49 protein-coding genes and 2 pseudogenes (1 of these 51 cut by a window edge) are annotated in these 57,671 nt (G+C 38.7%); 43 read left to right on the top strand and 8 right to left on the bottom strand.

What is annotated here, in order from left to right:
- From MKZ18_RS12015 to MKZ18_RS12005, 3 genes are all read left to right on the top strand, one after another.
- Nucleotides 1–8,096, top strand: partial view of a tandem-95 repeat protein gene (locus MKZ18_RS12015; protein ID WP_340842516.1) — the 3' portion only. Its footprint begins 1,834 nt before the window's first position; the window shows 8,096 of its 9,930 coding nt (coding positions 1,835–9,930); the start codon falls outside the window, past its left edge; it ends in the stop codon at nt 8,094–8,096.
- Between the two features lie 65 nt (nt 8,097–8,161).
- Nucleotides 8,162–8,665 carry a GrpB family protein gene (locus MKZ18_RS12010; protein WP_076512374.1) on the top strand — a complete coding sequence of 168 codons (504 nt, stop codon included), beginning with the start codon at nt 8,162–8,164 and terminating at the stop codon, nt 8,663–8,665.
- Between the two features lie 75 nt (nt 8,666–8,740).
- On the top strand, nt 8,741–9,685 hold the full coding sequence (locus MKZ18_RS12005) for an alpha/beta hydrolase (protein WP_025910253.1): 945 nt from the start codon (nt 8,741–8,743) through the stop codon (nt 9,683–9,685).
- A gap of 38 nt (nt 9,686–9,723) precedes the next feature.
- Here MKZ18_RS12005 and MKZ18_RS12000 read toward each other — a convergent pair whose 3' ends face one another.
- The gene (locus MKZ18_RS12000) at nt 9,724–9,891 is read right to left on the bottom strand and encodes a YflJ family protein (protein ID WP_076512373.1); all 168 of its coding nucleotides are present in this window, start codon (nt 9,889–9,891) and stop codon (nt 9,724–9,726) included.
- Nucleotides 9,892–10,286: 395 nt separating this feature from the next.
- Between MKZ18_RS12000 and MKZ18_RS11995 the strand changes: the two are divergent.
- Nucleotides 10,287–10,475: pseudogene (locus tag MKZ18_RS11995) on the top strand (copper amine oxidase); the annotation flags it as partial.
- 469 nt (nt 10,476–10,944) lie between these two features.
- Complete coding sequence (locus tag MKZ18_RS11990; RefSeq protein ID WP_076512371.1) at nt 10,945–11,853, top strand: hypothetical protein; 909 nt, start codon at nt 10,945–10,947, stop codon at nt 11,851–11,853.
- 1 nt (nt 11,854) lies between these two features.
- On the opposite strand, the gene MKZ18_RS11985 is transcribed toward MKZ18_RS11990, so the two are convergent.
- From MKZ18_RS11985 to MKZ18_RS11975, 3 genes are all read right to left on the bottom strand, one after another.
- The gene (locus MKZ18_RS11985; protein ID WP_025910259.1) at nt 11,855–12,145 is read right to left on the bottom strand and encodes a hypothetical protein; all 291 of its coding nucleotides are present in this window, start codon (nt 12,143–12,145) and stop codon (nt 11,855–11,857) included.
- A 158-nt stretch (nt 12,146–12,303) separates the two neighbouring features.
- Entirely contained in the window at nt 12,304–12,795 is a 492-nt protein-coding gene (locus MKZ18_RS11980) for a GNAT family N-acetyltransferase (RefSeq protein WP_100347909.1), read from the bottom strand.
- Between the two features lie 45 nt (nt 12,796–12,840).
- Nucleotides 12,841–13,869: an IS1595 family transposase gene (locus MKZ18_RS11975; RefSeq protein ID WP_025909947.1), complete on the bottom strand. Its 1,029-nt coding sequence runs from the start codon at nt 13,867–13,869 to the stop codon at nt 12,841–12,843.
- Nucleotides 13,870–14,084: 215 nt separating this feature from the next.
- Here MKZ18_RS11975 and MKZ18_RS11970 point away from each other — a divergent pair, with 215 nt between their 5' ends.
- Nucleotides 14,085–14,579: a GyrI-like domain-containing protein gene (locus MKZ18_RS11970; RefSeq protein ID WP_061784859.1), complete on the top strand. Its 495-nt coding sequence runs from the start codon at nt 14,085–14,087 to the stop codon at nt 14,577–14,579.
- A gap of 29 nt (nt 14,580–14,608) precedes the next feature.
- Nucleotides 14,609–14,902, top strand: coding sequence for a hypothetical protein (locus MKZ18_RS11965; protein WP_025910263.1), 294 nt, complete (start codon nt 14,609–14,611; stop codon nt 14,900–14,902).
- Between the two features lie 325 nt (nt 14,903–15,227).
- Here MKZ18_RS11965 and MKZ18_RS11960 read toward each other — a convergent pair whose 3' ends face one another.
- Nucleotides 15,228–16,433 carry a DUF418 domain-containing protein gene (locus MKZ18_RS11960; RefSeq protein WP_144593800.1) on the bottom strand — a complete coding sequence of 402 codons (1,206 nt, stop codon included), beginning with the start codon at nt 16,431–16,433 and terminating at the stop codon, nt 15,228–15,230.
- 205 nt (nt 16,434–16,638) lie between these two features.
- On the opposite strand from MKZ18_RS11960, the gene MKZ18_RS11955 reads away from it, so the two are divergent.
- The 20 genes from MKZ18_RS11955 (at nt 16,639) to MKZ18_RS11860 (ending at nt 35,995) form a co-directional block, all read left to right on the top strand.
- Nucleotides 16,639–17,535, top strand: a complete 897-nt coding sequence (locus tag MKZ18_RS11955; RefSeq protein ID WP_025910265.1) for an NAD-dependent epimerase/dehydratase family protein — start codon at nt 16,639–16,641, stop codon at nt 17,533–17,535.
- 106 nt (nt 17,536–17,641) lie between these two features.
- Complete coding sequence (locus tag MKZ18_RS11950; RefSeq protein WP_025910267.1) at nt 17,642–18,091, top strand: OsmC family protein; 450 nt, start codon at nt 17,642–17,644, stop codon at nt 18,089–18,091.
- Nucleotides 18,092–18,541: 450 nt separating this feature from the next.
- Nucleotides 18,542–21,400 (top strand): 2-oxoglutarate dehydrogenase E1 component, encoded by a 2,859-nt coding sequence (gene sucA / locus MKZ18_RS11945; protein WP_138116882.1) that lies wholly within the window; start codon nt 18,542–18,544, stop codon nt 21,398–21,400.
- A 16-nt stretch (nt 21,401–21,416) separates the two neighbouring features.
- A complete protein-coding gene (gene odhB / locus MKZ18_RS11940) occupies nt 21,417–22,697 on the top strand; it encodes a 2-oxoglutarate dehydrogenase complex dihydrolipoyllysine-residue succinyltransferase (RefSeq protein WP_025910269.1) in 1,281 nt (426 codons plus the stop codon).
- 236 nt (nt 22,698–22,933) lie between these two features.
- A complete protein-coding gene (locus tag MKZ18_RS11935) occupies nt 22,934–23,704 on the top strand; it encodes an alpha/beta hydrolase (protein ID WP_035320890.1) in 771 nt (256 codons plus the stop codon).
- A 47-nt stretch (nt 23,705–23,751) separates the two neighbouring features.
- Complete coding sequence (locus MKZ18_RS11930; protein ID WP_025910272.1) at nt 23,752–23,952, top strand: DUF6501 family protein; 201 nt, start codon at nt 23,752–23,754, stop codon at nt 23,950–23,952.
- Between the two features lie 229 nt (nt 23,953–24,181).
- Nucleotides 24,182–24,364 carry a hypothetical protein gene (locus MKZ18_RS11925; protein ID WP_025910273.1) on the top strand — a complete coding sequence of 61 codons (183 nt, stop codon included), beginning with the start codon at nt 24,182–24,184 and terminating at the stop codon, nt 24,362–24,364.
- Nucleotides 24,365–24,586: 222 nt separating this feature from the next.
- Complete coding sequence (gene yiaA / locus MKZ18_RS11920; protein WP_025910274.1) at nt 24,587–25,057, top strand: inner membrane protein YiaA; 471 nt, start codon at nt 24,587–24,589, stop codon at nt 25,055–25,057.
- Between the two features lie 133 nt (nt 25,058–25,190).
- A complete protein-coding gene (locus MKZ18_RS11915; RefSeq protein WP_061785883.1) occupies nt 25,191–25,571 on the top strand; it encodes a DUF4181 domain-containing protein in 381 nt (126 codons plus the stop codon).
- 146 nt (nt 25,572–25,717) lie between these two features.
- Nucleotides 25,718–26,959: a dicarboxylate/amino acid:cation symporter gene (locus MKZ18_RS11910; protein WP_061785882.1), complete on the top strand. Its 1,242-nt coding sequence runs from the start codon at nt 25,718–25,720 to the stop codon at nt 26,957–26,959.
- Between the two features lie 127 nt (nt 26,960–27,086).
- Nucleotides 27,087–27,428: a DUF1033 family protein gene (locus tag MKZ18_RS11905; protein WP_025910277.1), complete on the top strand. Its 342-nt coding sequence runs from the start codon at nt 27,087–27,089 to the stop codon at nt 27,426–27,428.
- Nucleotides 27,429–27,490: 62 nt separating this feature from the next.
- Nucleotides 27,491–28,138: a VC0807 family protein gene (locus MKZ18_RS11900; protein ID WP_061785881.1), complete on the top strand. Its 648-nt coding sequence runs from the start codon at nt 27,491–27,493 to the stop codon at nt 28,136–28,138.
- 131 nt (nt 28,139–28,269) lie between these two features.
- Nucleotides 28,270–28,536 carry a hypothetical protein gene (locus MKZ18_RS11895; protein ID WP_061785880.1) on the top strand — a complete coding sequence of 89 codons (267 nt, stop codon included), beginning with the start codon at nt 28,270–28,272 and terminating at the stop codon, nt 28,534–28,536.
- Between the two features lie 118 nt (nt 28,537–28,654).
- Entirely contained in the window at nt 28,655–29,602 is a 948-nt protein-coding gene (locus MKZ18_RS11890; RefSeq protein ID WP_061785879.1) for a sugar-binding transcriptional regulator, read from the top strand.
- A 121-nt stretch (nt 29,603–29,723) separates the two neighbouring features.
- Nucleotides 29,724–31,025, top strand: a complete 1,302-nt coding sequence (locus tag MKZ18_RS11885) for a pyrimidine-nucleoside phosphorylase (protein ID WP_061785878.1) — start codon at nt 29,724–29,726, stop codon at nt 31,023–31,025.
- A gap of 113 nt (nt 31,026–31,138) precedes the next feature.
- Nucleotides 31,139–31,813, top strand: a complete 675-nt coding sequence (gene deoC / locus MKZ18_RS11880) for a deoxyribose-phosphate aldolase (protein WP_025910284.1) — start codon at nt 31,139–31,141, stop codon at nt 31,811–31,813.
- Between the two features lie 88 nt (nt 31,814–31,901).
- On the top strand, nt 31,902–32,303 hold the full coding sequence (locus MKZ18_RS11875; RefSeq protein ID WP_061785877.1) for a cytidine deaminase: 402 nt from the start codon (nt 31,902–31,904) through the stop codon (nt 32,301–32,303).
- Between the two features lie 99 nt (nt 32,304–32,402).
- Nucleotides 32,403–33,584: a NupC/NupG family nucleoside CNT transporter gene (locus MKZ18_RS11870; RefSeq protein ID WP_025910286.1), complete on the top strand. Its 1,182-nt coding sequence runs from the start codon at nt 32,403–32,405 to the stop codon at nt 33,582–33,584.
- A gap of 133 nt (nt 33,585–33,717) precedes the next feature.
- Nucleotides 33,718–34,329, top strand: coding sequence for an AmiS/UreI family transporter (locus tag MKZ18_RS11865; protein WP_061785876.1), 612 nt, complete (start codon nt 33,718–33,720; stop codon nt 34,327–34,329).
- A 433-nt stretch (nt 34,330–34,762) separates the two neighbouring features.
- Nucleotides 34,763–35,995 (top strand): aminopeptidase, encoded by a 1,233-nt coding sequence (locus tag MKZ18_RS11860; protein ID WP_061786357.1) that lies wholly within the window; start codon nt 34,763–34,765, stop codon nt 35,993–35,995.
- A 56-nt stretch (nt 35,996–36,051) separates the two neighbouring features.
- Here MKZ18_RS11860 and MKZ18_RS11855 read toward each other — a convergent pair whose 3' ends face one another.
- The 3 genes from MKZ18_RS11855 to MKZ18_RS11845 form a co-directional block, all read right to left on the bottom strand.
- Nucleotides 36,052–36,339, bottom strand: a complete 288-nt coding sequence (locus MKZ18_RS11855; RefSeq protein ID WP_061786358.1) for a hypothetical protein — start codon at nt 36,337–36,339, stop codon at nt 36,052–36,054.
- A gap of 1 nt (nt 36,340) precedes the next feature.
- Nucleotides 36,341–36,895, bottom strand: coding sequence for a hypothetical protein (locus MKZ18_RS11850; protein WP_061786359.1), 555 nt, complete (start codon nt 36,893–36,895; stop codon nt 36,341–36,343).
- Nucleotides 36,896–37,322: 427 nt separating this feature from the next.
- Nucleotides 37,323–37,679 (bottom strand): hypothetical protein, encoded by a 357-nt coding sequence (locus MKZ18_RS11845; RefSeq protein ID WP_235859255.1) that lies wholly within the window; start codon nt 37,677–37,679, stop codon nt 37,323–37,325.
- Nucleotides 37,680–38,030: 351 nt separating this feature from the next.
- Between MKZ18_RS11845 and MKZ18_RS11840 the strand changes: the two genes are divergently transcribed.
- From MKZ18_RS11840 to MKZ18_RS11765, 16 genes and pseudogenes are all read left to right on the top strand, one after another.
- Complete coding sequence (locus MKZ18_RS11840) at nt 38,031–38,435, top strand: hypothetical protein (protein WP_061786360.1); 405 nt, start codon at nt 38,031–38,033, stop codon at nt 38,433–38,435.
- A gap of 358 nt (nt 38,436–38,793) precedes the next feature.
- The gene (locus MKZ18_RS11835) at nt 38,794–39,132 is read left to right on the top strand and encodes a PadR family transcriptional regulator (RefSeq protein ID WP_025907930.1); all 339 of its coding nucleotides are present in this window, start codon (nt 38,794–38,796) and stop codon (nt 39,130–39,132) included.
- 1 nt (nt 39,133) lies between these two features.
- Entirely contained in the window at nt 39,134–39,478 is a 345-nt protein-coding gene (locus MKZ18_RS11830; RefSeq protein ID WP_025907929.1) for a DUF1048 domain-containing protein, read from the top strand.
- Between the two features lie 155 nt (nt 39,479–39,633).
- A protein-coding gene (locus tag MKZ18_RS11825; RefSeq protein WP_144594449.1) for an IS3 family transposase occupies nt 39,634–40,784 on the top strand; the annotation gives its coding sequence in 2 pieces (ribosomal slippage) (nt 39,634–39,907 and nt 39,907–40,784; 1,152 coding nt in all).
- A gap of 200 nt (nt 40,785–40,984) precedes the next feature.
- Entirely contained in the window at nt 40,985–41,995 is a 1,011-nt protein-coding gene (locus MKZ18_RS11820; protein ID WP_061786361.1) for a hypothetical protein, read from the top strand.
- A gap of 152 nt (nt 41,996–42,147) precedes the next feature.
- Entirely contained in the window at nt 42,148–43,452 is a 1,305-nt protein-coding gene (gene brnQ, locus MKZ18_RS11815; protein ID WP_061786362.1) for a branched-chain amino acid transport system II carrier protein, read from the top strand.
- A gap of 276 nt (nt 43,453–43,728) precedes the next feature.
- The gene (locus MKZ18_RS11810; RefSeq protein ID WP_025907926.1) at nt 43,729–44,307 is read left to right on the top strand and encodes an HAD-IA family hydrolase; all 579 of its coding nucleotides are present in this window, start codon (nt 43,729–43,731) and stop codon (nt 44,305–44,307) included.
- 65 nt (nt 44,308–44,372) lie between these two features.
- Complete coding sequence (locus MKZ18_RS11805; protein WP_061786363.1) at nt 44,373–45,197, top strand: thermonuclease family protein; 825 nt, start codon at nt 44,373–44,375, stop codon at nt 45,195–45,197.
- An 816-nt stretch (nt 45,198–46,013) separates the two neighbouring features.
- Entirely contained in the window at nt 46,014–48,953 is a 2,940-nt protein-coding gene (locus MKZ18_RS11800) for a substrate-binding domain-containing protein (RefSeq protein ID WP_251385675.1), read from the top strand.
- Nucleotides 48,928–49,638, top strand: a complete 711-nt coding sequence (locus MKZ18_RS11795) for a LytR/AlgR family response regulator transcription factor (protein WP_025907923.1) — start codon at nt 48,928–48,930, stop codon at nt 49,636–49,638. The genes MKZ18_RS11800 and MKZ18_RS11795 overlap by 26 nt, the downstream gene beginning before the upstream one ends.
- Before the next feature lie 193 nt (nt 49,639–49,831).
- A pseudogene (locus MKZ18_RS11790) lies at nt 49,832–50,832 on the top strand (LacI family DNA-binding transcriptional regulator).
- A 317-nt stretch (nt 50,833–51,149) separates the two neighbouring features.
- Nucleotides 51,150–51,971, top strand: coding sequence for a sugar phosphate isomerase/epimerase family protein (locus MKZ18_RS11785; protein WP_025907921.1), 822 nt, complete (start codon nt 51,150–51,152; stop codon nt 51,969–51,971).
- A gap of 131 nt (nt 51,972–52,102) precedes the next feature.
- On the top strand, nt 52,103–53,284 hold the full coding sequence (locus tag MKZ18_RS11780) for a Gfo/Idh/MocA family protein (RefSeq protein WP_025907920.1): 1,182 nt from the start codon (nt 52,103–52,105) through the stop codon (nt 53,282–53,284).
- 183 nt (nt 53,285–53,467) lie between these two features.
- The gene (locus MKZ18_RS11775) at nt 53,468–54,646 is read left to right on the top strand and encodes a Gfo/Idh/MocA family protein (protein ID WP_025907919.1); all 1,179 of its coding nucleotides are present in this window, start codon (nt 53,468–53,470) and stop codon (nt 54,644–54,646) included.
- Complete coding sequence (locus MKZ18_RS11770) at nt 54,643–55,614, top strand: sugar phosphate isomerase/epimerase family protein (protein ID WP_076512355.1); 972 nt, start codon at nt 54,643–54,645, stop codon at nt 55,612–55,614. Before MKZ18_RS11775 ends, MKZ18_RS11770 begins: the two co-directional genes overlap by 4 nt.
- A gap of 129 nt (nt 55,615–55,743) precedes the next feature.
- On the top strand, nt 55,744–57,021 hold the full coding sequence (locus MKZ18_RS11765; RefSeq protein WP_025907917.1) for an MFS transporter: 1,278 nt from the start codon (nt 55,744–55,746) through the stop codon (nt 57,019–57,021).
- Nucleotides 57,022–57,671 lie beyond the last annotated feature (650 nt).

Here is a 57,671-nt window from a genome sequence, read left to right as displayed (position 1 = left end):
GAACTTATACGTATACACCCAATATAAACTTTGACGGAACGGATCAATTTACAGCCTTAGTGAGTGATGGTCAAGGAGGAACAGCTGTTTCAGTCGTTACCATAACGGTTATTCCCGTGAATGACCCACCTGTTGTTCCAAACTATACGTTTACCACACAAGAAGATTCAGCAGTAATAGGAGCGGTTGTAGCCGTTGATCCTGATCAAGATTCGCTGACGTATCAGCTTCAAAATTCACCTGCAAATGGCGTGGCGGTTGTGAATCCAGATGGAACGTTTACGTATACGCCAAACCTTAATTTTAATGGGACAGATGCGTTTACAGTATTAGTAAGTGATGGTCAAGGAGGAACAGCCGTTTCAACTGTTACCATTAACGTTTTACCAGTGAATGATCCACCAGTTACAGGGAATTTATCATTTACAATCAATGAAGATACTACGTTATCAAATCGCGTGACCGCTACAGATCCTGATGGAGATCCTTTAACGTTTTCCCTGCAAAATGTACCAACAAATGGAACGGTACTTGTCAATGCAGATGGCACGTTTACTTATACCCCAAATTTGAATTTTAATGGAACAGATGTCTTTACTGTGTTGGTGAGTGATGGTCAAGGGGGAACAGCGGTATCCACAGTAACCGTTACGATTCTACCTATTAATGACCTACCAACGGTACCCAACTATACGTTTAATACACAAGAAGATGTATCTGTTGTTGGAACCATTGTAGGAAATGATGTAGACGGAAATCCTTTAACATACACACTTCAAACCCAAGGAACTAACGGAACGGCAATTGTTAATGCAGATGGTACGTTTACGTATACGCCAAACTTAAATTACAATGGTAGTGATCAATTTACAGTACTAGTAAGCGATGGGCAAGGAGGCACCGCTCTTTCGACTGTTTTTATTACCATTACTTCGGTAAACGATGGTCCACTCATCCCGAACTACACGTTTACGACGAAAGAAGACGGACCGGTAATTGCTAACGTTGTGGCAATTGATGTAGATGGAGACCCACTTACCTATACGTTGCAGACGCAAGCAACAAACGGGGCAGCGGTTGTCAACGCAGATGGCACGTTTACGTATACACCAAACCCGAATTTTAACGGCACGGATGTCTTTACAATTTTGGTGAGTGATGGTCAAGGGGGCACCGCTGTTTCTACAGTAACCATTAACGTGCTGCCAGTCAATGACCCTCCTGTTACATCTGATTTGTTTTTTACCATTGCAGAAGACACGGAGATATCTAATCAAGTTGTGGCATTTGATCCAGACGGAAATCCTTTAACATACACACTTCAAACCCAAGGAACTAACGGAACGGCAATTGTGAATGCAGATGGGACGTTTACGTATACGCCAACCTTAAATTTTAATGGAACAGACGTGTTTACAGTATTGGTGAGCGATGGTCAAGGAGGAACAGCAGTCTCGACCGTAAATATTACGATTGTACCGGTCAACGACCCACCGACAGTTCCTAATTATACATTTTCAACATTAGAAGATGTGCCTTTATTGGGTGCTGTAGTAGGAACAGATGTCGATGGAAATCCGTTGACGTACACGCTGCAAACGCAAGCGAGCAATGGAGTAGCTGTTGTGAATGCAGACGGGACGTTTACGTATACGCCGAATTTAAATTTTAATGGAACCGATGTGTTTACGGTGTTGGTAAGCGACGGCCAAGGTGGGACAGCGGTTTCAACGGTAACGATTAATGTTCAGCCGGTCAACGATCCGCCAGTGACAGTAGACCTAGCGTTTACAATCAATGAAGATAACGTTATCTCAAATCAAGTACCTGCTAGTGATCCAGAAGGAGACCTGTTAACGTTTAGTTTGTTAAACGCACCTATCAATGGGACTGCAGTTGTCAACGCAGATGGGACGTTCACCTACACACCAAACCTTAACTACAACGGAACAGATACCTTTAGTGTTCTTGTATCAGACGGTCAAGGAGGAACAGCGGTTTCAAATATTTCTATTACAATCGTATCAGTCAATGATCCGCCAGTTGTTCAAGACCAAACGATCACAACAACGGTTAATATTCCAATTTTAAGTAGTGTGCCAGCTTCAGACCCAGAAGGAAATGCGTTAACTTATACAGTGGAACAGCCACCAACAAACGGTACGGTTATATTGAACGGAGACGGGACTTTTACGTATACACCGAATCCAGCATATGTTGGCGGAGATCTGTTTACAGTTCTTGTCACTGATTCAGAAGGAGCGACAGCACTCTCAACAATAACTGTTACTGTATTAGCGACCAACGGAAACACAACGGCTCAAGACGCGCAGTTAACGACGCCAGAAGATATTCCTGTGCAGGGGCAATTGGTAGCGACAAACGTATTAGGTAATCCGCTTGTCTATACTCTTCAAGGTCCACCTGCTTTTGGAACGGTTACGTTAGATAGCGCCACAGGAGTATACACCTATACGCCCAACCAAAACTTTAATGGCAAGGATTCATTTACCGTATTTGTGACGGATAACGCCGGAGGAAACGCAATTTCTTCTCAAGTGATTACGGTTACGCCAGTGAATGATCCGCCAGTCGTACCAAACTATCAGATTACAACGCTTGAAGACACGCCTATTGCGTCAGTGGTTATCGCAACAGATGTAGACGGTAATTCACTCACATACTCACTTCTTGTTGCGCCAACAAACGGAGTAGCTTTGGTAAATACGGATGGCACCTACACGTATACACCGAATCCAAACTTTAATGGAACAGATCAGTTTACAGTTCTCGTTGATGATGGTCAAGGAGGAACAGCAACATCCATTATTACGGTCACAGTCGTTCCAGTGAATGATCCGCCGGTTGGACCAAATGAAATCTTCGTTACAACGCTTGAAGACACTACGCTAATTGGTCAAATTATTGCAACAGATCCAGACGGGGATGTATTGACCTATGCTCTTGAAAATGCACCAATAAACGGAACAGCCGTTGTTAACCTGGACGGAACTTATACGTATACGCCGAACCTTAACTATAACGGCAAGGATTCATTTACGGTGCGAATTAGTGACCCATCTGGAGCATTTATTATTACGAATGTAATGGTCACCGTTATTCCAGTAAACGATCTGCCAACCGTTCCGAACTATGCTTATACGATTCTAGAAGATACCGCTTTGAATAGCACAGTTGTTGGGACAGATGTAGACGGAGACCCGCTCACCTATTCACTAGCAGCTCCACCTGCTAATGGAACCGCAGTCGTTAACCTAGACGGCACGTTTACGTACACGCCAAATCCAGACTTTAACGGGCAAGATAATTTCTTTGTGAACGTACAGGATCAAAACGGCGGCACCGCTATCTCGGAGATTGTCATTACCATTGTACCTGTCAATGACCCACCAATTGCGCCGAATGTAATTACGGTTACAACGAATGAAGACGTTGCGGTAGGAGGCACAATTAACGCAATTGATCCAGACGGAGATCCATTGACGTATACGCTTGAAGACGCTCCTATTAATGGAACCGTAGTAATTGACTCACAGGGCTCGTTTGTATATACGCCCAACTTGAATTTTAACGGAACGGACACGTTTGCGGTTCGAGTAAGTGATACAAGCGGAGCATTTATAGTTGTGAACGTACAGGTCACTGTGAGCCCAGTTAACGATGTGCCAACCGTACCGGATTATCAGTTTAGTATTAACGAAGATACTGTGCTAACAAACCAAGTCGTTGGTACGGATGTAGACGGGGATCCGTTATCGTATAGCTTGCTTTCTCCACCGGTGAACGGAACAGCCGTCGTGAATCCAGACGGGACGTATACGTACACGCCAAACGAAAACTTTACCGGAACGGATAATTTCTTTGTGCTGGTGACTGACCCTAATGGAGGGCAAGCGGTATCAACTATCACAATAAACGTATTACCAGTAAAAGACCCACCGATTGCACCAAATGTAATTGAGGTTGTAACGGATGAAGATACGGCGATTACAAGTGCTGTAAACGCCGTGGATCCAGATGGAGATCCATTACTGTATACCCTTGAAAATACGCCAGTAAACGGAACGGCAGTGGTGGATCCACAAGGTTCGTTTTTATACACACCAAATCTTAATTACAGTGGACCGGACACATTTACAATCCGAGTAACCGATACGGCTGGGAACTTTATTATTGTAAATGTTAACGTCACGGTTGTACCGGTAAACGATCCACCGATTGTACCAAACTATCAATATACGATTTTAGAAGATACGATTCTTATCAATCAAGTGTTTGCTACCGATGTAGACGGAGACCCATTAACGTATATGCTAGCTTACCAAAGTAGCTATGGTATAGCGACTGTGAACCCGGATGGAAGCTTCACATATATTCCTAACCCTAATTTCGTTGGCGAAGATAACTTTGGCGTAACGGTTAGTGATGGGCAGGGAGGTACAGCTTTATCCATCATTACGATTACGGTTACACCGGTAGATGATCCGCCGATTGCGCCAAATGAAATCATGATTTCTACACCGGAAGAAACGCCTGTTACAACTCAAATTGTCGCAATAGACCCAGAAGGATTACCGTTAACGTATGCGATTGAAGACGCACCGATTAACGGAACGGTTATCATTGATAATAATGGCGTGTTCACCTATACACCGAATGAGAATTTCACGGGTGGAGATACGTTTACCGTTCGAATTACGGACGTAGGTGGAAACTTTGTTATTACGACCGTGCTGGTTATGGTAACACCTGTTGAACAGCCGCCGGTTGTGCCGAACTACTCAATAACCACTCTACAAAATCAAAGTGTAACTGGCACAGTTGTTGGAATCGATCCAAACGGAGACCCGATAACGTATAGCCTAGGGCAGCCTGCACAAAATGGTGTGGTGACGGTTAGTCCAGATGGAAACTTTATTTATACGCCAAACACTGATTATGTAGGAAGCGATTTATTCACCGTCATCTTAGAAGATACAACAGGATTAACTGCTACTTCATTTGTTAACGTAACAATAACACCAGTAAATCGTACGCCTGTTACAAATGATTTTACCGTTAATACACTTGAAAATACGCCGGTAAGCGGGCAAACGCCAGGGGTTGATCCAGATGGAAACCCAATTACCTATTCTATATCAGGACTTCCATTTAATGGAACACTAACGGTAGATAGCGCGACAGGTGTATACACGTACACGCCAAATCCAGGCTTTGTAGGTATTGATTCGTTTACAATTGAGCTTCATGATAATGCTGGCGGCGTTGCTCAATCTCTTGGAACAGTCACTGTCATTAGTACGAATCGTCCGCCAACCGTAAATGACTTGTCCATTGCAACGCAGCAAGGATTACCGGCAACAGGGCAATTGATTGGAACGGATCCGGATGGAGACCCAATTCGCTTTAGGCTAAACCTAGCTCCTTTAAATGGAAGCGTAGTGGTCAATAGTGACGGAACGTTTACGTATATACCGAATATTGGCTATATTGGTACCGATAACTTTTCAGTTATCGTAGAGGATACGCGGGGAGGGCGAGGATTTGGAACAGTGAACGTAACGATTACCCCAACTCCTCCACGGTTTACCGTACTTGGTGCAGAAGTGACAACGCTTATTAATCAACCAGTTAATGGATTAGTTGCTGTTAATGATCCTGAAGGCGATATTGTGTCTTATCAAATTAGCGCCCAGCCTCAAAATGGAACGGTTATTCTTAATCAAGACGGGACGTTTACGTATACCCCGAATCAAAATTTTGTTGGGGAAGGTTTCTTTGACGTCATTGTTACGGATGGCAATGGTGCTCAAGGGATAGGTACGGTTATTATCAACGTACTGCCGTCTTCAAGTATAATCGTAGTTATGGATTCTGAAATTTCTCTTGAGTTTAATACACCGATAGACGGGCAAGTTATGGCGACAAGTACGACGGGGCTTCCGCTATTGTATACGCTCCAAACGCCGATACAAAATGGAACGGTAACGGTCAATTCCGAAGGTACGTACCGCTATGTGCCAGCAGCTGGATTTTTTGGTTCCGATAACTTTTCGGTACTTGTAACTGATTCAGAAGGTAACGCAGAGATTGCTAATGTGGTTGCTGTCGTTCAAGGACCGGTTAACGCCCAGCCAATTGTCACAGACCAAACGGTTCAAACGATTGAGGGTCAGCCTGTATCAGGAACTGTTATTGCAACGGATCCAAACGGGCAGCCGCTGACGTATACGCTTCTTGGAAGCGGAGCTGTGAATGGAGTTGTGATGTTAAATCCAGATGGAACGTTCACGTATACGCCAAACGCGGGATTTGTTGGCAATGATGCGTTCAGTGTACTGGTAGAAAATCCACAGGGATTAAACGCTACTACTACGATTGCCGTTGTAGTTACGCCGTTTCCAAATCAGGTTGTTGCAGAGAATCTCGTCATTCGAACAGTCAGTAACCAGCCTGCAACTGGTCAAATAATCGCAAGAGATCAGCTTGGCAGACCGCTTGTGTACTCACTCAATATAAGTCCTTTATATGGAACAGCAGTAGTCAATCCAGATGGATCCATTCTCTATACGCCAAATGCAGGGTTTAGCGGCCAAGACCAGTTTAGTGTACTCGTTGTAAATGACCAGGGAGATCAAGCGATTTCTCAAGTAACAGTCGTTGTGGATAATCCAGCAAGCACAATTATCGTTCCGGATACAACCATTCAAACAGTCCAAAATCAAAGTGTTCAAGGTATTGTATTAGCGAGTGATTCTCAAGGCAGACCGCTTCGTTACTCCCAAGGATTCATGCCAGAGAACGGGACGGTTGTGGTTCATCCAGACGGAACGTTTACGTACACGCCAAATCCACAGTTCTTCGGAACGGATTCGTTTACGGTATTTGTGCAAAATGACCGAGGAGACTCATCTTCAGGAGTAGTAAGAGTTGTTGTTGAAGAACTTCAAAGTGAAATCACGGTAGAGCCACTTACAGTGTCTGGTCAGCAAAATCAGCCGGTTAGCGGTCAAGTGGTAGCAACAGATGCGCTTGGACACCCATTAACGTACGCTGTCGGTATCGGACCAGCAAATGGAACGCTTCTCTTTAATCCAGACGGAACGTTTACCTATACGCCAAATCCAGACTTTGCAGGCATTGATAGCTTTACGGTAATTGTTCGAAATGATTTGGGTGATTCAGTCACGGTGGTTGTATCGGTAGTTATTGCTAGTGCTGGAAGTCAAGTAACAGCAGATGACCAAAACGGAACGGTTGTCGTAGGACAGGTGCTTCAAGGGCAAATTGTAGCAAGTGATTCACAAGGACGCCCGCTCACTTATACGGTAGCGACAATGCCGAATTCTGGAACGGTTGTTGTAACCGCAAGCGGTGCCTACACGTATACGTCAAATCTTGGTTTTGCTGGAAGGGATCAGTTCACTGTTATTGTTCGAAATGATTTAGGGCAAGAAGCATTTTCGGTTGTGACTATAGACGTAACCTCATCAGCAAACGTTATTACAGCAAATGATGTAACGCTACAGACAACTTCCGGAACACCTGTAAACGGCTTGTTTACAGCAAGCGATACGCAAGGGCGCCCATTAACGTTTACGCTTCGCACGGTACCAACGAACGGTCGAGTGACATTAGGTGCAAATGGTCAATTTGTCTATACGCCAAACGCAAACTTTGTAGGGACAGATTCATTCTCCGTACTAGTAATTGATGACACGGGCGCAGCAACTACGGCAACCGTAACAATTACAGTGATTGAAAATCAGCAAGACGCACCAATTATTAAAGATCAAGCGTTTACGCTAAACGTCAATGAAATGATTCAAGCTCAAATTGTTGCCAGGGATTCACAAGGATTACCGCTGGCCTACGGAATTGTCACTCCACCGCAAAACGGAGTAGCCTTCATTAATCAGGAAACGGGCGTAATCACGTACACGCCAAATCCAAATTTCGTCGGAACGGATTCTGTTGTGGTGAGCGTGACTAATAGTGCTGGTGTAACATCGACAGCAACCATCACCTTTATCGTCCAACGCGGTATCAGTTTTAGGTGTTCAATTATTCTCTAAAGAATTCTCAAAAATCCTTTTGTATAGTACGCTATACAAAAGGGTTTTTTAAGAGGAGGCTCGTCATGAGGGAAATAAAGGTAGTGCCGTACAAAACAGAATGGCAAAATCAATATGAAATAGAAAAACGATTATTAGAAGCGATTTTTGGTGCCGAAATTCTTAGTATTCATCATATCGGCAGCACGTCCGTACCTGGCTTAGCAGCAAAGCCGATAATTGATATTTTAGTTGAAGTTAAACAAATTTCGTTGATTCATACATATAATAATGAAATGGTAAAGATGGGCTATGAGTGTAAAGGAGAAAATGGAATAGAAGGAAGACGGTATTTTCAAAAAGGAGGAGAAGATAGAACTCATCATGTTCACATGTATGAACAAGACCATTCCGAAGTGGGTAGACATTTGCGATTTAGAGATTACTTAAGGAAACACCCGGATGAGGCATGGGAGTATGCATGTTTAAAACAAGAGCTAGCTAAAAAGTATCAATACAGTCCAGCAGAATACGTAGAAGGAAAAACTTCTTTTATACAAATGATTGATCAGAAAGCGCTTAGAAAGTAAAGGACTTTATCTTTTATATCAAAACAAAATCGTGTACAATAACCTTTGTTAGTAAAAGTGAAGGAGAGTGCCCGCTTGAAGCCCGTTATTAAACAAACTCAGGTTTCGAACAGCCGAAGAAAAAAAATGATGTGGATTGGAAGTTTTTCATTAATTTTGCTAGTGATTGTACTATGTATAGCAATTTCAATTTATGTAGGTCTTAGCTTGACCAAAAAAGAGCGACAGCCTGTAACAGAAAATCCAAGTACGTATGGTTTAACATATCGCGATGAAGCATTTACAAGTAGAGATGGAGAAACGGAGCTTAAAGGGTGGATGATGGAGCCACAAAGTTCTCCGAAAGCTACTATTATTATGTCTCATGGCTACGGAGGAAATCGTCATGATTTAAATGGAGGCTTTCTTCCTTTGAGTAAAAGTTTAATAGAAGCTGGATATCGAGTGGTGACCTTCGATTTTCGAAATGCTGGAGAATCACAAGGAGATCAAACGACAATTGGTGTAAAAGAACAGCTGGATTTACTGGGAGTCATTGATCGAGTGAAGGAAGAAACAGATGAGCCCATTGTTCTATACGGAATTTCAATGGGAGCAGCAACATCACTGTTAGCAGCTGGTCAAGAAGAAGCTGTCCAGGCAGTCATTGCGGACAGTCCGTTTAGTGATTTAAAAACTTATCTCGAGGATAATCTATCAGTATGGTCAAAGCTTCCAGACTTTCCGTTTACGCCACTTACGCTAGCAACGGTTCCGTATATTGCTGATTTAAATCCTGAAGATGCAAGTCCAATACAAGCAGTTGAAGAAATTTATCCTCGTCCTATCTTATTTATCCACAGTAACGGAGATACGGCTATTCCGTATACAGAAAGTCAAAAGATGGTCAAAACACACCCCGATGAATTTGAGCTTTGGGTGCCTAAAGATGTACCGCATGTAAAAGGGTATAGTGAATATCCTACTGAATATGTGAAAAGGGTGACGGAGTTTTTGGATCAATCTTTATCCCTTCAATAACAGCCTTTGAGTGAAAGCTCAAAGGCTGTTATTTTTGTTTATTCAGATGATAAAGGAGCTTGAATTGTGCCATCTTCTACGAGCTCAAGATAGAGATTACGAAGGATATACGTTTTGAAAACCTCAAGCTTTCTTCCCTCAATCTTTGTCACGTTTACTGCTTTTAGTTCTTTAATAAACCAGCCTTTAGAATAAAGATGAGCCATATAAGTTCCCTCCGTAATTAGAATAGAAATGCTTTTATTATCTATGCTGCAGAGTGCTTGAACTATGTGATGAGAAACCGAAAAAGTTTTTTTGAGAAAAAGTGATCCAAGCACAAGAATTGTCCGTTTATCTAGTAAGAACAACTTATTTAAAAAAATTTAAAAGAAGGTGATCCAAACTGATAATGAATTCGTTAGGTAAGTAACGAACGCACTTAGAATAAAAAATTCAAAAGAGTGTGATCCAAATTTAAACTTCATTCGTTAGGCAAGTAACGAAGATAGGTCACAGTCAAAAAAGAAAAAAATTTTTAGGAAAAAGTGATCTAAGAATAAAAAAATTTCGTTACGAAAATGTAGAAGAAAAAAACAAAACTAGAGGAGAGTGTTTTTAAATGAAAATCAGCAAAAAATTAATAGCCCCAGTACTAGGTGCATCACTTCTTGTTCCCACGATGGTAAGCGCAGCAGAACCGGCACAAATGCAGCCGACAGTTGTGACACCAGCAGCAGATTTACGTTCCACTCTTGATCAGCTATTGTCTGAACATTTCGTTTTAGCAGTAACTGCAATGACGAAAGCTTAAATCTATCCGAACTATTGAAGGTTACCTCCTTTAATAAGTCGATTAAACCATCATCTTTTATGGTAATAAATCCAACGATATACGTTTGGATAGTGGCGACGAACGTAACATCTTGTTCTAAGCGATTTATCCAGCCTGCTTGACCTGACCAGATATCAAGCTGCTCAGTTGAATAGTGCTCGCGGTTAATCGTTTTAATCGTTTGTTGAAACAAATCTAATGAAATATCTGCATCAGCTTATTAAGCGAGTTGAGTCGCTAGAAGCAGCGAAAATGAAAGAAGATAAAGTAAACGAAAATCTTTGAGAAGCGTATTGGAAATCCTGAACGCTTTTTTAATGGGCATTTCTTGGTTTTATTATCTTATTTTTCGGAATAAAAAAAGTTTTTTAGGGAATTGATAAAAATATGAAACTTTTTCTAATTTGTTACGTTTAATAAGGTAGTAGAAAAAGGGGGGATGAACGTGGCACCAACGAAAACAACGTATCTAAGAGATTTATGCTTAATGTATCAAGAGGCAAGTTTTTATGCAACATCCATTCCACGTTCATGCGAAAAAGCGGCCGTAAAATATTTTCAAATGAAAAAGCAAGAAAAGGTAATTGCATACTTAGATACGTCTTTAATCGGATTTTATGGTAAGAGAGGATTTTACTTAACGACCGACGGACTTTATTGGAAGTGTTGGCGTAAAAAGAAAGGATCGATAAGCTGGAATGAGTTTCAACAGCTTACATCTATCTCCCTCAGAGGAGAACAAATTATCTGCTTCAATGATAAAGAGATTTTTCACCTAAATGAAAATGCATATTCTGCTAAGAAGTTAGTAGACTTATTGCAAAAAATTCAGCAGCTATTGTGTCACCATTCACACGAATTTATGTGCAGAGAACATACATATCCATCAATTTCGTTAGAAGAATTAACATCGATTTGCGCATCTTTTCAAGAGAATAACCCGCTACTAAAAGCAGAGCAAGTGTTGGCAACAACAGATCAGTTAGGCATAGAAATGACCAAGGAAATTAAAAACCGCTTACCCGTAGCCAAAACAAATCACATTGTTGCGCATTTAAGTACATATCCCCATCAAAAAACCGAAGGAATTACGATATGTGCAGAGGGAATTTATTTTTCAAAGTCGTTTACAACGCTCTACTATCCATGGAACCTCTTTCGATATGTTCCAATATCAGTAGGGGCTGAGGAGCTTCGAGTGGCCAATAAGTACTCGTTATCATTAAATCATGCGTTTATGTCAAGTGGTGAAGTGATGTCATTCTTAAAACAAATTAAGCGCCATATTCACAAAACCTATGAAAAAGACAATACGAGAAAAATTGATAAACAAACGTTAAGTCTATTTGTATAAGCTAGCAATTAGCCATGTGAAGGAAAATTTCTTTAATTGAAGCTGGCAGATGAAGGTTACAATATAGTTCATAGATTGAATCGGCGTTATGGTCATATGAAGCCCAATATTTCTTTTCCTTTTTCAGGTAAATAGAAAAAGAAATAACTTGCTGTTTGGTTTGACTTGTTTTTAAGGAGATATGAATAACCGGGTTAGTAATCGTATATTCAGTATAAAGCTCTTCTGGAAAATGCTCTATAGCAGTGAGCTCACTATGCTTAATAATGTTCGCTAGTTCAATAAGTTTCATCAGTTCACCCCTATCGATTTACTCGTTTGTATCCTATACCTATTGAAGAAACTTTAAAAATAGACTCTTTTTTTATGGCTCTGTTAAAATTTAATGTTGATAAATGCATAAAAGTTAAAGGAAACCCTATAAATACAGTTTCCTCTACTCTTGTTCAACTAACTCGAAACTTTTTTGATGGAGTAAATTGCTTGTTCAGCTCCAAATCTGGTAATCGTTTGCTCTAAATTCATACCTATTCTTTCTAAGAGTTTACAAGAGGACTTATTTGCAGTTTGAGTTTCAGCAATTACTTTTGATAATTTTAATTCATTTAGAGCATAGTTAATTAACAATTGAACAACTTCTGTCGCATAACCTTTTCCCCACCATTTCGGTAAAAACTGATATGAAAGTTCAAGGTGAACTTTTTCGTGGTGAGGGTCAAGAGACACTAACCCTATGAAATTATCTGTGTGCTTTTCTCTAACAACCCAATAAAAAGAGTCATTGCCTGAATTGAGCATATCTGCAAATACTTCTTTAATGGAGTTATCTGAACGTATTCCACCAAGAAATTTCCTAACTTCATCATTTCCATATAAATTTTTTACATCAGTATAATCAGGTGCTTCAATGGTATTAATTAAACATCTTTCTGTCTCAAACAACTAAACTCCCCCCTAAAATACCATTCTTATTTCGTTGAATAATAGCTACACAATGAATTTTGACAGTCGTAAACTGTCATATGTTTCAGTCATTTCAAATACGAATGACGTTAAAAGGAATTCCTTAATATGCTGATTGGTGCTTTCGTTACTACGACTATCAACAAATAAGAACCAAGCCAGATAATTATCAAGATATTTCGTAGCCACGCCTTTAAATCGGTCTATCCATCGTTTTAAGCGAGAATGTAGACCGTTGACATTTTGGATGTGATACAAGCCCTTAATAACGTGCTTTCCACCATCTGACTTAATTCTGTAATGTTCTAAACCTTTTTCTTTTGCATAGGTTTTGTATGCACGCCAAGCATCGGTTACAATCACGTTCTCGTTGGATAGTTTAGAACCAATCAAGGCATCAACTTTCGGTTTTACAATACGCCCCATACAAGCGACTTTAGAGACGGTGGCTTTTGTTCGGTCTCTGGCAACAAGAACACAAACCTGTTCGTGGCTAATCCCTCTGTGCTTGGATTTACCGCCACGTTTACGTGGTTTACGGTCAGCAATGCCACGTTGCCCCTTTTGAGAGTATAGGAAATAAGTCTCGTCAATTTCAACGATACCTTCAAATTGCTCAAAGTCCATTTGTTTTAGGGCATTTAAGAGTTTGTGTCTCCAATAAAAAAGTGTAACCCAAGTAACCCCTACGATTTCAGCCGATTTTCGCAGGGAATATCCTTTAAACATACAATCTACAAATGTAATCCATTCATTGCCTTTGCGAGTACGGAACAAAACAGTGTTTGTTGTGTCGGTAAAAGTTTTATTGCAACACTTACAGCGATAGCGTTGGCGACCATTATACTTTCCGAAACGAACAACGTGTTCCGATGAACAGTGTGGACACTCAAATCCTTCCTTGAAGCGAGTTTCTCTCATTTCATTAATTAACCGACCACCAGCAGAGGAAGAAGGGTCAACATAGCGTTTAACCCATTGATAGACCTGTTCCTTTTGGGTATGCGGTAATTTGTCAATATACTTTAACAAGTTGCCAAACGCTTTGCCCACCTTTACAACCTCCCCCGAATGCTTGTTCTTATATTTATAATATCAAGATTTCGGGGAGTTATCAAATATCAACATTTACCTTTAACAGAGCCTTTTTTATAAGAAGAGTGAATTTGACTAGTTGACGTTTTGTCTGAATACAAATAAAATTCATATAAAGAAGTAATTCCCTCATTTAGAGATTAAAAGAGTTTGGAAGTGACAGGGGGGTCGTCATGTTGGCGAATGTAGTGGTAGACCAGCGGAAGGTTTATATTGATGAGCTAACCGTAGTTGGGGTTCCAATTCGTACAACGGATCGGGCAGAAGAAAAAGGAACGGGGACAATTCCAGCCCATTGGGACATGTTTTACAAGCAACAAATGGCAAATAAAATTGCTAATAAGGTAACTGGAAAGATGTTTGCGTTATATACAGATTATGAAGCGTCGAATCCGATTGAATTTACGTTTGCACTTGGATATGAGGTCACACCAGGTGGAGAGTTAAGAGAAGAAATGCGAGAGTTTACTATTCCTGCTGGTGAATATATGGTGTTTACAACTGCTATCGGTCCGGCGAAGAAAGTAGTTTTAGATGCTTGGTCGTATATATGGGAGTGGTCGAATAGAAACGAGCGAGCGTTCGTTTTGGATTTTGAGCTATATGATGAGCGCTGCATTGACCCTAATTTCAGTCAGGTTGATATTTATGTCTCGATAAAATCGTAGTCGTTTTAAATGTCTAAAGGAGTAAAGTTGTGATTAGCAATGATTTATTACAAGCGTTAAAGGATGGGTATAAACAAAGAATTAAATGGGTATTTGCCGTTCAGCTTACTTTGTTTTTAGTTGTTGCTACTTTGCTTATTATCAGCTTCATAACAAAGTTTACCGTAAGTCAGCTTAGCTTTATTTTAGCCTGTGTAAGTGCAAGCTCATTTCTTTCTGCAATCGAACATATTATTTTAAAACGAGAGAAGTGGCAGTGGACATTTGAATTCATTCTTTCACTTTTCTTTTTAGGCCTTGCTTTGTTTTTCTTTCTTCATTAATAAAAAGAGGCTGAGACATAAGTAGTTCAGCCTCTACTATACCTGACCGATTGAGAGTTCATAACTTTTAATCGGTCAGGTTTTTTGTTGATTGGGAAAAACCAGTTTGGAAACAGGGTGGAATGGAGCGTAGGACACTCGACTCCTGCGAGAAAGAGAGGGAAAACGGAGATCCCGCAGCGCAGCGAGGAGCTCAGGTTCCTCCCCGCGGAAAGCGAGTGGCCGTAGCGCAATGGAACGAACGTGTTCAGACGAACCAAAGAGATGGGAACAGCTAGTGTTCGTCTTTTAGAAGCAATCATTGTGTTATGTCCGACCCTCTTTTTTAGCTTGCTTTTGATTGGCGTCTAAGAGGAGAAATATGTCCATAAGTGAACGTACGCCATAGCCATTCCATAGGGCCAAACTGAAACGAGTTAAACCACGCTTTGCTCCATGCTGCTTGAGCAATAAAGATCACGATGGCAATTGCTGTACCCAAGCTCAAACTAACGTGATTGTATAAGTTGAAAATGTTAAATAAAGTAAAACAGATAACGGTTTGCGCCAAATAATTAGTTAAAGCCATGCGACCGACAAATTGAAGCCAGCTAAGTCGCTTTTTCCAAGCATCTAACTGCAGTAATCGAGTTAAAGTAGCCATATAGAAAAAGCAAAGAGAAAATCCACTTAGGTTTTTAAAGAGATCAGTAGCAGCCGATTTGTACACACCGACATCCCATAGGCCTTGCAGTAATAAAAATAAGCATATAACAAAAGGGATGCTTAGGGTACCGGTTACTATCTGCACCTTTTTAATAAAAGGAGCGTAAGCAGAACCTTCAAAAATCCCTTTTTTCCCAGCATATAAGCCGAACAAAAAGAACGCAAACACGGGTATTAGCGTAAATGGAATATTAATCAAAATTGGAATGACCTCAACTTTTATTCGGTAAGAAAGCCATTCTAGGTAAGGAGCGCTTTCATACATATAAATGTATGTGGGCAGCACATCATCTGCATTTCCTAGTCCAAGTTCGTCCATCATATCAACTGGAATGAAAAAAGTCATGGATAGAAGAGCTAAATAAATAGCTAACAGACTGAAAGCCCATTTAATGAGAGTTTTAGGCATGCGGTTATAAAAAGCTACTAATAAAAAGCCTCCAACTGCGTAAAGGTGTAGAATGTCTCCAAACCATAAAAAAATTAAATGAAGCAACCCAATGATTAATAGAATAGAAGCTCTTCTAAAAAATAAGCTTTTCATCCGTAATCCCTTTGCTTCAGCTCGCTTCATAAACAAATAGAAACCTACTCCAAATAAAAATGAAAAAATGGTAAAAAATTTAACTTGAACAAAAAGCTGCAGAAATGCATATACAACTGCGTCTAGGCCTTCATAGGGTACGTCTACACTGTATAGCTGATTGATGAAATTAGGTGAATGAAAAGCGGGCATATTGACGAGCAAAATGCCAAATAGCGCAAAACCTCGAATGACATCTAACATAATGATTCGCTCACTTGGTTTAATCGGTGAACCTTTCAATCATGATTCAACTCCTTTTCAATTAATAATGTAGCGCAAAAGTCTACGGTTTTACATAACAATATGGCTATCTTATCATGAACAAATAAAAAAAATGACAAAATATCCATTGAAAATGATAAAAAAGTTTCACAACTAAAAAGTGCGCAACTATGGATAATAATGGTATGATAAGAAAGAAGATATTATGAAAGGTGGAGAAAAGATGAAAACAGCACTTGTTTTAGGCGGTACACGTTTTTTTGGCACGAATCTCGTTGAAGAATTGCTCGCGAAAAAAGTACAGGTTACCATTGCAAACCGTGGACAGCGTGAAGATTCGTTTGGTGATCGAGTAGAGCGAATTAAGTTGGATCGCGTTGAGAAACAATCCATTATAGAAGCAACACGCGGGCGCAAGTGGGATGTGGTTTTTGATCAAATTTGCTATTCATCTCATGGCGCTTTAGTAGCTGTAGACGCTTTTCGAGATAGTACAAACCACTATGTACTAACATCTACCTTATCTGTATATGGCTCTTCAAAAGAACATTTTCACGAAGAAGATTTTGATCCATATACGTACCCAATATCGTATGCTAGAAAAGAAAATATCTCTTATCAAGAAGGAAAGCGACAAGCTGAAGCCGTACTCTTTCAAAAAGCACCTTTTTCAGTAACTGCTGTACGCATTCCGATTGTATTAGGTGATAATGATTATACGAATCGTCTTCGCTTTCATATTGATAAGGTGATGCATCAAGAAGAAATAGGTTTTCCTGATATTGATGCACAGCTCAATTTTATTTCACGAGAAGAAGCCGGAGCGTTTTTAGCATGGTGCGGAGAGCAAAAGCTAAAAGGACCGATTAATGCATGCTCTAACGGCGTCATTTCGCTAAAAGAGTTAATGAGTTTAATAGAAACTGAAACAAACCAGCAGGCGAAAATTACGAAAAGAGTAACGGATGAGAACGCGTCACCTTATGGGCTAGATCATTCGTGGACCATGAGCAATGAAAAGGCTAGTTTTTGGGGATATGAATTCTCTGATGTGCGCCAATGGCTGCCGCCTTTAATTAAGAAAAAAGTAGCTGAAGCAAAAATTGTTCCGTTATATTAAGAAAAGACTGCGGGTTCGTAGTCTTTTTTTTGATAAGCAAAATGATGTTAACATACCAACAGTGGCGTTATACTAGAAGTAATTATAATGAAGGAAGTGGGACAAAGTGGCGAAGCATCATTTTCATTTAAACGCAAATTGGCCAGGAGGACGCAATGAAGTAGGCGAAATTCATTCTGGTCAGTTAAAAACACAAATCTCAATCCCACCAGAAATGGATGGACCTGGAATCGGTACAAATCCTGATGAAATGCTGCTTGGAGCAGCTGCAACATGCTATATTATTACGCTTGCTGCAATGCTTGAAAGAAGCGGTATTTCGCAAGCAGCTCTTACAATGGATTCAGAAGCAGTCGTGGACGTCACCAAAGGTGTGTTTACCTATGAAAAAATCATTCACCGTCCACATGTTGTGTTAGATTCAAAGGATATGGAGAAAAAAAGTCGCGTGCAGCGCCTCATGGAAAAAGCGGAGACCTCCTGCATGATTTCACGAGCAATTCAAGGGAACGTAAAAATTGAATTAGAAGGTACGATAGAAGAAAAAGAAGCTTAATTCAATGTAAGCTTCTTTTTTTCGTTTGACGAGCAAAACTATGACTGAAAGAAATGAGAGTTATAGCGTCTAGTTATTATATCTGAAATTTAATTTTAGGCAATTAATTTGTATGGATAGTTGTGTGATAACCAATCATTAAGACTTGTTTTGATAAGTAATTCACTTTACTTATAAAGCGCTTTCAAAAAGTCGTAAGACTATTAAAAAAGTAAAAAAAATTAAAGAAATATAGCGATTTCATTTTGATTGACAGGCTTAACAGTGGTAAAATAGAGACAGATATCAAATACAAGTACTGGAAGAACATCCAGCTTGTAAAGATGTCTGACCATAAGGCAATCAGTATTTTGAAAATGCGAAATCAATCACTTTTAGTACTTTAATTCTAGTAAGACATTAAAAGTTGAATAAAGATTTCACTTATTATAACTCGTTGGGGGTTTTTAAATGGGTAACGAAACGTCAAACAGAGGTGAGCCTTGGAAAGGGTTTTTGGGCCCAAACTATGGCTATGTATTAGAACAGTATGAGTTATATGAAGAAAAGTCGGATTTAGTAGATCCAGAACTAAAAGAACTATTTGATTATTGGGGTGCACCGCCATTGCTTGATAGCAGCTATGCTGAAGCGGGAGATACACAGCCTGTTCCAGCAGCTAATACGGCTAAGATTGCCGCTGCCATTAAGCTAGCAGAAAATATTCGTGCATACGGTCATTTATATGCATCAATCAAACCGTTAGAAAGCGGTAAGAAAGATCCTGTGCTTCTACATCTAGAAGACTATGGATTATCAAAGGAAGATCTAAAAGCAGTACCGGTTGAAATTCTTTGCGCAAATGCGCCTGCACATGTAAAGGATGGTCTGGCTGCAATTGAGTATTTAACCGATGTATACACGAAGACAATGGCGTTTGAATTCCATCATGTACATAACATGGAGGAGAATAAGTGGCTTACTGAAATGGTGGAGTCAGGAGCAATTTTTCAACCTCTTTCTGATGAAAAGCGTATTTCAGTATTAAAGCGTCTAACGGAAGTAGAAGGATTTGAGCAATTTCTACATCGTACATTTGTCGGACAAAAACGATTCTCAATTGAAGGCGTAGATATGCTTATTCCATTAATTGATGAGCTAGTTGCACGCTCTGTCGAAAAAAGTCCGAAAACAGTTAATATTGGAATGGCGCACCGCGGACGTCTAAATGTGTTAGCACACGTACTAGGCAAGCCGTATGAAATGATTTTTGCTGAGTTCCAACATTCACCGAATAAAGAGCTTGTACCATCTGAGGGTTCAATCGGCATTAACTATGGTTGGACAGGAGACGTAAAATATCACTTAGGTGCAGATAAGCAAATTAAAGCTGAAAACACAGTTCGAGCTCGTTTGACATTGGCAAGTAACCCGAGTCATTTGGAATTCGTTAATCCAGTTGTGGAAGGGTTTACAAGAGCTGCTCAGGACGATCGCCAAACAAACGGTTATCCAAAGCAAGACATCACGAAATCTTTTGCGATTCTAATTCACGGTGACGCAGCGTTTCCAGGTGAAGGAATTGTTCAAGAAACGCTAAACTTAAATCAGCTTTCTGGGTACCAAACGGGTGGAACTATTCATATTATCGCTAACAATATGATTGGATTTACAACGGAAAGCGTAGACTCTCGTTCAACGAAATACGCGAGCGATCTAGCAAAAGGATTCGAAATTCCGATTGTCCATGTAAACGCAGACGATCCAGAAGCATGTCTGGCAGCGGCTTACTTTGCATATGAGTATCGTCGCCGCTTTAATAAAGACTTTTTAATTGATCTGATTGGATATCGTCGATTTGGCCACAATGAAATGGATGAGCCATTTGTAACGCAGCCGAAGATGTATGAAATTATTACAAAGCGTCCAACGGTTCGTGCGCTTTATGCTGAACAATTGGAGAAAGCACAAGTGGTTACTAAAGAACAAGTGAATGAAATCAGTGAGCAACTTCAAAAGAAATTGCAGACTGCTTATGATAAAGTACCACTAAAAGCAGAAAAGCGTCATCAAATTATGGAAATGCCAAAAGCAGTATTTAATGGTATTCCAACTTTAGATACGTCTGTGCCAAAAGAAGAGCTTTTAGAAATTAACCGAGAACTTGTGACGTATCCAGAAGATTTTAAGGTATTTCCAAAGTTAGACCGTATTTTGTCAAAACGTGCGAAAGCGTTTGAAGAAAATGGTAAAGCAGACTGGTCACTAGGTGAAGCATTTGCATTTGCAAGCATTTTACGTGACGGTACGCCAATTCGTATCACAGGACAAGACTCAGAACGTGGAACATTCGCTCATCGTCACCTTGTATTGCATGACTATGAGACAGGGGATGTATACTCACCACTGCACACAATGAAGAACGTAAGCGCTTCCTTTGATATTCGTAACAGTCCTCTTTCTGAAGGGTCAGTGTTAGGATTTGATTACGGATATAATGTGTTTGCACCAGAAACACTTGTGATTTGGGAAGCTCAGTTCGGAGACTTTGCAAATGCTGGTCAGGTTATCATTGATCAATTCATTTCAGCAGGTCGCGCGAAGTGGGGACAAAAATCAGGTATGGTTCTCTTACTTCCACACGGACATGAAGGCCAAGGGCCAGAACATTCAAGCGCAAGATTAGAACGTTTCTTACAGCTAGCTGCTGAAAATAACTGGACGGTGGCAAACGTAACGAGCGCGGCGCAATATTTCCACTTATTACGTCGTCAAGCGGCTGTTTTGAAAAAAGAAGAGGTGCGTCCACTTGTTGTAATGGCACCAAAAAGCTTGCTTCGAAGTGCGTTTAGCGTATCAAATATGGAAGAGTTCACAAACGGTTCTTTCCGCTTAGTTGTCGAACAACCAAACTTAGGTGAAAAAACAGAAGAAGTTGAGCGTATCGTTTTATGCAGCGGTAAAATTAGCGGAGATTTAACAGATCGCATCCAAAAATCTGATAAGTCGCTAGATTGGTTACATGTACTACGCCTTGAGCAGATCTATCCATTCCCAAGACGAGTTGTAGCTGATTTATTTGCTAAATATCCAAACTTAAAAGAAATTGCGTGGATGCAAGAAGAGCCTGAGAATATGGGTGCATGGAATTATGTTGAGTCTAAGCTTCGCGAAGTAGCACCTGAAGGCGTGAGCGTTGATTACATTGGACGCAGAAGACGTTCAAGCCCAGCAGAAGGAGACCCAATCACTCATAGACAAGAGCAAGAGCGTATATTACAAGAAGCATTAACGAAAACACAAATCGCTAATGATGTAGTGACACGATAAGGAAGGGGAATGAACAATGGGAGAAATTAAAGTACCGGAATTAGCAGAATCAATTTCAGAGGGAACAGTAGCACAGTGGCTTAAGCAGGTAGGAGACTTTGTTGAAAAAGGCGACTATATCGTTGAATTAGAAACTGACAAAGTAAACGTTGAGATTACAGCGGAAGATTCAGGCGTACTAACGGAGCTTCTAGCAGGTGAAGGAGATACGGTTCAAGTGGGGGAAACAATTGCTCGCTTAGCAGCCGATGGTCAAGCGCCAGCGCCAAAAGCAGAAGTGAAGGAAGAAGTAAAAGTGGAAGAGCCTGTTCAACAAAAAGAAGCAAAAGAAGAGGTAGCACCTGCGGCAGAAGCGAAGGAAGAGGTTCCGCAAAAGCAGTGGTTAATTGCATCTCCAGCTGCGCGTAAAGCTGCAAGAGAGCGAGGCATTAAGCTTGACGAAGTGCCAACGGCAGATCCGTTAGGCCGCGTTCGCAAGCATGATATCGATTCATTTGCTAGCCAAAAAACAGCAGAGCAAAAAGCTGATGCAAAAGCTCAAAGTGCTCGTCAATCTAAGCCGGTACCTTCTCCAACAGTAAGTGAGAACAGTGATAAACCAGTTGAACGTGTACGCATGTCACGCCGTCGTCAAACGATTGCAAATCGCTTAGTTGAAGTACAGCAAACGGCTGCGATGTTAACAACATTTAACGAAGTTGATATGACAGCTGTTATGGAACTTCGTAAGCGTCGTAAAGACAAATTCTTTGAACAGCATGATGTAAAACTTGGCTTTATGTCATTCTTTACAAAAGCCGTTGTAGCAGCGCTGAAAAAGTATCCATTATTAAATGCTGAAATTCAAGGCAACGAGCTTGTTATTAAAAAGTTCTATGATATCGGTATTGCCGTATCTGCGCCGGATGGGCTTGTTGTACCAGTTGTTCGTGATGCAGACCGCAAAACGTTTGCAGGTATTGAAGGAAGTATCCTTGAGCTTGGGAAAAAAGCGCGTGACAATAAGCTAGCTCTAGGTGACCTGCAGGGAGGAACATTTACGATTACAAACGGTGGAGTATTCGGTTCATTAATGTCAACGCCAATCTTAAATGGTCCACAAGTAGGGATTCTAGGAATGCACAAAATACAGACTCGTCCAGTTGCAATTGACGAAGACCGTATTGAAAACCGTCCAATGATGTATATTGCCTTATCTTATGATCACCGCATTGTTGATGGAAAAGAAGCCGTTGGTTTCCTAGTAACAGTGAAAGAACTGTTAGAAGATCCAGAAACATTATTATTAGAAGGTTAATGAAAAACGAGGCTGGGACATAAGTATTTTAGTCAATGATCTATCCGAACTATTGAGAGTTAACGACTCTTTTATAGTTCGGATTTTTTGTTGATAATGAAGCGCTAGAGACATACTCTGATGTTTTTTTGACAATTCTGTAAAAAATAAAAACCCAGTTGACTTATAGGAATTATAGGTGTATTATATAAATAATCAATCTTGTCAGAAAATTTGAGCGTAAAGGGTGAAGAATAATGGAACGTTATGATGTTATTCAAGGAGCGGAAGCTTTTTATCATAAAGGGAATGAAGTTGGTATTTTAGTCTCTCACGGATTTATGGGAACGCCACAAAGCATGGAACATATCGGCCAAGGCTTGGCAGCTAAAGGCTATACGGTTTATGGAATTCGTCTAACGGGCCATGGAACTCACTATCGAGATATTGAACAGGCAACCTATGAAAATTGGAAAGCAGACTTTTTAGAAGGCTATCGCTTTTTAAAAGAAAGATGTGAGCACGTCTTCATCCTAGGGCAATCGATGGGCGGAACGTTAACCTTTCATACCGCAAGTCAAGGATTAGACCTGTCCGGCGTAATTGCTATTAACCCAGCAATGAATTCAATTCCTTCAATGGAAGCTTACAGAAATGCACATACACTTCGCTATGTAAAAGAAGATAAGCCGGATATCAAAGATCCTAACGTACATGAAATTACGTATGATAAGGTACCCGTTCGTTCAATGCGCGAGCTATTATCTTTAATGGATGAAGCGGAGGAACGCTTATCTTACGTAACGTGCCCAGCGCTAGTTTTAACATCCACAGTCGATCATGTTGTACCACCAAGCAACTCAGCTTATATTCTGGAGCATATTCGTTCAAAAACAGCTCATCAAGTTATGCTTCCTAATTCGTATCATGTAGCGTCCATGGACTATGATAAAGACCAAATTATTCAACATACGGCACGTTTTGTTAAAGCGACAGTTGCGAAAAAAAAAGCAGTTGGGGTAAAATGAACGAAGGGCAAAGTTAACGTCCAATCGTTCAAAAGGAGAGACCAAATATGATTCATTTAGAGTGGAATGATCGTCCAACCATCAAACAAGTAAAATGTGTACATACGAATGCGAAAAAGTACATGGTAGAAAACGTGCTAACAGCAGGAAAAGTATACGATGTAAAAAATGAAACGGAAGAGTTTTACTTTGTAGTCGACAACACAGGTCAAGTTGGTGGCTTTTACAAAGAATATTTTGAAGCGTAAGATGAAAACCACTGCGGATGCGGTGGTTTTTTTATGAGTGTGTGTCAACGCATCTAAGTATCTAAAAAAACTATATTCTAAATAATAAACATAAAGTAAAACCAGCAGCTAAGAACAAGTGTATGCTGTAGGTAGCTACTCCGAGAGAAAATAAAGAAGGCGTCTTTTATTCTTAAATTAATATTGGTATGATATAGAAGCAATCTCAAATGAAATCGGAGTGTTTAAGGTGGAAGAAAAAGAAGGTTTATATGCCAATATTGATCTGGACAAAGTATATGAATACAAAGATCTCCCTGATAAAGTTGCGGGTCGCTGCGACAACTGCGAGAGCGTTCATTTTAAAAGTAGTGTAGGAGAAGGGAAATTTTTGCGAGAATGCGTTAGCTGTGGCATGAAAAAGAATATTTAAGCGTTAAAAGCGTCGTACGTAGAAAAGAGATGGCTCATGAAGCTGTTTCTTTTTTTTGTATAAAAAACAGAAGTGTATTTATTTATTTATTTTGAGCATAAAGTCTTATTAAAAGATGACAAAAACACCTATTAATTTAACCTATTTTCTATATAATGGTATAAGTGAACGTACAATCGCGTATTTGTTTAGATTAAGAGAGAAGAGGAGGCGAAAACCTAAATGGCGAATGAGCATGAACTATTTCCAGAGAAGCGAAACCAAGATGAGCCAAAGGTTAAGGTAGAACGAAAAGAAGGAGAGCCAACTTCAGCTTTTAAAGGAGCATCTTGGGGAGCGCTACTGATTGGAGTTGTAGCTTACTTGGTTGGATTATTTAACGCAACGATGGAGCTAAATGAAAAAGGCTACTATTTTGCTGTTTTAGTATTTGGACTTTATTCAGCGGTATCTCTTCAAAAAGCCGTTCGAGACAAAGAGGAAGATATCCCTGTTACAGGTATTTATTATGGAATTAGCTGGTTTGCACTTATTGTATCGATTTCATTAATGGTTATTGGTTTATATAACGCAGGGAGTATTACGCTAAGCGAAAAAGGCTTCTACGGCATGTCATTTGTGTTGAGCTTGTTTGCAGTAGTGACAATTCAAAAAAATATTCGAGATACGCAACGAGCAAAAGAGCGAGATTAATAGCTCTTTTGCGTACATAGAACCCTCTACTTTTTATTTTGAAAGTGGAGGGTTTTTTATGCAAATAATTACATTTAACCCTTTAATTATGATATTACCTTAATATACTATAGCTTGCTAAAGGGGAATTTAAATGAGTTATGAGGGTTTAATAGGTGTCATTCTTCTTTTTATACTTTACTTTTCAACTAGCCATTACTATTTGAAAAAGAGGTTAAATATTCAAGAAAAGCGTGTAAGTCTGTTTTCCAAAGATAGAAAGAGGCTGTATAGGGTGATTGAAGGTATCATAGTAGTATTGTTCATTTATTTTCTTGGTGTTGTCACGTTTTCAGAGAGAAGCGATGAGTTTCCCATCTGGATTCGAGCACTGCCAGTGTGTGGCTTTTTTATTTTAGTAGATACTTTGCGAGGAATTGAGCATTGGATGACTGATAAAGAGTCAAAGAGCTATGTTTATGAATTCCTTGGAGTAGTATTTATGCTAGCACTGCTTGTTATCATATCTTTATAATTATTTGGAAAAGTCGGAAGTATACAATTTGTTAAAAGGGGCTAAAGCTGGATTGACCAATTTTAAAACTATAGTAAAATCAAAAAAGTGACAGCGCGCATGCTGTCGCTTTTTTTGTGAGCGTTTTAATTAGAAGGAGGATGTTTATGTACACGTTAAAACCATATCGCTTTCCGCTCATTTTACTAGCATCTATTTTTGCTGGTGGAGCAGTAGGGTTTTTTGCTGGAGAGAAAGCAGAAGTGTTAAAGCCACTAGGGGACATTTATTTAAACTTAATGTTTATGGTTGTTGTGCCGCTCGTGTTTTTTAGCATTGCAGCAGCCGTATCAAACACTGCGAATATGAATCGCTTTGGAAAAATCATTGGCTCAATGTTTGGCGTTTTTATTTTGACTGGCATTATTTCATCTTTATTAATGCTTTTTGCAGTTAAGGCATTTTTATCAGTTGATGCGTCACCAATTACAATTGAAAAGCCAGATCAGGTAGAAAATATTAATATTGCCGATCAGTTTGTACAAGCATTTACAACGTCTGACTTTGTGGATTTACTGTCTCGTGAACATATGCTTGCACTTATTGTTTTTGCCGTACTTTTAGGATTATCAGCAACGCTAATTGGTGAAGCTGGAAAGCCGTTTGTGAAAGTACTACAATCAGGTTCACAGGTGTTTATGAAAATGGTAACGCTTGTGATGTACGTGGCACCAATTGGGTTATTTGCTTACTTCGCGTCGTTAGTTGGTGTATTTGGTCCTGATTTATTAGGAACGTATGCAAAAGCAGTAGCCGTATATTACCCGGTAGCTCTTTTATACTTCTTTGTTGGCTTTACGCTTTATGCCTTTTTAGCAGGAGGAAAAGAAGGGATCGTTCGTTTTTGGAAAAATATCTTAACGCCAGCGGTTACGGCTTTAGGGACAGGGAGCAGCGTAGCCAGCGTGCCTGTTAACCTAGAGGCAGCTAAACAAACGGGCGTTCCAAAAGATGTGCGAGAAACGGTCATTCCAATTGGAGCAACCGTACATATGGACGGGTCTTGCTTGGCTGCAATCTTAAAAATTTCATTTGCCTTTACGCTATTCGATATGGATTTCAGCGGCATCGATACGTTTGTGAAAGCCGTTGTTGTTGCTATTTTATGTGGTGTTGTCATTGCGGGTCTACCGAGCGGAGGCGCAGTTGGTGAGATGTTGATTTTAACGATGTTTGGCTTGCCAATTGAAGCACTTCCGGTTATGGCCGCGCTAGGCATGATTGTCGATCCACCTGCAACAATGGTGAACGTAACGGGAGATAACGTATCTTCTATGCTTGTGTCACGCATTGTAGAAGGTAAAGGTTGGCTGAAAAAACAAATAGATACAAAGCGAATCGCTTCGTAGCAAACGTGAAAGCGCATCAGCTCAAAGATAGCTGGTGCGCTTTTAGCGTATTACTTGATTCGAGGGTGTTTTTCTTGAATAATAAAAGAGTAAGCATCCTGTAAGACGAAGTAAGGAGCGAAGTATTATGAATGAAAAATGGAAAGTCCATAAAATTAAAACTGACTGTGAACCGTGGCTTTTTCTAGATGGTTGGGAAAAAGACATTATTGAAACGATTGAATTCGACCATAAAAAAGAAGCGCTTGAGCATTATACAAGGCTTATTCATGAACATCAAGCGAGTTATCGCCACGTTCATATGAAAAAGCTATCTCTTTTTACCTTTTGGAATGACTGTGAGAAAGAGTTTTGTGAAGCGTGTGATGATGATCTTCAAATTTTCCACGGCGTCTTGTTTATGAAAGGTGAAGACGTATATGATCTAAATGAAAACGAGGAAGGCTTTTCGTTTCTGCAAATGAAATAACCTTTTCTTCTACATCATTTTCCCATATAATTACACTAACAATAGTGGAAAAGGAGGGCGCTATGAACAATTCAAAACGAGTATGGTTTGACTTGCTTTTTTACATTGCAATCCCGTACCTTATCTGGAATCAGGGAAAAGATCTTATCGGTGATTATTACGCCATTTTATTATCGACAGCCCCTGCATTCTTCTATACCATCTATACGTTTATTAAAGAGCGTCAATTTAACGTAACGGGACTGTTTCTTGTTATTACCTTGCTTGCGCGAACAATTGTAGATTTATTGTCGGGTAATGCAGAAACCATGCTGGTTAATCAGGTTTATTTTATGATTGGACTAGCTATTTTTACGTTTATAACGATTTTAGTGAAGTGTCCAATTGGGCTATATTTCTTTGTTGATACGGCCTATTTAATGGGATATAAGCGTGAAGATTCAAAAAAGCTATTCTTTGAGCAAGATCTCTTTAAAATGATGAACTGGTTAACCGTTTTATTTGCGGGGCGCTATGTGTTTTTAGCCATTGTAAAATACGTTCTTATTCAAAAGTACGGTGTTGAAGGGTATGGCAACATGATTGTCTTTCGCCAAGCAGTGACGTGGGCGTTCTCAATTTTGATCGCCATCTATACGTACTTTATTTATAAAAAGATTCAAGAGAAAACAGGAATCGATAATCCGGTGAATCCAAATATGAATGAATAACAAAAGCGCTTCCTAACATAGGAGCGCTTTTGTTACAAATACGTGAACAGTACATCAAACGTTGACACCTGCTCGCGAAAAAATAGTAAAATAAGTTGTCATAGAACTTGGATAAAGGGTAGGTGTGCAATTTGAAACTGTTAGTATGTAAAAGACAGCCGTATATAGCATTAGAAATGATCATGGTATTTTTTACAGCCATTTTTTTGGTTTTAGCTTTTTTTGATTATCGTCAAACATTCTTTTTATTTTTTACACTCGGAATCGTGTTTGCTATCCGAGGCTTTGAAATGCAAGAAGGAGAGAAGAAGTCTCAGGGAACAAAGTGGCTCCTTGCGGGGGTTGCTCTTATTATGTTGAATATTGTGTTGTTTGTCGTATATGCCGTCAACCGCTAAGCCTTTCTTCGATTAGAAGAGGGGTTTTTGAAAAAATGTTCAGGTAGTATTATAAAAATGTTCATTGTTTGGTAAGATAGAAAAATGAAAACGCTATACTGACGTAAAGGAGATGCTTATGGAAAGCGACAAGTTAACGAAAGCAATCGAAGCAGCAAAGATGTATTATCTGTTTGACTATAATCAAAATGAAATTGCTAAAAAGCTTGGAGTTTCAAGGCCAACTGTTTCACGCTTACTGCAACAAGCTAAATCTGAAGGCATTGTACAAATTAAAATTATCGATTCTACCATCGATGTGAAAGAGCTATCAGCTCAGCTAGAACAAACGTTTAAACTAAAAAAAGCAATTGTCGCATCTATACCTCATGAAGATCGAAACCTTGTAAAGGAAGGTTTAGGAGAAGCAGCAGCAGATTACCTTGATAAAATTGTAAAAGATGGAGATATTATTGGCGTAACGTGGGGAACAACGCTTTATCATGTAGGGATGAAGCTCAAAAATAAGCGTGTAAAAGATGTGAAAGTTGTACAGTTAAAAGGTGGAGTTAGCCATTCTGAAACCAACACGTATGCTTCTGAAATACTGCATCTGTTTGGAAATGCTTATAGCACCGTTCCTCTTTATTTACCGCTTCCGGCTATTGTTGATCATGTTGTAGTAAAGCAGGCAATGGAAGCTGATCGTCATATAAAAGGAATATTAGAACTTGGCAAAAAAGCAAATATTGCGATCTTTACGACGGGTCCTATTAAAACAGATTCTTTGCTGTTTCAGCTAGGTTATTTCACAGAAGAGGATTTAAAACAGCTAGATCCGCACGCAGTCGGTGATATTTGTTCGCGATTTTTCGATGAAAATGGGTGTATTTGCAACCCGAGCTTAAATGAACGCACGCTTGGTTTAGATTTAGAAGAACTTAAGCAAAAGGAACATTCGATCCTCGTAGCGGGAGGGGCGCACAAGGTGGAAGGTATTTACGGTGCGATAAAAGGCGGGTATGTTAATACACTAGTCACAGACCCATTTACAGCTCAGCAGCTGCTTGAAAAAGTGACATCATAAAAAACGTTGAACAAATGTCAAGATAAATATTTACATTTGTTCAATGTTGAGATATAGTGAAGATGTAAGTTATTGAAAGCGTTATAATTTTGAAAAGAAAGCGCATGGGGAGGCCATATCAATGAGAGTTGTAGATCTAATTGAAAAAAAGCGAAATGGCTTAGAATTAACAAAAAGTGAAATTGACTTTATTATTACTGAATATACAAATGGTAACTTGCCTGACTATCAGATGTCCGCACTAGCAATGGCAATTTATTTCCAGGATATGACGCAGGAAGAGCGCGTTCATTTAACGACAGCGATGGTAAACTCAGGTGATCAAATTGACTTAAGTGAAATTGAAGGCATTAAAGTAGATAAGCACAGTACAGGTGGAGTAGGAGATACAACAACGTTAGTACTTGGACCACTTGTTGCAGCGGTAGGCGTACCGGTCGCTAAGATGTCAGGTCGCGGCCTTGGTCATACGGGTGGAACAATCGATAAGCTAGAAGCTGTCCCAGGATTCCACGTTGAAATTACGAACGACGAATTTATTCGTCTAGTAAACACAAACAAACTAGCGGTTATTGGACAAAGCGGTGACTTAACGCCAGCAGATAAAAGTTTATACGCACTACGTGACGTAACGGCAACAGTTGATTCAATTCCACTGATTGCAAGCTCAATTATGAGTAAGAAGATTGCAGCGGGTGCAGACGCAATTTGTTTAGATGTTAAAACTGGAAACGGTGCGTTTATGAAAGACTTAAAAGATGCAGAAGCATTAGCACAAGCAATGGTTGAAATCGGAAAAGGTGTTGGACGAAACACAAAAGCTATCATTTCTGATATGAGTCAACCGCTTGGATTTGCGGTTGGAAACGCGCTAGAAGTGAAAGAAGCAATCGATACGTTAAAAGGTGAAGGGCCGGAAGATTTAACAGAATTATGCTTGACGTTAGGTAGCCATATGGTTATGCTTGCAAAGAAAGCAAGCAGCCTTGAAGAGGCGCGTGCGCTATTAATAGAAGTGATCGATAACGGACAAGCACTTGCAACATTTAAAACATTCCTTGAAGCACAGGGTGGAGATACATCCGTAGTAGATGATCCATCACAGCTTCCGGATGCTTCTTATAAAATTTCGGTTCCAGCAAAAGCAGATGGCTATGTATCAGAAATTGTTGCTGAGCAAATCGGCGTAGCAGCAATGAAACTTGGTGCAGGTCGCGCAACAAAAGAATCAGTGATTGATTTAGCTGTTGGTGTAGTACTGCACAAAAAAGTAGGAGATGCTGTTAAGAAGGGCGATACGCTTGTAACAATTCATAGTAACTCTGAAAACGTGGATGAAGTAATGAACGTTATTTACGATTCTTATACAATTGTATCTGAACAGGTAGATGCACCAACGCTCATCTACAAAGAAATTCATTAATTCTAGTGCGCCTAAAGGCCACGATGGTTCAACTAGGTATTCAGTGGAAGAGAAATAGAGCTTCTACAGGTTAAAATTTTACTTTATAAGAGGATTGAAAGGAAGAATTAAACATGAGCAACGAAATTACAAAAATGATTGACCACACTTTATTAAAAGCTAACGCAACAGAAGAGCAAATTACAGTACTTGCACAGGAAGCAAAAGAATATTCATTTGCATCTGTATGTGTGAATCCAACGTGGGTTAAAAAAGCTGCTGAGTTATTACGCGATGCACAAGAAGTAAAAGTATGTACGGTAATTGGTTTTCCACTAGGGGCAAGCACACCAGAAGTAAAAGCATTCGAAACAACAAATGCAATTGAAAACGGTGCAGACGAAGTTGATATGGTCATTAACATCGGTGCGTTAAAAGACAAAAATTACGATTTAGTAGAGCGTGATATTAAAGCAGTTGTTGACGCTGCAAAAGGTAAAGCATTAGTGAAAGTAATCATTGAAGCATGTCTATTAACAGACGAAGAAAAAGTAAAAGCTTGTGAACTATCTGTTAAAGCAGGTGCGGACTTTGTTAAAACATCTACTGGCTTCTCAACAGGTGGCGCAACGGTTGAAGATGTTGCGTTAATGAGAAAAACAGTTGGACCAGACTTTGGCGTAAAAGCATCTGGTGGCGTACGAGGATTAGAAGACGCTAAAGCGATGATTGAAGCAGGTGCTACGCGTATCGGTGCAAGCTCTGGTGTTTCAATTGCTAAAGGCGAAATTAGCAACAGCTCATACTAATTCGATTAGAATCTGAAGAGAATGTCTAGCGGGTTAGCTCATACACTGAGCTAACCTGCTTTAAACCATGAAAAAGGATGATGAATGAATGGAGCCGAAAAAATTAATTGATGAAGCAATTGTTGCAAGTAAACAAGCATATGTTCAATATTCAAATTTTCATGTAGGTGCAGCTCTTTTAACAAAGGAAGGAAAACTATATCACGGATGTAATATCGAGAACGCTTCCTATGGTTTAACAAACTGCGCAGAGCGCACGGCGATTTTTAAAGCTGTTTCAGAAGGTGAAAAAGAGTTTCAAGCAATCGCAGTTGTTGGGGATACAGAGGGACCAATTTCTCCATGTGGAGCTTGTCGTCAAGTTTTAGCTGAGTTCTTTTCACCAGGCACAGTCGTGATTTTAGCTAATTTAAAAGGCGATCACGTTGTGACAAACATTAATGAGTTGTTACCAGGGTTCTTTTCATCAAAAGATTTACACAAAACGTAAAGAATTGTTTTGAAAAAAACGCTCTCGGCAGCAGCTGTTTAAGGCCTATAAGGATAGGATTTAAATGGGAATTTATACAACTAGTGGGGAGTCTATTACATGCAATACTTAATTGGAATACTAGGGTTATTAATTGTGTTTGGTTTAGCATTTTTAGCAAGTAACAATAAAAAAGGCATTAAGTATAAGCCAATCCTTATTATGATTGTGCTTCAACTGCTGCTTTCAATGCTTCTATTAAACACAAAGTTTGGTTTTATCATCATTGATGCAATTGCAACAACGTTTAATAAATTATTGGAATATGCTGCTGAAGGAATTGAATTTGTATTTGGGGGCTTAGCGAACGACGGAACAGCTCCATTTTTCTTAACGGTTTTGCTTCCAATCGTATTTATCTCTGTATTAATTGGGATTCTACAGCACTTTAAGATTTTGCCTTTCATCATGAAGGGTATTGGTCTTCTTTTAAGCAAAATTAACGGAATGGGAAGACTTGAATCTTATAACGCAGTAGCTTCTGCTATTGTAGGTCAATCAGAAGTATTTATCACAGTAAAGAAACAGCTGGATAAACTACCTCCAAACCGTCTATATACATTATGTGCGTCTGCAATGTCAACGGTTTCAATGTCAATTGTTGGTGCGTACATGACAATGATTGAGCCAAAGTACGTAGTAACAGCAATCGTTATTAACTTATTTGGTGGTTTCATCATTGCGTCGATTATTAATCCGTATACAGTAACGACAGATGAAGATATTTTAGAAGTGCAAGATGAAGAAAAACAAACGTTCTTTGAAATGATTGGCGAATATATCATGGATGGATTTAAAGTAGCCATCATTGTAGGGGCAATGCTTATTGGATTCGTTGCGCTAATCGCAGCCATTAACAACGTATTTGAAATGATTCTTGGAATTTCATTCCAAGAAATTCTTGGCTATGTATTTGCACCATTTGCCTTCATTATGGGTATTCCAGGTTCAGAAGTGGTAGCTGCTGGTGGAATTATGGCAACAAAGCTTGTAACGAATGAGTTTGTGGCGATGATGAGCTTAGCGGATATGTCTGGACAGTTTAGTGAGCGTACGCTAGGAATTGTTTCTGTATTCTTAGTGTCATTCGCAAACTTCTCTTCAATTGGTATTATTTCTGGAGCTGTTAAAGGCTTAAGTGAAAAACAAGGAAACACAGTGGCTCGCTTTGGTTTACGCTTATTGTACGGTGCAACGTTAGTAAGTGTGTTATCAGCGATTATTGTAAGCTTTATTTTATAAAACAAATGAAGAAGGAAAAGCATTTCTGCTGCGGGCAGGATTGCTTTTTTCTTTTGTGGGAAGATAAGAATCATACAGTACTTCGAGCACATATAAAGGAGGTAGTAAAGAGTCTAGTATTCTTTACGACAACATGGACAGCATTGGATTATTACTATCAGGAGCAGCGCTGTTTTTAAACGGGCTGATGCTTTTAGGAAAAGCAAACGATAAAAACGTCGGGGTGTTTAACCTATTTGTCGGCGTCTTTCAAATGATTGCGCCGTTTTATTTAATTATTGTTTCAGATCAAACAAACTGGGTGCTTTACGAAAAAGCCGCTATTTTCTTATTTGGCTTAACGTATTTGTATGTTGGTGTAACCGTTATCAAAGGAATGGAAGGAACAGGCCTTGGCTATTATTCGCTTTGGGTATCGATTTTAGCTCTTGTTTATATGACCATCGCTTTTACAAGATATGGTGACGTTGTAAACGGCTTAACGTGGTTGCTGTGGGCATTTCTTTGGTTTCTATTTTACTTTATCAACACGCAGGAGCGGGATATTACAGAATATGTGGGAAAAGTCGCCGTTGTCCAGTCGTGGATTACGCTTACCATCCCGGCACTCTTTAACTTAACAGGCGTATGGGGAGCAGAAGGTCTTTACTACATGTGGATTGCTGTGCTGTCAGCTGCCATTTTATACTTTATCTACCTAGGTTATAAGTTATTCTTTAATGAGCGACGCGTGCTGATGAAATAAAAAAGAGACTGAGACATAAGTAATTCAGTTCTTACTATACCTGAACGATTGAGAGTTCATAACTTTTAATCGTTCAGGTTTTTTGGTTGATTGTGAAAACAATGTTGGAAACAGGGTGGAATGGAGCGTAGGACACTCGACTCCTGCGGGAAAGAGAGGGAAAACGGAAATCCCGCAGCGCAGCGAGGAAGCTCAGGTTCCTCCCCGCGGAAAGCGAGTGACCGTAGCGCAATGGAACGAACGAGTTGAGACGAATCAAAGAGATGGGAACAGCGAGTGTTCGTCTTTTAGAAGCAATCATTTTGTTATGTCCCAAACTCTTTTTTATTTTCTGTAATTTTATTATGTAAACTAAAAACGCAAATATTATCATTGCGCTATTCGTTTATGCTAAAATAACAGTGGAAGAATTTTTTAGTAAAGGGGACAGATTATGTTAAATTTTGAACGCAATATTGAAAAGTACGCTGAGCTAGCGGTTAAGGTTGGCGTCAATATTCAACCAGGGCAAGTTTTACATATTTCTGCTGATGTTGCATCGGCATCATTCGTACGTGAAGTAGCTAAAAAAGCGTATGAAGCTGGTGCAAAGTCAGTTGACGTTGATTTTAAAGATGATTATCTTGTTCGCTTGAAGTATGAAAAAGCAGCGGATGAAGTATTTGAAGAATTCCCAGCTTGGCGAGTTCAAGAACGCGAAGCGCTTGTTGAAAATGGAGGAGCTGTTTTATCCGTTATCTCAAGCAGTCCGGATCTATTAAAAGGCGTAGACGGAAAGCGTATCGCAACGTTCCAACGTGTAAGCGGTCAAGCGATGAAAAAGTTTAGAGAAGCCATTCAATCTGATAAAATTAGCTGGTCAATCGTAGCCGTACCATCAAAAGAGTGGGCGGCAAAGGTATTCCCTGACGCACCGGAAGATAAGCAAGAAGAAAAGCTATGGGAAGCGATTTTCAAAGCGGTACGTGTGGACCAAGAAGATCCGGTAGCTGCTTGGACAAAACATAACGACAATCTACATGAAAAAGTGGATATCCTAAATGAAAAGCACTTTGCAAAACTACACTATAAAGCACCAGGTACAGACTTAACAATTGAACTACCTGAAAAGCATATTTGGGTAGGCGCTGGAAGCGTGAACGAAAAAGGGCATGACTTCATGGCGAACATGCCAACAGAAGAAGTGTTCACCGTTCCGAAAAAAGACGGTGTGAACGGCCAGGTGACAAGCACAAAGCCATTAAGCTATGCAGGTAACCTGATCGAAAACTTTACGCTTACGTTTGAAAACGGAAAAATTACAGGCGTTAAAGCAGAGCACGGAGAAGAAACGTTAAAGCAGCTAATTGATACAGATGAAGGAGCAAAATATTTAGGTGAAGTGGCGCTAGTACCGCATAACTCACCCATTTCCCAGTCTGATATCATTTTCTACAACACGCTGTTTGACGAAAACGCATCAAATCACTTAGCGATTGGCAGCGCGTATTCGTTCTGCTTAGAAGGCGGAAAAACAATGTCAAAAGGCGAGCTAGCTGAAAACGGAGCAAACGACAGCATCACCCACGTTGACTTCATGATTGGCTCAGCTGAAATGGACATCGACGGCATCAAAGCTGACGGTACAAGCGAGCCCGTGTTTAGAAAAGGGAACTGGGCGTTTTAATCAAAGCAAAACCACACCGGTTATAGGTGTGGTTTTGTTTTGGTAAACTAAATAGGTTAAAGCTTTTCTAGCCAATCCTTCAGCCATTGAACTGGTATTTTAATCAAGTCTAAGTTAAGAGTTTGTAACTCAGATAGCGTGAACGTATTTGAAAGAAACAACTCCCACTGAGCGTCTATATCTATTGCTTTATCATTCAACAAAAGGTTTTGATTATCACCTTCATCGGTTTCATGTATGTAGAGAGAGCACCAATCCACCAACGTTTTGTGAGAGAGTTCTTGATTTACAGCAAGCGTAATAAGAATATGTAAATTTTGAGATGAAAACTCATGACGATTCATATTATAAAACGCTCGCTGCCTCATTAATTCTCATTACGGGATCTTGATCATGAAATCCAATACAAACGTTCACTTTAGGAAAAGCATTCACCTCATTGTAAGCTCTCATGTATTCTAAAACTGTCCGTACAATGAGGTAAAGTGTTGAGCCTAGCGCTTCGTTTGTATCGTGGAAGCCATGAGATTCATATAAATTGCCAAACGTTGCTAGACTGGGTCCATTTATTTCATCAACCCATTCACATGCCCACTCATCATCGTCCTCTTCAAGTGGCTGATAATCTTCACAGATAAAAAGCGTACTATCCCAATCATTATCTAAGTCGTACTCAAAGTAAATGGCTTTGGCACCTTCAGAGTATGCAACTGTTAAACCTTGAGCCAAGAGATCTTGTAATGCCTCTTGGTAGTCTTTTAATGAAACGAGCTGAATAGCTTTTGCTATATCAGTTCCGCAAAGTTTTGTGCAAATATCAAAATAGCGCTGTTCAATTTCTTGTATAGGAGAAGTTTGTATATCTTTTTGTAGCAGGTCTAAATAATCATAAATATCCATTTGCACCGCTCCGTTCAGTGTAGGGTATACTTATTTTACCATACTTAAACAAATGAATAAGCACAAAAAAAGCAGTACTCAATCCGTACTGCTTTCTTTGTCTTCTTTTTTATTTCCTTTAAACATATGATAATACGTAAATGCTAAGCACCCTGCTCCGGCGAAGGAACAGAAGTACTTTAGGAATTGAATTGGATCGATGATGAAAACCTCCTTAGATTGGGTATGTATATGATATAGCTTGTGCAATAAAAGGAGGTTTATGATACCGATAAGAAAAAATTACCAGATTATAGTTCGTAAGGCTCGCGGAACGCAAGGTGGTTTTGTAAATCTTCAATACCTAACGCTTTGTTAAGCGTCTTTTTCATTACATCATATTGATAGATATGGTGAAACTGATTCTTTTTTGGCGTGCTGCAAACAATTAACGCTTCCGCTCCATTTTTATTTGTGAAATGGATGTCAGTTCTCCAAAATAACGCTGGACAGGTGCACCTTTAACGCCTTTTTCATTTTTGACGTGCTTGATAAATTCAGCACGCTGAATGCGGTGGAGAGGAATCATGGCTACTTGGTTAATTAATAAATGCTCTTCATACATTTCAATTTTTGAAATGGCAACCTGATCAATTCCTTCTGCTGATTTTACTTGCCCAGTAACTGAAACGATAGGCTTATGAACAGTTTGGTCATCCGAGCGTGGATTGGTTTTTAGAAACCAAAGTCTTGCCAGTAATGCAAGAACAGCTGCTGCTAAAAAGCTGATGATTAGTAAGTTCATTTCGTTCCCTCCCTTTTCACTTCAAAAGCATATTACGTGACGTCAAGTAACAATATGATTACAATTTATGTATAGGTTCGACAAGAAAACCAGACAATCCTTCTTTATCCAATAATTTTAGCCACATACGTTAAATAACTATAAAACCCTGCATTATCAACGATAAAATAAAGAAATGGTGCATTTTAAGCAAGAGTTTTATGGTAATGTATGGTTAAGTGTTTACATAGGTACTTTCTCATATTTTGATTATGTTACAAATTTTACACATATTTTTGAGTCGTTATCGTGTATAATCACTTTTGTGCAACATGATCACGATATACATAAAGGTGTAAGGAGGCACACATTTTGTCTTTAGGAGTAAAGAAAATTATATTACTTATTTTACTTGTGGTTTGTTTAGGCCTACTTGTCGTGCAGTTTATGAATCGAGGAACAACGCCAACTGCCAAGCAAGCTGAAGAAACGTTAGATAAATTACCAGCGCAAGAAACTGTTAACGAAAAGGTGAAAGGCGATAAAGAAGAGCGTAAATACCGAGTTTACTATATTACAATTGATAAAGTAGAAGATGGACGCTACTATGGAACGACAAAAGAAGGAACTGGTATTTCATTTTTGGAGGCAAAGGTAAACGAACCGCTGCCAAAAGGGCTTGAAAAAGGTGATATCGTCAAAGCGTATTTTGATCTGGAGTTCAGTACAAACGGTATTGTGAAAGTTGAAGAGGTTGATGAAATTCCAGAAGAATAGGGTTTAATAAAAATAAGCTGAATGGCAAACAAGTCGTTTCATTGAAGAGACATAGGGAATAGGTTATTAAGTAAAAGACCAAATCGCATAGATTTGGTCTTTTCTTTTATCTTATATAAAAACGATTAGTCATGATTAAAATGAAAAGATAGCTATTGATACTTAACCATTCTTGAATAGGAGGGTCAGTCTAAATAAGTTAGAAGGTCTTATATCTCATTAAACATTGCTTGTTTCTTGACTACTAATATGTGGTACTATATAGTGGTAGTTAGTATTACTTATTAGTGATTTATAAAACATCTTTTATGTAAGAGTTTAATCAAAATAATGTAAAGTACCAATGGAGGGTGAACATTTGGAAAATATTACAGAAATGCTAAAAGGGGTGCTTGAAGGCTGCGTCCTTGAAATTATCAGCCGAGGCGAAACGTACGGATATGAAATTACGCAGCAATTGCGTCAGCTTGGCTTCACTGATGTAGTTGAAGGAACAGTGTATACGATTACTATGAGGCTTGAGAAAAATAAGCTTGTAGACATCGAGAAAAAACCATCCACTATGGGACCACCTCGAAAGTTTTATACACTTAACGCAGCGGGACAAGAGCATCTTGAAGCATTTTGGACGAAATGGGATTTTGTATCAAGCAGAATAAATGAGTTAAAAGTGAAAAGTATAAAGGGAGGTAAATAACATGAATTTCTTTGAGAAAATCATTGGAAGTTTGGATGAAAAAAGAGAATGGCGAGCGATGGAATCTCGTGCAAAAGCACTTCCAACCGAGTATCGAAACGCTTATAAAGCCATTCAAAAATATATGTGGACAGCTGGTGGTGGTCCAACCGATTGGGAAGGAAACAAACGTATCTTTGGCGGAATTATCGACCTTTTTGAAGAAGGAGCAGCAGAAGGGAAAAAAGTGACGGATCTCACAGGCCAGGACGTAGCTGCTTTTTGCGATGACCTTGTGCAGGATGAGCAAACATGGAAGGATAAATACCGAAAAAGATTGAACGATACCATCGGTCGTGGTGAATAAATATCGTTAAAGTAAAGACGCTTTCGTAAAATAAAGGAATACAAAAACGCTAGGGAATCACGGGACTGACCCCATAAAGTGAGACAAATAAAAAACACCTTTAAGTTGAAAACTGGGTATGTAGTACCTAACAATCACTTGGAGGTGTTTTTTCTATGGGAACAAGAGTCAGTTATCCAGTCGAAATAAAGTTAAAAGCGATTGAAATGAGGTTAGCCGGTGTACCTGTAAAAGAAGTCTTATCACAACTAAACATTCGGAATCCTACCCAATTAAAAACATGGATGAAGTGGTATCAAAATGGGGATGTACACCGGTTGGAACAGCCAGTAGGCAAGCAATATGCCTATGGAAAAGGTCCTGATTTTGAAAACGAGACAGCTAAGTTAAAGACTGAGAACCGACAATTAAAGCAACAAATCGAGATTTTAAAAAAGTACAAGGAATTGGAAAGGAAGTGGTACCAGAAATCGCAGTGAACCTAGTGGAAGAGTTAAAAGAACAAATCCCTATTTATCAAATCTGTTTCCATCTTGGTATTCCTCGGTCCACTTACTACCGTTGGAAGCAGCATAGTCAACAGGATACACGAAAGAAATGGATGGAACAGCAAGTGGGTGAACAATGTCGTGCACACAAGTTTCGATATGGCTATCGGAAGATCACAGCTGTACTCAAGCGAACCATGAAGATTAACCACAAGTTTGTGCAGCGTACCATGCAGAAATACGGTTGGCAATGTCGCGTTAAACGGAAGAAACGGCAGCGAACAGGGCAACCTTATCAGGTTGCAGAGAATATATTAAATCGTGACTTTCGAGCTGAACGCCCTCTTCAAAAGCTTGTGACCGATATTACGTACTTGCCTTTTGGGCCGAAACCATTGTATCTTTCAAGTATTCAAGATTTATTTAACGGAGAAATTATTGCGTATTCCATTGGTGATTGTCAAAATGTCGCGTTTGTTTTAGACACGCTTAACCAACTCCCTTCTCTACCGGAAGGGTGCACGTTGCATAGTGATCAAGGCTCTGTGTACACATCGTATGCTTATCAACAAACAATTAAAGAGAAAGGCATTATCATGAGTATGTCCCGAAAAGGGACGCCTGCAGATAATGCCTCAATTGAATCGTTTCATTCCTCACTAAAGTCTGAAACGTTCTACCTTGACGAGTTGACATACACTACGACTACCATCATAGAGCAAACCGTCAAAAGCTATATTACGTATTATAACCATGCCCGTATTCAAACAAAATTAAACAACCAGTCTCCTGTACAATACAGAAAACGGGTTGTTTAAAAGGTGTTTTGATTCCTGTCTCAAAAACAGGGGTCAGTCCCAACTCCAACATTCGGGGTTCTTTTTTGAATGAAAATAAACATTATTCACCATATCTATTGTAGTAAAAAAGATAGTTACCTTGACATATTTGATATATGGTAAAATATACAATATAGGTAAGAGATAGAGATTGAAGAGTGAGGAGAGAGAAAATAAAAGTGGGAGTTCTAATTATTGTAGCAGCAGTTATTATTGCTGTAATTATTATTGTGAAATCAACAAGGAGCCAAAAACCAAAGCGATCATTTCTTTATGACCGAGAAGTGCCAAATCACCTCGGTATTCGATATGGGGAAAAAGGAGCTGCACTCGAAGAGAGTTTCGAAAGCTCTTTATCTACTTCATATATTGAACAGGTGAAGGAAAGAGTGGCGAAAGAGCACGAGATGAAGCCTCATGAAATGGAGTGGGCGACCTTTGAGCTTAAGCGCTACTTTGTAATGAACGCTATTATTAAGAATGTACCCATGTTTAGCTCCAAAGTAGATGATGTGTGGCATGAAATGATTATGTTTACGATGGACTATGAGCGATTTACAAAAGAATTTTATAGCCGGTTCTTACACCATCAGCCCAATACGAACAGTGAAGCAAGCTCTGAGCCAGGGAAGCGTGCGTTCTTTGACTGGTTGTACACGCATTTGTTTGATGTAAAAGATAATAGTCGCCTTTTATGGGGGAGGTTTTTCCAACATCCTATTCCGCGTTCTATACTGAAAGATTTTCATCAACTATCCGAAGAAAAGCTAATTGATAAATATTTTACGCCTTCCGACGAATGGGATGAACTTAAGACAGCGCTTATTCGTCAAATGAAAGGTGAAATTAAGCAAGCTGAACATCTAAAGCAAAATGCTAAAAAAGAGCCGTTCTCTAAAAAGTCAAAGAAAGTAACAGAAGCTACGCTATTTCAAGCCTTTATTTTTTATTCCTTATATGCAGCTGAAGACTTTGGCTATTATATGGATATGTTGATGAAGCGGCCGGAAGCATCAGATAGTGGAACATACTCCAGCGGCTATGCTTGTTCCACACCCATGGATGATTACGACCATAAGCACGGACACGGTGGTCATGACAACAATGATTCGTTTTTTGATGGTGGGGGAGATAGCGGAGGGTCAAGTTGTTCGAGTTCAAGCTGTGGCAGCGGATGCGGTAGTTCGTAACGAATTTTTTGAAAAATAACAATATACGTATTGACAGTTTGTTTGTTGTTCGTTAAAATTACATTTTGCGTATGAAATATCTACATTTTTCGACAATACACTCGTCTCATTCGAGAGGCGAGTTTTATTGTGTAAAAGGAGCATATAACGAAATGAAACAATTAACTGTTAAAGACAATATCGTAATTGGTTTCATGCTGTTTGCGCTGTTTTTTGGAGCTGGAAATCTGATTTTCCCTCCTTTTTTAGGGCAGGAAGCAGGAGAAGCATTTTGGCCAGCGATGATTGGCTTTGTTTTAACAGGAGTAGGACTTCCAATACTAGGTGTGATTGCAATTTCCACAGTGGATAATGGAGTTCAAGCACTAAGCGGTAGGGTACACCCGATATTTGGACTTATTTTTACAACCGTATTATATTTGATGATTGGACCGTTTATGGGAATTCCACGCGGTGCGAACGTAGCTTATGAGATGGGACTAGCACCATTTTTAGGAGAGAACGTAGGTGGTGTATCTCTAGCGCTTTTTTCAATTGCCTTTTTTGCACTTGTATACTGGCTTAGCTTAAACCCAGCGAAAATCGTAGATCGAATTGGCAGTTTGCTAACGCCATTTTTATTACTGACAATTGCTTTAATTGGTTTTACAGGATTATTCAATCTTGAACCGTCCTTCGGTAACGTAACGGAAAAGTATGAAAGTGCCCCATTTTTTACAGGCTTTATGGAAGGGTATTTAACGATGGATACCATTGCTTCATTAGCGTTTGGAATTGTGGTGATTTCGGCAATTAAAGCCAAAGGTATTACGGCGAGAAAAGCCATTATAAATACGACGATGAAAACAGGTATCATTGCAGGTATTGCCTTATGTAGCGTGTACATACTCATTGGTGTATTAGGAGCGAGAATGGGAAGTGTGTCCACGTTCCAAAACGGAGGCGAGCTTTTAACAGCAGCAGCAGAGCAATTTTACGGAGCTGCGGGTGTTATTTTATTAGGAGCTACTGTAGGGGTTGCTTGCTTTACAACGTGCGTTGGGCTAATTACAGCTTGCGCTCAGTATTTTACAAGTATTCTTCCAAATGTTTCTTATCAGAAAATTGTTACAGTACTAACGATTGGGAGTTTACTGCTAACAAATGTGGGACTTAACCAGATCATTTCTCTATCTGTTCCGATACTGACTATGATTTATCCGCTAACGATCATGCTTGTTGTGCTTTCGTTTTTTCACTCTTATTTTCAAGGGTCAAACGTTATCTATATTAGTACGCTTTTATTGACAGGAATCGTTAGCGTATACGACGGACTTGTACCAGTAGGATTGCCGTCCATATTTGCTTGGTTACCTTTATACACTCAAGGGTTAGGGTGGATTGTACCAGCAGTGATTGGCATTGTGATTGGTTTATTATTTATCCCAAAAACAAAAAATTCTTCTCGTTTAACTTAATTGTCAGAATATTTTGTTCAAATTAAGCTGAAGACATATAAAAAGAGCGAAGGAGAGTACTACCCCAACGCTCTTTTTATTATTTCAGCCATTCTTTATTTTCTCGTTTGAGTTTGATCGCTAACTCAGCAATAATATTTTCTAAAAGCGAATAACTAAAGTCGAAAAACGAAAATGACAAGAAAATGATAATTCAAAACGAATTCGAAATTCAAATGACATCGAGCCAAAAGTTTGGTATGATTAGAACGGTTTTGAAAAAGAGAGGTTGATAAGATGAACATTTTATGGGATTTTGATGGTACCATTTTCGATACATATCCAACAATAGTAAAAGCATTCAAAAAGCTTGTAAAAGACGATTCCGTTACGGAAGCTGAAATCTTGAAACAAATGAAGATTTCATCGGAAGTTGCGATTAAGCACTTTAATGTGGAAAAATCAGTGTTTGATGAAAATTTCCATGTGCTTGAGCATCAGCTAAGTCCTGAAGACAAGCCGGCATTTCCCCATGTAGAAGACGTACTAAAGTGGGCTGATAAAAACGTGATTGTAACGCATAAATCACGCGAGTCTACTCTTGCTATTTTAGCGTACTTTGGGATGGAGGACTATTTTACAGAAATCATTACAAAAGACGATGGATACAAGCGTAAGCCGGATACAGGAGCTTATGCGTATCTTCACGATAAATATCATCTTGATTTAGTTATTGGTGACCGTGAGTTAGATTTAAAGCCTGCGCGTGAGCTTGGTATTAAAACGTGTGCTTTTCAAAACGATGCGCTTGAAGCAGATTATCATTTAACGTCATACGATCAATTTTTTAACAAAGTTATAGACAAAAACTCGTGATAAGCGATTCGCGAGTTTTTTGTTTTTTATGCATAAATGGAAGCAAAAGTAAGAGGTGGAATGAATTGAATAGGTTACAAAAGACGCTTGGTTTTCTCCTGATTTTAATACTCGCAGTTCTAAGCGGGTGTGGAACAGAAACAAGTGAATCAAACGAAAAGAAAGCAACGCAGCCGACAGAAGAAGAAACAAATGTAAGTCAGTCCGGAGATGAAAACGAGGTGGAGTCTTCACTGAAGCGTGAAGACGTTATTGGAGTAGCAGCAAAGGTTACGAGAGTAGTGGATGGAGACACAGTCAAAGTAGAACTTTTAAATGGAAAGGAAGAAACGGTACGTCTTATTCTCGTAGACACCCCTGAAACAAAGCATCCGCAGCTAAAGGTTCAACCGTTTGGACCAGAAGCATCTGACTATACAACAGAGCACTTAACAAACCAAGAAGTCACGCTTGAGTTTGATGCAGAAGAGCGCGATCGCTATGGCCGTTTGCTTGCGTACATATGGGTAGACAGCAAGTTGTTTAATGAAGAGCTTGTGGCAAAAGGTCTGGCACGCGTAGCGGTCTTTCCTCCCAATACGAAATATGTGGACGAATTTCGTAAAACGCAGGACCAAGCTCGAAAAAACAAGCTAGGTATCTGGAGCATTGAAAACTATGTAGAAGAAAAAGGCTATAACTCTGAAGTAGCCAGAGGTATAAAAGAAAAAGAAGAAGACGAATCAGCGGAGCTAAACGAGCGCTGTGAAAATAAAATTAAAGGCAACAAAAACTCGAAAATTTATCACGTCCCAACCGGTGCGCATTACGACCAGAAGATGAACAACGTGCAGTGGTTTTGTACGGAAGAAGAAGCAGAGGAAGCTGGATATCGTCAGTCGAAGAATTGATGATTCTAACATTAGATTGTTTTTAGGCTGTTGAGATGAAATTGCTCAGCAGCCTATTTTATGCTCTTTGGAAAATACCAAGACAAAATCCTCCTTTCACCCTCATTTTTCATCGTTTCCGCTAAATAAACGTTGTATGTTATTTCAGCCCACATAGCAGTAGTTGCCCATAGAGTTTTAGTAATCAGGTTCTTCAATTCAACAGAAGGTCCGACGAAGTGGGCGGTTGAAGATGAAGGATTCGGTGGCGAACAAAGTATCTCATTAAAACGTACATCCACAGGACAAGCAGTGGTTAATATTCAACAAGATTAGTTGTGACACTATGCGGACACGCAGTAGAGTATTGATTTGTAACTTTTCTACATGTGAAACAAGTTCACTGGGGTTTGATGACTCGTCAAAAGCAGAAGGAACAGATGAAGAAAAATGTCATTCATAATTCTATGCTTTTATGTAACGCTCCATAGACGGATTAACGAAATAAATATCTTTCCTTTTAGTAATATCAAAAAGACGAGTCCCTGTTTTAATCCATTCCTTCTTTAATAAAGGCCTGGCAGCCTGATGGGTAAGTATTGTTAGACTAATCAATATAGTCAAGCTTATAATAAGAAAAGTATAATTTGTAAAGCGATTACAATAATCATTAGAAATAAATAATTGATTCCAAATTAATTTTCAAGTATTGTAAAAAAAACTTAAAGTAAGGGATTCATCATATAGAATCCATATTATATTTTTTTTAACTAACTAGGGGCGAAACAAATGAAGGATTCCAAATATATTTCACAACCAGGCTTTGCTGATACTGGGATGATTTTTAAGTTTGTACAAAAAAGCAACGAATTTATTCATACTTTTTTCGAGGGAGAATTACTGTATAGATTGGGAATTAATCGAGAGGATATGGTAGGAAAGACGCTTCATGATTTTTATTGGGATGATATTGAGACTGCCAATTTACTAGATGGTTATTACAAAAAAGCATGGGAAGGACATTACATTGAATATGAAGGTAAATTTAGAGGTATCTATTATGTAACTTATTTAAGACCTTTATTTCATAAGGATAAAGTAGCTGAAGTAGTCGGAACTTGCGTGGACATTACTAACAAAAAGATTATGGAAGAGGACATTCTTCAAAAAGAACAAGAACGAAAATTAATGAATTCCTATGCATTCCAGCGTAGTTTGATTGACCGGTTAGATAGTGGAATTGCACTAACAGATTGCAATAAAAAAATAAGGCTCTTAAATAGGAAATTTTACGAGCTTTTCCAGTTGAAGGGGGAAATTGATTGCTATATTGGGATGCATGCTTCGGATTTACATTACCTTTTTGATAAAGAAATCAAGAAAATTAAGCTCGAAAATACAGAAAAACGAACGAGAACTACGAAAGAAATTAAAATAGATACAGGTATGACACTACGCTACAATTGTTTTCCTTTAAATGAGGAAAATGATTTTGTAGGCTACTTGTGGGAGTTTGAGGATATCACAGAACAAAAAAAAATGGAAAGAGCCATTATTCACGCAAAAGAAGAAGCTGAAAAAGTGAATATGGCCAAATCAAGTTTTTTGTCTAAGATGAGTCATGAACTGCGTACGCCGCTGAATGGAATTCTAGGTTTTGCTCAGTTATTGGAGATGGATGAATCTTTAAATGAACAACAGCGTGATTTTGTACAAGAGATTTTAAATGGAGGAAGCCATTTATTAAGTTTAATTAATGATATTTTAGACGTGTCAAGAATAGAAACAGGAAATTTAAAAATTTCTGTAGAGGAAGTTCATCTTCTAACTGTCATCAAGGAATGTATCAATATTGTACAACCACTGGCTAAGAAGAAGAATATCAGTATTTATAGCCAATTGGATCAATGGGAAGATATGGTCGTTCTTGCTGATCCTATACGTCTTAAACAAATCTTGCTGAACCTACTTGATAATGCTATTAAATACAATCAAGAAAATGGAAAAGTCATCGTTTTCTGTCGTTTACAAGAGAATAAGCAGTACATTCATATCGTAGATACAGGTGTGGGTTTTTCTGTAGAGGAATATACTAAAGTGTTTGTTCCATTTTATCGAATTGAAAGTACAAAAGAAGAAGGTACAGGCATTGGGTTATCTTTAGTTAAACAGCTGGTGAATCTAATGGGAGGGGAGATTAATGTAACAAGCACTAAAGGAACAGGAAGTGAGTTTTGCTTTAGCCTTCCTCTTCCCAATGATTTAAAGACTGTCATACAATGGGGTGAACAAACTGAGTTTCCTCCCACAAATAATAGGAAGGAAGATAACTATCGTTTGCTATATATTGAAGATAACGAATCCAACTTGCACTTAGTAAGTAATATCATTAAATCGCAGCCTTCCTATACGCTCTTATCAGCTCGTACGGGAAAAGAAGGAATAGAAATTGTAGCAAACGAAAAAATAGATTTGGTTCTTCTAGATATTAACCTCCCAGATATTAACGGATATGAAGTATTTGAAATTTTAAAAGCAGGCAAAGAAACCAAAGATATTGCTGTCATCGCTGTAAGTGCAAATGCAATGCCAAAGGATATTCAATATACGTTGGATAAAGGATTTGATAACTATTTAACAAAGCCCATTCATGTACAAGAGTTTTTGACAATCCTAAGTGAAACGCTAAACAATACAATTAATCAAAATATTCCAGATCATAAGATTTTAAGTACAGGACCACATGGCGAGGAAGCTGTCTCAGCAAAAACACTTCGGTTATCTTTGGAAGAGATAAAAAAAATTAAGAAAAAGAAATATAAGGCTGCTATTGCTATGCATTATACTGGAAGTGATTGGTCAAGGTCTCAATTGGAAGGAATACAAACTACTTTTGAGAAAATGGGCATCGAGATAGTAGCTATGACAAATGCAGAATTTAAATGGAAAAAGCAAGTAGCTGACATTGAAAGCATTTTAGACAAAAAACCGGATATCCTGGTGAGCATTCCAGTTGATCCAGAATTGACTGCAAACGTATATCAAAAAGCGGCCCAAGCTGGTGTGAAGCTGGTGTTTATGGACAATATACCGAATGGTTTGCAGCATGGGAAAGATTATGTAAGTATTGTTTCTGCTGACAATTATGGAAATGGCATTGAATCGGCCAATATCATGGCTGAGAAGTTAGATAGAAAAGGTAAGGTCGGGATTATCTATCATGAGGCTGATTTTTTTGCAACCAAACAAAGAACGGAAGCATTTGAAAAAACTATAAAGGAAAAGTACCCTAACATTCAAATTGTCGATCGCAGGGGAATTACTGATTCGAATGATGGAGAAAAAGTGGCATCTGCTATGATTGCTGAACATCAGGATTTAAATGGTATTTTTATTGTATGGGATGTACCGGCTGAAGGAGCTTTGAGGGCAACTCGTACTGCAAAAAAAAGCAATTTAGTCATTACGACAATAGATTTGGGTATGAATGTCGCCTTGGAAATTGCACAGGATGGACCTATTAAAGGACTAGGTGCCCAGCTACCATACCAGCAAGGAGTCGCCGAAGCGATTCTAGCAGGGTATGCCCTGCTTGGAAAACAAGCGCCATCTTATGTAGCCGTTCCGTCTCTAAAAGTAATGAAAGAAAATGTAATTGATGCTTGGCAGCTCGTTTATCATGAAGATGCTCCAGATATTATTCAAAGTGTTGCGAAATCAAGAAACGCTAGGGAAAAGGGGGAACAACAAGATGAAAGTATTGATCGCAGACGATGATGTTACCTCAAGAAAATTGTTAAGGTACTTTATTGAGAGTTTATCCAAATATAAAATTGTCGGAGAGGCCGCCAACGGTGAAGAATTGATACACTATGTTACGAAAGAAAAACCGGATCTTGCTTTAGTAGATATCGGAATGCCCTTATTGAATGGGATGGAAGCGGTTAAAGCATGTAAAGAACTTCTCCCGGCTTTACAAGTTATTTTTATTACTGGCCATGATGATTATGCACTTGAGGCATTTAACGTAAAGGCAGTGGACTATATTTTAAAGCCAATTGATAGAAATCGTTTATATAGCGCTTTAGAGAGAGCCTCCCAAGCGTCTATTTCACTAGTTGATAAAGAACATTCATTTAAAAAGGATCTAATGATTAAACAGCAGAAAAATATAATTTTTATTCCATTAGAAGAAATTATCTTTATTGAAAGACTTGATCGGAAATCTGTCATTCATACTAAAAATGGTAAATTCGAGACAAATGAAGCTTTAACTAGCTTGGAAGGTGCCGTTGATTCTAGGTTTATGATATCTCATAGATCTTATATTATAAATGTGGAACTTTTAACAAGAATCGAAGCAACGGGTCAAATGTATAAAGCCTATTTTAAAGATTATAAGGAAACTGCAAGGATTTCCAAGCATAAAGTAGACAATCTGCAAAGGTACAAATTATTATAAAACATGGAGCTCAGCAATAAGTGCTGAGTTTTTTTAATTTGTTGTTTTTTTGTTTATATGGATAAAAACGACGCTTAAAAGGAAATTTAAAGAGTTTGAATCTCAGAAAATGTTGTCTGAATCCAATTAGACAATATTTTTGTATGCGATTACAATTCTGTTATAGAAAAGAACAAGAAAAGAGAGTCGTAAAATGGTGCGAATAATAGATGTAGCAAAAAAAGCAAATGTTTCAACTGCTACAGTGTCAAGAGTACTAAGTAAACCTAACACTGTAACGGAAGAAACGACTGAGAAAGTATTACAAGTAATTAAAGAATTAAACTATCAGCCAAATGCATTAGCTCGCCAGTTAAGAACATTAGAAACCAAAACCATTCTAGTCATTGTACCTGATATAACAAATCCTTTTTTTCTAAAGTATTAAGAGGAATTGAGTCTGTAGCCGTCATAAACGGATACCAAGTTCTGCTTGGGGATACGGGCAATGATTTGGAAAGAGAAAATGGGTATTTAAACATACTTCTTCAAAAAAAAGCTGATGGAATGGTTTTACTAACGGCGAGAATGAAATCGAAGAACATTGAGGAAATGGCTCTCAAATATCCTGTAGTTTTGGCATGTGAATATATAGAAGGTTCAGCCATCCCCACCGTTTCTATTAATAATATCAGTGGGGCTCAAAAAGCAACAGAATATTTGGTTAAGTTGGGACATAAAAGGATAGGATTTATATCAGGTCCTCTAGATGGAGTGATAGGACAGGATCGATTAAAAGGATTTTATCAGACAATGGCACGATACAACCTGACAGTTGAGTCCATTCTAGTGCAGGAGGGTAATTTTTCTTATGAAAGTGGTTTCAATATAATGAATCAATTTTTGGGTCTTAATCATCCTCCAACAGCCGTGTTTGCAGCAAATGATGAGATGGCATTTGGAGCTATAAATGCTATTTCTTCAAAAGGATTAAGTGTTCCACATGATATTTCCGTAGTAGGATTTGATGATATAAAATTTTCATCTATTTTCAAACCGGCTCTTACAACCATCTCACAGCCAGCTTTTGAGATGGGCACGATGGCAATGAAATTACTTATAAAGTTGATGAATAAGGAAGAAATTGAAAGACATCAATACCTAATGGAAAATCAGCTTATCATACGTGATTCATGCTCAACACATATTTCATAAGGGAATAATAGTTCTTTTGAAAATGTATCTGATGATTTAAATCTTCTTGTTTTTTAAAAAATTAAGATGTAATCGATTACAAATGGATTTTTAGTTTAGATTTCTGATAGGTATAATCGAGTACAAGTACAGATAGTAAAAACACCTTCTTCTTATAATAAATTAAAAAATACAATCTTTGTCTAGAATACTTTGTAATCGATTACATGTATTTTGGTCCAATTATTTCTTATCTAAATTAATTTAGGGAGGTGATGAAATTCCAGTATTAATACACCATATACGCATAAGGAATTTTTAAAGATAGGGGAGAAACCATGAAACTAGGATATCAGACAAATACGTGGGGTGGGGTAGTAGGGCACCCTGCCGGAGTCACTTCGATAAAAGACCTTTATTACCTTGCAAATGGATCAACAGAAGAAGCTTTAAAAGATATTGCAGAAGTTGGATATAAAGGATTTGAAATATTTGACGGAAATCTAATGGAATTTAAAGATAGAAAAGAAGAGTTTAGAGCATTGCTGAACCGTTACTCTTTAGACTTTATTGGAGTTTACACTGGAGGGAATTTTATTTTCCCGGATATTTTGGAAGAGGAATTATTAAAAATTGAAGAGGTTGCAGCTCTTGCTTCTGAACTAGGAGCGCAGCATCTAGTAATTGGCGGAGGAGCTATCCGTACGAATGGTATTTTAGAAAGCGATTACGCTGATTTAGGCAATGCTCTTAATCGAGTAGTAGTAATTGCAGAGAAATATAATCTTATTCCAAGCTATCACCCGCATTTAGGAACAAACGTAGAGGCCCCAGACCAGCTGGACAAGTTAATGGCACTAACAACGATTAATTTATGTCCGGATACAGCGCATATCGAAGCAGGTGGAGGGAATCCGGTAGAAGTAATTAAAAAATATGCAAATCGCATTAAATATATTCATTTCAAAGATTATTATAATGGAGAATTTCTTCCTTTAGGAGAAGGACATCAAAAGTTTGACCAGATGATCCAAGTGCTGAATGAGATTGGGTATGATGAATGGCTTACAGTAGAATTAGATAGCTATAATGATCCGAAAAAAGGAGCAGAAATCAGTTTTAATTTCTTATTAAGTTTTGAAACGGCAAATAAGTCTTAAGATCAAGAAGAAAGTAGCAGAGATAATATATTAGGAACTTGAAGCCTAATTTACCATAACGATATAGCAGATGTTATTTAAAAGATAGTAGATTCGAATAAATAGACTACTTTCATAGGAGGAGAATAAAAATGAAAAAGTTAAACGTAGGTATGATTGGCGGAGGATTTATGGGGAAGGCGCATGCACTTGCTTATGCAGGTATGCCAATGTTTTTTTGGCCAGCACCAGCAATTCCTCAACGACACACAGTCGTTGATGTGACCGAAGAGTTAGCAAAAGATGCAGCAGAACGTTTAGGATTTGAAAACTATTCATCTGATTGGAGAAAGGTAGTAGAAGACCCTGAAATTGATATTATTGATATTGTAACACCAAATGACTCTCATGCAGAGATTGCCATTGCAGCTGCCAAAGCAGGTAAACATATCATTTCAGAAAAACCGTTAGCACGAACTGCAGCAGAAGCAAAAACAATGCTTGACGCAGTAAAAGAAGCAGGTGTTAAACATATGGTCGCATTTAACTATCGCAGAACACCAGCCGTTGCTCTAGCAAAAAAATATATTGAGGAAGGAAGAATCGGAAAGATTTTAAACTTCCGAGGCACATACCTTCAAGACTGGTCTGCGGATCCTAACTCGCCTTTATCATGGCGCTTCCAAAAAGAACGAGCTGGTTCAGGTGCATTAGGTGATATCGGAACACATGTGATTGACTATGCAAGATATCTTGTGGGTGACATTTCAGAGGTAATGGCTATTGCAAAGACATGGATTGGTGAAAGACCGATTCAAAGTGGCGGTGTAGATAAACTTGGAACTGTAAAAGCAGAAGCTGATGTACCAAAAGGTAAAGTTGATGTAGACGATGAGTTTTCAACTTTAATTAAATTTGATAACGGCGCAGTTGGAAGTATTGAAGCGACTCGTAATGCCTGGGGTCGCAACAACTTCTTAACATTTGAAATTCACGGAGAGAAAGGTTCATTATACTTTAACTATGAACGCCGTGATGAGCTTCAAGTATGTTTCTCCGATGATCCAAGTGACAGCCGCGGATTCAGAACGGTTTATACAGGACCTGCACATCCATATGGAGAAGGTCTATGGCCAATCCCAGCATTAGGGATTGGCTACGGGGAAACAAAAATTATTGAAACATATGATTTCCTCAAATCAATCGTTGAAGATACAAGCGTATCACCAGATTTTGAAGACGGTTATCAAATCGCCGTTATTTCAGATGCTATCCTTGAATCAGCTGAAAAAGGTATATGGATTAATCTTACAGAAAATTTAGTGAAAGCTTAAATATTAGTTTAGTAGAGGCTAGTCCTAGTAGACTAGCCTTTATTAGAAATAGAGTTGTTGATTTGTGATTCGGATCAATAGAGACAAGTCAACAAACGGCTATAAAGGTTTTAATTCTCTTTTTAGCTACTACGGAAGTAACAGAAATCATGGAAAATACAGTTTATTAAGGTGGAGAAAGAAATGGAAAAAATAAAAGTTGGAGTTATTGGGACAGGGTTTATTGGGCCTACTCATATTGAGGCTATCAGAAGACTCGGTTTTGTAGAAGTAGTTGGATTAGCAGAACATGGTCAGGAAGTAGCAGAAAAAAAAGCGGTTGAACTTGGAATTCCGAAAGCTTATGGGGATTATCGTGACATGTTAAAAGACAGTGATATTCAAGTTGTTCATAACTGTACACCTAATCATCTTCACTTTCAAATTAATAAAGAAATTATTCAAGCAGGTAAACATGTGTTATCGGAAAAACCATTAGCTATGTCTAGTGAAGAGTCTGCCGAGCTATTGAAATTAGCTAAAGAGCACCAGGTCGTACATGGCGTAAACTTTAACTACCGCCAATTTCCGATTGTAAAACAATTAGAAACGATGATCAGAAACGGTGAGTTAGGGAAAGTCAACTTAGTACACGGAAGTTATTTACAAGACTGGTTATTGTTCGAAACAGACTTTAATTGGCGTTTAGCTCCCGAAGTCGGAGGGAAATCACGAGCGGTAGCAGATATCGGTTCTCATTGGTGTGATACAGTTCAATATGTAACAGGTAAAAAAATCGTCGAAGTTTTTGCTGATCTAGCAACTGTTATACCGGTAAGAAAAAAATCTACTTCTCAAGGATCTACTTTTGGGGGACAAAAAGGACAAGAAGAAGCATATGAAGATGTTCCGATTAACACAGAAGACTATGCATCTGTTCTTGTACGTTTTGAAGACGGGGTAAAAGGCTTATTTACTGTGTCTCAAGTAAGTGCAGGGCGAAAAAATAGGCTAAGCTTTGAAATCGCTTGCAGTCAAAATTCTGCTTTTTGGAATCAAGAAGAGCCAGAAAAGCTGTGGATTGGCTATCGAGATCAACCAAATCAAACTCTTCTTGCAGATCCTACTTTATTTAATCCTGAAGCAAAATCGTCCATTCATCATCCGGGGGGCCATAATGAAGGTTGGCCAGACGCATTAAAAAATGGATTGTTGAATTTCTATACCTTTATTCGAGAAGGTAAAAATCCTTTAAGTGATAAAGCCACTTTCGCGACATTTGAAGATGGACATATGTCCATGTGCATTACCGACGCCATTTTAGCAAGTCATGAACAACAAAAATGGATGAAAGTGAAGGTAAAGCAGGAGGTACGTGCATGAAATTAGGGGTGTTTACAGTTCTTTATCAAAATTTACCTTTTGAAGAGATGCTGGACAAACTATGTGAAATGGGTGTAGAGGCCGTTGAATTGGGCACAGGCAATTATCCAGGAAACAGTCATTGTAATCCCGATGAATTACTAGAGAACCCAGAGAAATTAAAAAGATTTCAAGTTGCCCTTACAAGTAGAGGACTTACAATAAGTAGTCTAAGTTGTCATGGCAATTTACTGCACCCAAATAAGATGGTTGCCAAAAAGGATCATGATGTGTGGAGAAAAACAGTTTTATTAGCTGAACGTTTAGAAGTGCCGGTGATTAATGGATTTTCTGGGTGCCCGGGTGACCACCCAGGTGCCAAAAATCCGAACTGGGTAACCTGTTCTTGGCCGCCGGAATATACGGAAATCCTAGATTGGCAGTGGAATGAAGTAGTCATTCCTTACTGGAAAGAGGAAGTGAAATTTGCAGAGTTACACGGTATCCATCAAATTGCGCTTGAAATGCACCCGGGGTTTGTTGTGTATAACCCTGAAACTCTCTTGAAATTAAGAGAGCATGCTGGGCCAAGTATTGGAGCTAATTTTGATCCAAGCCATTTGATTTGGCAAGGGATTAATCCAGTAGAAGCCATTAAAAAACTTGGTCGAGAAGAGGCTATTTTTCATTTTCATGCAAAAGATACGTATTTGGATCAGGCAAATATTAGTGTTAATGGAGTATTAGATACAAAACATTACAGTGATACTTTGAATCGTTCGTGGACATTTAGATCCGTAGGATATGGGCAAAACGAAAAAGTATGGAAAGATATGGTGAGTGCGCTTCGTGCGGTAGGATATGACTATGTGATATCCATTGAACATGAAGATATGCTAGCTTCGGTAGATGAAGGATTAAGTAAGGCCATCTCTTTATTAAAAGGCGCACAATTTAAAGAACAATTAACTGAAATGTGGTGGGCGTAACAGTATATTTCCTATGTAGTTAATGATAAATACCTGGTTGGGTATTTATCATTAACCATTGAAGAGAACCATCTAATGAGTAAATGTGACTATCAGCATTGTTAAATATATAATTTTGAGGTGATTAAAATGAATGCGATTTCAAAAAGAGAGCAAAACACCAAAGGTATTCCATCAGCTATGATTTGGGGCTATATCGCAACTCTAATTTTTATGGTAGGAGATGGTCTCGAACATGGTTGGCTTTCACCGTATCTTATTGAACAGGGCTTAACTGTTCAACAATCTTCTACTCTCTTTGCAGCATACGGAGCTATATTAGCAATCGCCTCCTACTTTTCGGGTGTCCTTACAGAAGCATGGGGACCAAGAAAGGTTATGATAGCAGGCTTGGTTATCTGGTTAATAGGTCAAATTCTTTTTATTGAATATGGTCTAAAAACGCATAATTATGCAGTTATGTTACCGACTTATGCTATTCGAGGATTTGGTTATCCTTTATTTTGCTATTCGTTTTTAGTTTGGATTACCTATCGCAGTCCTGACCGTATTTTAGCTACAGCAATAGGTCTATTTTGGGCAGCATGGAGTGGCGGTCTTTATGTTGTTGGAAGTTATTTTCCAGCTTATATGATTCCGAAAATCGGATATATCGGATTAATGTGGAGTGCGGTCGTATGGGTGTTAATCGGTGGGATAATTGGAGTTGTTGTTGTAAAAGGCCAAGTACATGAACGTGAGGGTAACGGAAAGGAAAAATTGAAAAGTTTACTCAGTGGACTAACTATTTGTATTGAAAAGCCAAAAATCGCAATAGGAGGAGTTGTTCGTATAATAAACTCGACCGGCGTAGGTGCTCTTCCAATCTTTTTCCCTCTATACTTGTCCTCTGAATATGGATACAGTACAGAAGAATGGTTACAAGTATGGGGAACTATGTGGGTGGCCAATATCTCTTTTAACTTAGTCATTCCCTATATCAGTGACAAATGGTTAGGTTGGCGAAAAACAATTATGTGGATTGGCAGTGTCGGTTGCGGTGTAATGACTCTGGTTATGCTTTATACTCCTCAAGTGTTCGGGCATAATTTTTGGGCATTAACTGTGGTAGGCATATTTTTTGGAATCGTTCTATGTGGTTATGTACCACTCTCTGCTCTAGTAAGTTCACTAGCACCTGAAAAGAAAGGCTCAGCTATGGCTATTGTAAGTTTTGGGGCTGGAATGTCTTACTTTATTGCACCTGCAATTGTAGGAACATTCATTGGTAGCATAGGTGTACACGGAGTCATGTGGATATTTGCTGGTTTGTATTTTGTTAGTGCTATTTTGATGGTATTTATGAAATTACCAGGTGAAGAAAAACAAAACAAGAGCAGTTATTCATCTGCGAAACAAGTCGGTTGAAAGTAAGGACAATCAATATGGCAGACAAGCTTTTATACTGTTTTAACGAAGTACTTAAGTGGTAGATATCATATAACAAACATAATAAAAAAGTCCTTGAAATTCAAATAATTTCATGGATTTTTTTATTTTCCTAATGGACAAGTTAACAGGTAAATTCTTTAGAGATGTTAGCAATGCATGAGGTATTTTATACTCCCAGTTAAAGAATCTCTGCCTAAAGTGTATGAATCGAATGAGATAATTGCAGAAATAAAGTATCCATCGTATTAAGGTTGTTCATATGCAAAATTAATAAATAACTCTTCTTTCTTAGCTCTTCTGCTCTAATTCTTAGTCAGCGATTTCCTCCACATTTAATGAAGCAATTACCTATTTGCTCTTGTAGAGTAAAGCCCTCTTTTTTGATGTGTTTCTTCTATGTACGGAAATGCCGGTATTATAAGCGATGTGAACGAGAAGTACTTAAAAGTAAAATTTAAAATAATTGTAGGGGTTTGCGATTTTATATGAATGGGGATGAGCCGCGGAAATTGAACGGAAGCAAGTCCATTTTGACATCATTGTTAATAATAAATAACAAAATGATGTTTTAAAGATTCACCAAAAGACCGCAAAGTTTCTTTAGAATGTCTGCGGTCTTTTGGTTA

It is taken from the genome of Priestia sp. FSL W8-0001, from assembly GCF_038050335.1.
Taxonomy (GTDB): Bacteria; Bacillota; Bacilli; order Bacillales; family Bacillaceae_H; genus Priestia; species Priestia flexa.
The sequence above is the reverse complement of the archived record's forward strand: the minus strand, read 5'-3'. Positions and strand labels throughout refer to the sequence as shown.

Excerpts from the sequence above, each read along its gene's own strand:
- MKZ18_RS12010 (WP_076512374.1), top strand. The coding sequence starts at position 8,162 with ATGAGGGAAATAAAGGTAGTGCCGTACAAAACAGAATGGCAAAATCAA.
- MKZ18_RS12000 (WP_076512373.1), bottom strand. The coding sequence starts at position 9,891 with ATGGCTCATCTTTATTCTAAAGGCTGGTTTATTAAAGAACTAAAAGCA.
- MKZ18_RS11985 (WP_025910259.1), bottom strand. The coding sequence starts at position 12,145 with ATGAAACTTATTGAACTAGCGAACATTATTAAGCATAGTGAGCTCACT.
- MKZ18_RS11970 (WP_061784859.1), top strand. The coding sequence starts at position 14,085 with ATGTTGGCGAATGTAGTGGTAGACCAGCGGAAGGTTTATATTGATGAG.
- MKZ18_RS11955 (WP_025910265.1), top strand. The coding sequence starts at position 16,639 with ATGAAAACAGCACTTGTTTTAGGCGGTACACGTTTTTTTGGCACGAAT.
- sucA (WP_138116882.1), top strand. The coding sequence starts at position 18,542 with ATGGGTAACGAAACGTCAAACAGAGGTGAGCCTTGGAAAGGGTTTTTG.
- odhB (WP_025910269.1), top strand. The coding sequence starts at position 21,417 with ATGGGAGAAATTAAAGTACCGGAATTAGCAGAATCAATTTCAGAGGGA.
- MKZ18_RS11935 (WP_035320890.1), top strand. The coding sequence starts at position 22,934 with ATGGAACGTTATGATGTTATTCAAGGAGCGGAAGCTTTTTATCATAAA.
- MKZ18_RS11930 (WP_025910272.1), top strand. The coding sequence starts at position 23,752 with ATGATTCATTTAGAGTGGAATGATCGTCCAACCATCAAACAAGTAAAA.
- yiaA (WP_025910274.1), top strand. The coding sequence starts at position 24,587 with ATGGCGAATGAGCATGAACTATTTCCAGAGAAGCGAAACCAAGATGAG.
- MKZ18_RS11915 (WP_061785883.1), top strand. The coding sequence starts at position 25,191 with ATGAGTTATGAGGGTTTAATAGGTGTCATTCTTCTTTTTATACTTTAC.
- MKZ18_RS11910 (WP_061785882.1), top strand. The coding sequence starts at position 25,718 with ATGTACACGTTAAAACCATATCGCTTTCCGCTCATTTTACTAGCATCT.
- MKZ18_RS11905 (WP_025910277.1), top strand. The coding sequence starts at position 27,087 with ATGAATGAAAAATGGAAAGTCCATAAAATTAAAACTGACTGTGAACCG.
- MKZ18_RS11900 (WP_061785881.1), top strand. The coding sequence starts at position 27,491 with ATGAACAATTCAAAACGAGTATGGTTTGACTTGCTTTTTTACATTGCA.
- MKZ18_RS11890 (WP_061785879.1), top strand. The coding sequence starts at position 28,655 with ATGGAAAGCGACAAGTTAACGAAAGCAATCGAAGCAGCAAAGATGTAT.
- MKZ18_RS11885 (WP_061785878.1), top strand. The coding sequence starts at position 29,724 with ATGAGAGTTGTAGATCTAATTGAAAAAAAGCGAAATGGCTTAGAATTA.
- deoC (WP_025910284.1), top strand. The coding sequence starts at position 31,139 with ATGAGCAACGAAATTACAAAAATGATTGACCACACTTTATTAAAAGCT.
- MKZ18_RS11875 (WP_061785877.1), top strand. The coding sequence starts at position 31,902 with ATGGAGCCGAAAAAATTAATTGATGAAGCAATTGTTGCAAGTAAACAA.
- MKZ18_RS11870 (WP_025910286.1), top strand. The coding sequence starts at position 32,403 with ATGCAATACTTAATTGGAATACTAGGGTTATTAATTGTGTTTGGTTTA.
- MKZ18_RS11865 (WP_061785876.1), top strand. The coding sequence starts at position 33,718 with ATGGACAGCATTGGATTATTACTATCAGGAGCAGCGCTGTTTTTAAAC.
- MKZ18_RS11860 (WP_061786357.1), top strand. The coding sequence starts at position 34,763 with ATGTTAAATTTTGAACGCAATATTGAAAAGTACGCTGAGCTAGCGGTT.
- MKZ18_RS11855 (WP_061786358.1), bottom strand. The coding sequence starts at position 36,339 with ATGAATCGTCATGAGTTTTCATCTCAAAATTTACATATTCTTATTACG.
- MKZ18_RS11850 (WP_061786359.1), bottom strand. The coding sequence starts at position 36,895 with ATGGATATTTATGATTATTTAGACCTGCTACAAAAAGATATACAAACT.
- MKZ18_RS11845 (WP_235859255.1), bottom strand. The coding sequence starts at position 37,679 with ATGAACTTACTAATCATCAGCTTTTTAGCAGCAGCTGTTCTTGCATTA.
- MKZ18_RS11830 (WP_025907929.1), top strand. The coding sequence starts at position 39,134 with ATGAATTTCTTTGAGAAAATCATTGGAAGTTTGGATGAAAAAAGAGAA.
- brnQ (WP_061786362.1), top strand. The coding sequence starts at position 42,148 with ATGAAACAATTAACTGTTAAAGACAATATCGTAATTGGTTTCATGCTG.
- MKZ18_RS11810 (WP_025907926.1), top strand. The coding sequence starts at position 43,729 with ATGAACATTTTATGGGATTTTGATGGTACCATTTTCGATACATATCCA.
- MKZ18_RS11800 (WP_251385675.1), top strand. The coding sequence starts at position 46,014 with ATGATTTTTAAGTTTGTACAAAAAAGCAACGAATTTATTCATACTTTT.
- MKZ18_RS11795 (WP_025907923.1), top strand. The coding sequence starts at position 48,928 with ATGAAAGTATTGATCGCAGACGATGATGTTACCTCAAGAAAATTGTTA.
- MKZ18_RS11785 (WP_025907921.1), top strand. The coding sequence starts at position 51,150 with ATGAAACTAGGATATCAGACAAATACGTGGGGTGGGGTAGTAGGGCAC.
- MKZ18_RS11780 (WP_025907920.1), top strand. The coding sequence starts at position 52,103 with ATGAAAAAGTTAAACGTAGGTATGATTGGCGGAGGATTTATGGGGAAG.
- MKZ18_RS11775 (WP_025907919.1), top strand. The coding sequence starts at position 53,468 with ATGGAAAAAATAAAAGTTGGAGTTATTGGGACAGGGTTTATTGGGCCT.
- MKZ18_RS11770 (WP_076512355.1), top strand. The coding sequence starts at position 54,643 with ATGAAATTAGGGGTGTTTACAGTTCTTTATCAAAATTTACCTTTTGAA.
- MKZ18_RS11765 (WP_025907917.1), top strand. The coding sequence starts at position 55,744 with ATGAATGCGATTTCAAAAAGAGAGCAAAACACCAAAGGTATTCCATCA.